Here is a 56,227-nt window from a genome sequence, read left to right on the forward strand (position 1 = left end):
GCCGTGCTCGGTGGACCGCAGCTCGGCCGTCGGCGCCTGCCGCAGCGCGGACAGCGTCGCCGCGTCGACCTTGACCTCGCCGCCGGCGCCGGGGTTGACGGTGGAGTCCCACATGTACGCCTCGGACGAGACCGCGACCGTGCGGCCCGCCGTGTTCCGGAACGCGACGCGGCCGCCGGTGGCGGTGCGGGCCACGGTGTCGCCGGTGACGTCGTACCGGATGGCTGCGAGGGCCGGGTTCGCCGCCGCCGCGGCGGTCTTCACGACGAGGACGTGCGTGAACCCGGTCGCGGTGGCCGTGGCGCGCAGGTCGATGTCGGGCAGGACGTTGCTGTAGACGGCCGACGAGCCGTCGATCACCGGTTTCGGCAGTACCACGGGCAGTGCCAGCGACAGGGTCGACCCGGCCGCGCGGTAGGTGACGAACGGGCCCTTGCCCCCGGCGGAGAACACCACGTCGGCGACCGCGGCGACAGGTGCCAGGGTGCCGTCGGCCCGGGCGCGCAGGCTGGTGTCGACCGGCACCCACGTCCTGTCTGCACGGCGCACACGGGCCGGGACCGCGCTGGACGTGAAGGTGGACGTGCCGTCGGGGTTGGCGAACACCTGGGTGTACTCGCTACGGCCCGCGGCCACCTCCACCTTGCCGCCGCAGGCCTTCGCCGCCGCGCTGGCGGACCGCTCGTCGGGCCGCTCGGTGACGCACGGCACCGGCGCCGCCGATGCCGGTGTTGCCGCCGCACCGCCCGCCACCAGCACTCCGGCCAAGACCGTCAACGCGACGGAACCATTCGGCCAGACGGTTCGCCTGAATCTGGACATGACCACGGTGAATCCCCCGTTTCCGCTGGATCAAATCTCGCGCAGCGTAGGGCACGAAATCGTCAGGCGGCAATACCCCGTAACGAATGCGATTTTTCAGCCCAGATATCGTCGTATTGTCTGCGGTTCTGGCCGATTTTCCACCGAAGTGGATCATGGATATTAAGTGGCGCTGCTATTTCTTCGCTCTCATCCGGCTATCACGCTGAAGAGCGTGTCAGTACAGCTGGGCGAGGGTCGTGGTGGCAGTTGAGGTGCTATTGATTCCTGTCGAAAATCGCCTTATTGTGTGCGGGCGTGTCGATGCATTGGCAACGAACAAATCGTCTTTGAGCGTCACTTGGCGGGGGAGTGCGCATGGCTGGTCCGCGCGCGGCGCGAACAGGGCCACTGGGTCCAAGTCGGCTTGAGCATCGAGATGCAGGTGACCAAGGTGACGCCGTTCGTGATGCTCGGGGCGCCCGGTACGGCGCCGAACCGCACAGAGCCGGCATACGCCGCGGCCTCCATGCAGAACTCCCTGAACAAGCACCTCGACAAGCGCTAGCCGTGACGAGTCCCCGCATGTCGCTGGCGTTGGCGACCGTGGTCGCGCTCGCCGGGTCGGTCGCCTGCACCGGCCCGGCGGGGGCACCCGGCCGGGCACCGGCGCAGCCATCGGAGGCGTCCGCCCCCGATGACTGGAAGCGGCTCGGCACCTGGGACTCCGCCACCGCCGGTCTCCCGCCCACCCGGATCATCATTCCGGCCGGGCAGCTGATCAACCTGCGGGTGCGATGCTCAGGCACCGACTACCTGACGGCGCATATTCACACAGAAACCTTCGAGATCACCAACCGGCCCAGCTGCGACGGCCGATGGCAGCTGACGGGAGTCGCCTTCCCGCCGGGGCCGGCCAAGGACGATCGCGGGCCCTACACGGTGGACCTCGATGGGCCGGCCACCATCACCTCGTGGGCCCTGGAGGCGTACGACATCTATCCCCCTACCCCGACACCGTCAGGGTGAGGCGGGCGGAAGGGCGTTCAGCGTCACGGAGACGGGTTCTGCCGGGTAGGGGGTGCTGGTCCGCACGGCCAGCCGGGCGTGGTGCACGCCCGGCTGGCCGGCGGCGGAAGCGGTCAGCGTGACCGTCACCGTCCGGCTCTTGCCGGCCCCGCCGGTGAACGCCGCCGGGGTCGCCGACAGCCGTGGCACGCCGGTGGGCTCGTGCTCGTCGTCGCAAGGCTAGGTCAACGCCGAGCGGCCATTCGCTCAGCACGAGCGTTCCGGCGTCCAGCGCCGGACGGATGAGCTCGCCGTGGCGGGGCACCTTGACGGTGACGACCACGAGGTCGACATCGTCGCAGCGTGCCAGTTCCTCGGCGTTGTCGAAGGCCAACGGTACGTCGTACGCGGCTGCGGCCGCGCGGGCGGACGACGCGGAGCTCGCGCTGAGCGCCCGCAGTTCGTAGCCGTCCACTTCGGTCAGGGCGGGCACGTGGGCGGTTGCGGCCCAGCCACCGCGGGCGGTCGGGCGCTGCGGTACGCCCGGCCAGGCGACCGGAACGGTCCCGGGCGCATGTCGGTCAGAGGCCGCCGGAGACGGTGATGTCGGTGCCGGTGACGTACGACGCCGCGGGCGAGACCAGCCACGACACCGCCTCGGCGATCTCGTCGGGCCGGCCCGCGCGACCGATCGGACTGCTCGTGGCGGCCTCTTTCGCTCCCGGGGTCGCCGCCGCCAGCTCCGTGTCGATGACGCCCGGCGAGACGCTGGTGACGCGGATCCCTTCGCGGGCGACCTCGTTGGACAGGCCACGGCTGAACGACACCACAGCGCCTTTGGTGGCCTCGTACGGCACGAATCCTGATATGCCGGGGGGCGCCTGGGCGGCGACCGAAGCGATGTTGACAATGGAGCCGCCGTGGCCGCCGTGCGCGGTGGACATCGCTCGTACGGCGTGCTTGGCGCAGATCATGGGGCCCACGACGTTGATCTGCATCAGGCGGGCCAGGTGGTCCGCGTCCTGCTCGTCGATGCGGGCCCGCTCGCCGGTTGTCCCGGCGTTGTTGACCAGCGCGGTCAGCGGCCCCATCTCCTGCTGCGCCCGGTCGAACAGGCCGGCGACGTCGTCGGGTGCCGTCACGTCCGCGCGCACGGCCACCGCCCGGCCGCCGTGGGCCCGGATGGCGGAGACGACCGACTCGGCGCCGTCGGCGTCCGCCGCGTAGTTGACGACCACGCCATACCCGTCCTCGGCCAGTCTCTCGGCGATCGCGGCACCGATACCCCGGCTCGCGCCGGTGACGATCACGGCACCTTTGCCCTGCTCAGTTCCCGTCATCTCGGTGACCTTCCGTCGCTGGATCAACACGTCGGAGTTGGCCGACCCATGTGGTAGCTACCCACAGCGGCCAGCGCGAACCCCGCGCAATCCCTGAACAGAGCGAGTACCAGGTCAAAAGCCTGATCGCCGGAACGGCCGCCGGGCCATTCGTGTGCCCACCGAACGGTGGTGATGCCCTGCGCCGGAAGTCCGCTCGTCGCTTCAGTGCATCACCCGGAACGCGCGGCGCAGCTGGTCGACGAACAGCGCCGGCTGCTCGAACGCGGCGAAGTGGCCGCCCCGGTCGAGCTGCTCGTAGAAGCGCAGGTCGGGGTACTGCCGCTCGCACCAGCGCCGCGACGGCCGGGCGATCTCCTTCGGAAACACCGAGACACCGATCGGCACGCTCAGCTGCGGGACGGACCGCCAGCCGGTGCGCGCGAACCCGTCCTCCCAGTAGATGCGCGCCGAGGAGGCGCCGGTCCCGGTGTGCCAGTAGACGCTGACGTTGTCGAGGATCTGGTCGCGGGTCAGGGCGGTGAGCGGGTCGCCGGCGTGGTCTGTCCACGCCCAGAACTTCTCGGCGATCCAGGCGCACTGGCCGACCGGCGAGTCGACCAGCGCGTAGCCGATCGTCTGCGGACGGGTCGCCTGCTCCACGGCGTAGCCGGTGCCCCATTCCCGGTGGTACGCCAGGTCGGCGAGGCTGCTGCGCTCGTAGTCGGTCAGCTCCCCGGCAGTGTCCGCCGCGGACGGCGGGACGGCCCCCGGCGCGAAGTTGAGATGGATGCCGACGACCCGGTCGGGATGCTGCGCGGCCAGGTTGGTCGTCACCGACGCACCCCAGTCGCCGCCCTGCGCGCCGAACCGGTCGTACCCGAGCCGGCTCATCAGCACCGCCCACGCCGCGGCGATGCGCTGCGGTCCCCAGCCCGGGTCGGCCGGCTTGCCGCTGAACGCGAACCCGGGCAGCGACGGGCACACCACGTGAAAGGCGTCGGCCGCGTCGCCGCCGTGCGCGACCGGGTCGGTGAGCGGGCCGAGGACGTCGAGGAACTCCACGACCGAGCCGGGCCAGCCGTGCGTCAGCACGAGCGGCAGCGCGTCCGGGTGCGGCGAGCGGACGTGGAGCAGGTGGATGTCGAGCCCGTCCACCTCGGCGATGAACTGCGGCACGCTGTTGATCCGGCGCTCGAAGCGGCGCCAGTCGTAGCCGTCGGCCCAGTACGCGCACAGCTCCCGCAGCCAGCCGGCGGGTACACCCTGGCTCCAGTCCGGCGCCGTCGCCGGCTCCGGCCAGCGGGCCAGCGACAGCCGCCGCCGCAGATCGCCGAGCGCGTCGTCGAGGACGTTGACGGTGAACTCCTCCACGCCGCCACCGTAGACCGGGTGGGTGTTGCCGCCGGGTCGTTGCGGAGCCGCTCACCCGGCGGTCTATCCGTGTGCCGGTCGCAGGACACGTTCGCGGCCCGCCGTCTCGGCTGCCGGGGCCACGGCGTCGACGTCGACCGGCAGGTGGCGGGGGCCGCGCAGGGTCGGGTTGGGCCGGTACGGCGGCGGGTCCGCGACGAGGCGCGGGTGCGCCAGCCGGTGGGCGAGCGCGGGCAGGGCGACCTGCGTCTCGACCCGGGCGAGAGGCGCGCCGAAGCAGTAGTGGATGCCGCTGGCGAAGCCGAGGTGCACGTTGTCGGTGCGGTCGGGGTCGAAGCGGTCCGGGTCGGGGAAGCGGGCGGGATCGCGGTTGCCGGCGGCGAGCACCAGCGTGATCGGCGCGTGCCGGGGGATGGTGGTGCCGGCGATGTCGATGTCCGCGAGGGCGCTGCGGCTGGTCAGCAGATGCACCGGTGGTTCGTAGCGCAGCACCTCCTCGACCAGCGGGACGACGAGGTCGGGTTCCCGGCGCAGCCGGTCGAGGACGTCGGGGTGGCGCAGCAGGGTGAGCATGCCGTTGGCGATGAGGTTGACGGTGGTCTCGTGGCCGGCCACCAGCAGCAGCGCGCAGGTGCTGAGCAGGTCGGCGCGGGCCATCGGCGCGTGCGGGCCGGTGTCGGTGAGCAGCCCGGAGATCAGGTCGTCGCCGGGCTGGCGGGCGTCGGCGGCGGCCAGCCCGTCGAGGTACCCGCCGAGCTCGGCGTTGATCCGGTCCCGCCGGCGCTGGCGGTCGGCGAACGTGCCGGTGGTCGGGTCGGCGGTCTCGACGAGCGCGTCGGCCCAGTGGTGGAAGCGCGGCTGGTCGTCGCGGGGGACGCCGAGCAGCCGGCAGATCGCGGTGACCGGCAGCGGGTAGGCGAAGTCGTCGACGAGCTCGACGCGGTGCCTGCCGGCGAGGTTGTCGATCAGGTCGTCGGCGGTCCCGGTCAGCCAGGGGCGCATGCCCTCGACGCGCCCGGGGTTGCAGGGCGGCCCGAACGGCCGGGTGGCCAGTTCCCGCAGCCGGTCGTGCTCCGGCGGGTCGCGGGAGATGAAGGGCAGCGGCAGTCCGTGCGAGGTGCCGTCCAGTTCGGGCCGGCTGCGGGGGTCGGAGCTGACCCTGCGGTCGTGCAGCAGCGCGACGATCTCGTCGTAGGTGCTGACGACGTAGCTGCCGTCGGGCTCGCGCGCCACCGGGGTCTTGCGCAGCTCGGCGTACAGCGGGTACGGGTCGGCCCGGTTGGCGGGGTCGAGGATCTGCTCGAAGACGCTGGCCTGTGCCATGACGGTGCCTTCCTCGGTGGTGCGGCGCCGGCCGTGCGGCCGGCCGGCCCGTCAGTGGTGGTGGAGCAGCCCGGCGCGGCGCTCGCTGGGGTCGTGGCCGGTCACCGCGACGGTCGCGTGGCGGATGCGGGTGCGGTGGTCGGGCATCTGCGCCGCGACCGGCTGGCCGTCGGCCGGGTCGTCGACCCCGCGAAGACCGGGCGGGAACGGTGCGCCGGCCTCGATCAGGCGCTGGTAGCCCTCCAGCCACTTGCCCTGGTTGAACCCGACCGCGGCGACGAGCCGGCCCTGGTGGCCGTAGGCGGCCACGAACCGGCGCTGCGCGACCGAGCCCTGGGCGATGACGACCTGGTCGGCGAGGGCCGGCACCCCGACAGACTTGATGTTGGTGTCGAACTGCGCCGACCAGAACACCGGGACGGCCAGGTGCGGCCAGCGCTCGGCCGGGACGCTGACCATGTTGTGCGCGGCGACCTGGGCCTGGGCGACCGCGTTGCCCCAGTGTTCGAGGGCCAGGAACTGGTAGTCGTACAGCGGGTGCGGGAAGCGCGCCACGTCGCCCGCGACGAAGACGTCGTCGGTGACCACGCCCGCCGCGTCGAAGACCCGGCAGCCGGCGTCGCAGCCGACGCCCCAGTCGCCGACGGCCAGCCCGCAGTCGCGCAGCCATTCGGTGTTGCGCACCGCGCCCAGCGCCACCACGGCCACCTCGGCGTCCACGGTGCTGCCGTCGGACAGGTGCGCGCGGCGCAGCCGCCCGGCGGTGTCGCCCTCCAGGCGGGTGACGGTGACCCCGCAGCGCAGATCGACGCCGTGTTCACGGTGCAGGCCGGCGGCCACCGCGCCGATGACGCCGCCCAGCGCTCCGACCAGGGGCGCGGGTCCGCGCTCGACGAGGGTGACCGCCAGGTCCCGGCTCCGGCAGGCCGAGGCGACCTCGGAGCCGGTGAACCCGCCGCCGATGATCAGCACCCGGCTCGGGCGGTCGGCCAGCCGGTCGTGCAGGCCGGCGGCGTCGTCGCGGGTCCGCAGGACGAACACGCCGTCGAGGGCCGCCTCGTCCGGGTTGAACCAGGGCCGGGCGCGGGTGCCGGTGGCGATCAGCAGGCGGTCGTAGTCGGCGAAGCCACCGTCGCCGAGGTGCACCCGCTTGCCGGCCGGGTCCAGCCCGGTGGCGGGCACGCCGAGCAGCCACCGAACGCTGAGCGCGTCGGCGCGGGGCAGCCCGGTGTGGCTGGCGGGCACCCACCCGTCGAGGACCTGCTTGGACAGCGGCGGCCGGTCATAGGGGCGGTGCGGCTCGTCGCCGATCATCGTCAAGGAACCGGTGAAGCCCTCCCGGCGCAGGGTCGCCGCGGCGGCCAGGCCGGCGAGCGACGCGCCCACGATCACGATCCGGCCGTGCCGGCGCAAGGCCTCGATCGCCGCGTCGTGCCGGTCCGTTCCCGGCCATCCGGCCGTCCGCGACGGGGCGGCCGTCCGCGCGGACACCGCCGGCCCGGTCGTCGCGGACTCCACGGCGGCTTCCTTGTCGTCGACGTGGTCGACCAGGATGGCCTGCACCGGGCAGGCCGCCGCCGCTCGCAGCACCCGCTCGCGCTGCGCGTCGTCGGGCTCCGGGTCGTACATCAGCGCCTCGGCGCCGCGCATCCGGAACACCTCCGGAGCAAGGAATGCGCACTGCGCGTAGCCCTGGCAGCGCGTGAGGTTCACCACGACGCGCATAGCCTGACCTCCCGACCGTGGGCATCCCCTGCTTCCTGCCCGGCAGTCCTACCGGCAAACCCGTGACCCGCCGGCGCGCCGGTCCCGCTCACCCCGCCGCCGGCGCCGCCTTCCGGGTGTTCTGGTCCGCGACGACCAGCCAGCGCCCGTCGGCCTGCGCGTACGTCAGCGTGAAGTAGGCGTTGGTGTCGGACATGATCTGCCCGTCGGCGTCGACGGTGCAGCAGCGGTACTCGATCAGGACCCGCCCGGTGCTGCCGACCGTCGTCACCGTGCGCACGGTGCGCTCCTGCGTCCAGCTGTCGTCGGCGAACATCTCCCGGTGCAGTTCGACGACCGCCGGCTTCCCGGCCAGCACCAGCCCCCGGTGCGGCTCGCCGGGTTGTCCGACGTGGACGGTGTCGTCACGCTGCTCGGCGATGTGGCTGAGGCGCGGACGAATCAGGAGATGGTCGCCCTTGCGCTGGTGGAGTACGGGCGGCTCGATGTCGCGGTGCTCAACGCCGGCGCCGGCGGGGCGCCGCCGCTGGAGGACGAGGGGGCGATCGCGGCGCTCGACGCGATCCACGCCGTCAATGTCCGCGGTGCCGCGCTCGGCATCCGGGCGGCGGCGCCCGCCCTGCGCGCGGCCGGCGGCGGCGCCGTGGTCGTGACCGCCTCCGTCGCCGCGTTGCGCGGCGACCCTTACACCTGGGCGTACAACACCACCAAGGCCGCCGCCGTCAACCTCGTGCGCTCGGCGGCGCTCGACTACGCGTACCAGGGCATCCGGATCAACGCGATCGCGCCGGGGCTCACGCTGACCGCCCGGACCGCCGCCGTGCACGAGGACGCCGAGCGCGCCGGCGAGCTGACCCGGCGCATTCCGCTGGGGCGGTGGGCCGAGCCGCACGAACAGGCGGAGGTGATCTGGTTCCTGGCCTCCCCGGCGGCGTCGTACATCACCGGCGAGGTCCTGGTCAGCGACGGTGGCCTCAGTGCGAGCAACGGCGTGTTCCTCCCACCGTCCGCCGACCCACCGGCCGGCGCTCAGTCCTTCCAGCCGACCACGCCGCCGCGGCCGGTACCACCGATCGTGCCTAGTTCATCGCGGCGGATCTGAGCCTGGTGGCCGGGACGCGCAAGGCCGTCGACGCGGTGACGTCAGCCGTCGCGGCGGTCGGCGCCCTCGTGCTGTGCGCGCGGCGCTATCGCAGCTCGCGGCATCGGGCAACGGGGCTGAATATGTTTGCATTGGGCCCGGCAGCACGTTGCAGGTCCGTGAAGGGTGCCGAAGATGGCTGGTTCCAAACTGACGATCGAGGACGTCGCGCGTGCGGCCGGCGTGTCGCGGTCGACCGTGTCGCGGGTGATGAACGGCGTGCCCGGCGCCACCGAGGCGGTCCGGCAGCACGTCAAGGACGTCATCGCCGAGCTGGGATACGTGCCTGACCAGACGGCGCGGGCGCTCGCGTCGCGGCAGCAGCCGGCGATCGATGTCGTGGTGGCCTCACCCGCGCCCACAGTGGGATGGATCGGTTCGCACCCGTACTACAGCCGAGTCCTGGCCGGGATCATGGCCGTGCTCGCCGGCCGGGACGTGCAACTGCGCATCCATTCGGTCGCAGCGGCGGAGGATGCCGACGCCATCGACGCGATCGCGCGCCGGGTGTCGGTCGGTCTGGTGCTGGCCGACGGCTCGCCGGCCCTCGCGTCGCGGCTGCACCGGCAATGCCGGCGGGTGGTGTCGCTGGTGGCGACGGCGCCGTCGGTGCCGGCCGTCGAAGCGGACAACGCTGACGGTGCGTACGCCGCCGTGCAGTACCTGTATCAGCTCGGCAGGCGGCGCATCGCCGCGATCCACGGTGCCGACGACACCTGCGGGACCAGCCGCCGGGCCGGATACGTGCGGGCCGTCGCGGAACTGGGGCTGCCGGATCTGAGCACCGGCGGCGCGTTCCGGCGGGAGGTCGGCCTCAGCGCCGCGCGGGACCTGCTCGACCGGCACCCGGACATCGATGCGATGTTCGTGGCATGCGATCTGACGGCCGCCGGCGCCGTCCAGGCGATCACCGCGACCGGCCGGCGAGTCCCGCAGGACGTCAGCGTGGTGGGATTCGACGACAGTATCGCCGCGGTGTGCGCGAACCCGCCGCTGAGCACCATGCGGATGCCGGTCGAGGACATGGCCGCCGCAGCGGTGCGGCTACTGCTGGACGGCCCCGTCCCGGCCGGCTACCGGCAACGTTTTCCGGTCGAGCTGATCGTGCGGGAGAGCACGGCACCAGGCTGACCTGGTCATGAGAGCGCTCTCGCCCCTACCGTGCGCCCTTACGCAAACGGAAGGGCGCAGCTATGGCACTCCCCGAGTCAGCACCTCCCACAGACGTGCCGCTCACCGAGCCCGCGGTGCACCGGTCGGCGGTCCGACTGGCGCTCGCCTCACCGCTGTACCGCGGGGCGACCATCGCGATGTTCCTGTCCGGGCTCGGGTTCTCCGCTGCAGCACCGCAGATCGCCAGGTTCCTGGTCAACGATCTGGGCGGCTCGCTGACCGCCGCGGGGCTGTTCTACCTGACCAACCTGACGGCTCCGGTGGCCGGCTACCTGGTCGGTGCGCGGTCGGACCGCACCGGCCGCCGCCTGGGGTTGTTCCGCGTCTGTGCCGTGGCTGGGTTCGTCAGCTGGGCGGCCATCGCGTACTCGACCCAACTGTGGATGCCGTTCGTTCTCAGCGCCGTCATCGGCGGGTTCGGCGGCGCCGCGACGTCGCAGCTGTTCGCCGCGATCCACGACGAGACGAAGGCGCACCCGAACCCGAACACCGACGGCGTGGTCTCCATGGTGCGGATGGCCCTGACCACCGGCTGGGTCGTCGGCCCGGCCACCGGCGCCTTCCTGGCCGCACACACCTCGCTGCGCACCATGCTGCTCGCGACCGCCGTCGCCACCCTCGCCCAGATCGTCCCGCTCGGGAACCTCAAGACCTCGCCGGCCGCGGCCCCCGCGGCCGCGGCGTCAGCACCCGGCCCGCGCCTGCGCGCGATGCTGCCGCTGCTCGCGTTCACGGGACTGTACGTCCTGGTGTACGCCGGCGAGTCGATCAAATACGCATACCTGCCGATCTACATGACCGACCAGCTGCACTACCCGGCCGCGCTCAGCGGCGCCGTCATCGGCATCCAACCGCTGGTCGAACTGATCCTGATGCCCGTGGCGGTGCTCGTGGCCCGCCGGATCGGGATGATGCGCCTGATGGTGATCGGTGCGGCGTTCGGCGTCGCCGCCAACGTCTGCTTCGCCACGACCGGCACGGCCGCCGGGCTGTTCGCCGGGCAGGTCCTCATGGGCGGCGTGTGGGGCATCTTCGCCGGGCTGGGCATCATCGTCGCCCAGGACCTGCTGCCCACCGCCGTGGCCACCGCCTCGGCCGTCTTCCTGAGCTCCACCGCCGTCAGCTCCGCGCTCGGCGGCGCCGCCGGAGGCATCGGCGCCGCCGTCATCGGACTCCCCGCGGTGTTCCTGATCCCGGCTGCGGCCGCGCTGCTCGCCGTGACAGGCCTCGCCGTCATGGCCCGCCGACGTGCGTGATCCCGGGGAGGGGTAACCCACATTCGGTGGATTGGCGCGGCCGTCGGCCGTCGGCCGTAGGTGCGGACGTCGCGTCGGAGAAGGAGCCGTGCTGTGACGACCGGGGCCGTCGGCCTGACGACCAACACCCTGCCGACGCCGCTGGGCATCGACACCGCCTCGTCGCCCGGGTCAAGCGGCGCCGGCGTGGGCTGACCCCGGCAGGGCAAGCACCCGGCCGCGACGGACCTGGTCAAGCGGAGGCTCACCGCGCCCGCGCCGGACGTGGCCTGGTGCGGCGACATGACCGAGATCGTCACCGGCGAGGGCAAGCTCTACCTGGCCACCGTCATCGACCTGTACTCCCGGCGCATCCCCGGCTACGTCATGGGCGACCGGCACGACGCCGCCCTGGTCGTCGCCGCGCTGAACATGGCCGCGGTCACCCGCGGCGGCGACGTCACCGGCGTGATCTTCCACAGCGACAGCAGCAGTGCATACTGCTCGGCCGACTTCGCCCAGGCCTGCGCCCGCTGGAACGTGCGCCAATCGATGGGCCGGGTCGTCTCCTGCTTCGACAACGCCGTGGCCGAGACACCGCCGGGACGTGGAAGGTCAAGCAGTGCAGCAGGCGCACGGGTCCGTCGATGTCGTCATCGGCGGGCATGTGTGCGGCGCAACCGGATCCAGCGGAATCCGTATCCGTCGAGTTCGAGATCGCCAAGGTCCAGGCGGTCGTACTCGCGGTCGCTGAACACCTCGACGGGGTGTCCGTCGTGCTCGATGGGTGTCGGCAACGCGAACCGGACGGGCTGGTCGGTGAGGTTGTGGACGAAGACGACCGTCCCGCTGGGTGCCTCGGCGCGGTGGGCGAGGACCGAGGTGGATTCGACGGGGAGGAGGTCGTGCTCGCCGACGCCGATCTCTTCGCATTCGCGCAGGGTGTGCAGCATCCGTTCGAACCACACGAGCAGCGAGTCGGGGTCGCGGCGCTGGTCGGTGACGTTGACGTGTTCGTAGGAGAAGGGGCCGTCGTCGATGACGGGCCGGATGAGGGCGTCGTCGGCGACGTCGGCGGTGGTGAAGCCGGCGTGGGCCGTGGCGGACCATTGCATCGGCGTGCGGATGGCGTCGCGTTCGGGCAGTTGGAGGTTCTCGCCCATGCCGATCTCGTCGCCGTAGCGCAGCACAGGGGTGCCGGGCATGGTGAACTGCAGGCTGTAGGCCATGCGAAGCCGCCGTTGGTCGCCGTCGAGCATAGGGGCGAGGCGGCGGCGGATGCCACGGCCGTAGAGCTGGTGGCGCCGCTGCGGCCCGAACGCGTCGAAGACGTCCTGCCGGTCCTGTTCGTCGAGGCCGGACAGGTCGACCTCGTCGTGGTTGCGCAGGAAGGTGGCCCACTGCCCGTGCCGGGGCAGGGCGGGCAGGGTCTCCAGCGCCTCTTGGACGGCCTCCGGGTCCTGTTTGGCCAGGGCGAGCATGAGCGCTTCGTTGAGCTCGAACGCGAACAGCATCTGCAGCCGGTTCGCGGCGCCGTCGGCGTCGCCGAAGAACTCCATCAGCTCGTCGCGCCGGACGTTGGCCTCGGCGAGGAACACGGCGTCGCCGCGCCGCCACGACGTCTTCTCCCGCAGTTCGGTCAGGAACGCGTAGTCACGGTCGGTCGGGTCACCGCCCGGTCTGGTCTGTTCGATGGTGAACGGTGCGGCGTCGATGCGGAAGCCGCTGACGCCGAGCCGCTGCCAGAACGACACGATCTTGGCGAGCTCGTCGCGGACCTCGCGGTTGCAGATGTTGAGGTCCGGCTGAAAGTCGTAGAAGCGGTGGTGGTACCAGGCGCCGGCCTGGTCGCAGTAGGTCCAGGTGGTCTGCTGCACCCCGGGGAACACCATGCCTTCGGTACGGTCGGGCGGCTCCTCCTGCGACCATACGTACCAGTCGCGGTACGGGGAGCGGGGGTCTGACCGGGCCGAGGTGAACCAGGGGTGTTCGTCGCTGGTGTGGTTGAGCACCAGGTCGAGCATGACCCGCAGGCCGCGCTCGTCGGCGACGTTCATCAGTTCGGCGAAGTCGCCGAGACTGCCGAGCGCGGGATGGATGCCGTAGTGGTCGGTGACGTCGTAGCCGCCGTCTCGCCACGGACTGGGGTGGATCGGTCCGAGCCACACCGTGTTGACGCCGAGCCGGCTCAGGTAGTCGATGCGGCTGATCACGCCTTGCAGATCGCCGACACCGTCGCCGTTGGAGTCCTGGAACGCCCGCACGTCCAGGCTGTAGATCACCGCGTTGCGGTACCAGCGCTCACTCAACATGGACCTCCGGGTCGACTGCAATCAATCCACCCGTGGTACCCATACTCCATGACGGCTACGCGTCAGTCGATGCGACAGACGGGACCGCCGCGACGCCGAGGAACGTGATGTGGCCCAGGACCGCCGGCACAGTTCGCGGCCCGACCATCTCGATCCGCGGCACCGGCGATGGCCGCCGTCGATCGTGTTGCGGCGACGCTGCCGGGACGCCGCCTCGGCCTCTCGCCACGCTTTCGAACGATGGCTGGGTCCGGCCGGCGATGGCGGCGAGCCCGACGAGTTGCAGGAGCGCCCGCTGCGCTGCTTGCGGTTACTGGTCGCGCGGTGACCTGGCCGACGGGCTGCCGCTGCGCGAGGCACGGCAACCGGTGGCGGGCTAGGTTCGAGTAGGCCCGGTTGCTGGCGGTGCCGGCCGGCTTCCACTGGGTCAACTGCTGACCGTGGGCGGAGTCTGTCAGGAGCGGGGCGCGACGATGCCGGCGTCGTAGGCGTGGATGATGGCCGCGGCGCGGTCGCGGACCCCGAGCTTGAGGAAGATTGCCGAGATGTGGCCCTTGACGGTGCGCTCGGCCAAGAAGAGGATATCGGCGATTTCGGCGTTGTTGGCGCCGGAGGCCACCAGGCGGAGCACCTCCAGCTCGCGGTCGCTCAACGGCTCGACCGAGCGGGCGGGGTCGGTAGCGCCAGGCCGCCGCCGGAGGGTGCCCATGACCCGGTCGGCGACGCGGGGATCGAGCCACACACCGCCGCGGGCGGTGATACCGACGGCGCTGACGAGGTCGTTGGCTGGGGCGTCCTTGAGCACGAACCCAGCAGCCCCGGCCTCGAGGATGCCCCACAGGGCCTCGTCGTCCTCGAACGTGGTGAGCGCCAGCACCCGTGGCCCGCTTTCGTCGGCTGCTCCGCCGACCAGTTCGCGGGTCGCCTCGATGCCGTCGAGCACCGGCATGCGGACGTCCATCAGTACGACGTCTGGGCGCAACGTCTGGGCCGCTTCGACACCGGCCCGTCCGTTGGACGCCTCGCCGACGATCTGGAGGTGTTCCTCGGCTGAGAAGATCAGGCGCAGGCCGGCCCGCACGAGCTCTTGGTCGTCGACGAGCAGGAGCCGGATCATCGCCCGCCCTCGGTGTTGGCCGGCCACAGGCGTTGCAGGGGGATCGATGCCTCGACCAGCCAGCCGTCGCCGTCGGGTCCCGCCGAGAACGTGCCGCCGAGGGCCGCGAGGCGTTGGCGCATGCCGTCCAGACCAGTCCCGCCACCAGTCCCGCCGCGCCCGGTGCGGCTGCTGCGGCCTGATGGCACCGGTGAGGGCCCGTTGCGGACCGAGATGGCCAGGGTGTCTGCGTCATCGGCCGACACCCGCACGATGACGTCGGCGCCTGGGGCATGGTGTTCGGCGTTGCTGAGCGCTTCCTGTACCAACCGGTAGGCGGCGAGGCCGGCGTAGGGACCGACGGCCGTGAGGTCGCCGGTCACCTCGGCCCGCACCGGCAGCCCGGCCGTGGCCGCGGTCTGTGCTAGAGCGGCGATGTCGGCGGCACGCGGCTGTGGCGACCCGGTCCCGTGTTCGCCCGGTGCCCGTAGGAGCCCGACGATGGCCCGCACGTTCTGCAGGCTGCTGCGGCCGACCTGCTCGGCTCGCTCGAGCGCCTCGGCCGCTGCGGCCGGATTCTTGGAGAGCACCCGCTGGGCCCCGGCGACATTCAGGAGCATCACTGTCAGGCTGTGACCGACCACGTCATGGACATCGCGGGCGATCCGCTGGCGCTCCTGAGCCGCGGCCGCGTCGTTCAGGTGGGTCTGCGCCTCCCGCAGGGCGGTGGTGAGCTGCCGCTCGCGCCGCAGGACGCGGCCGAAACACCATGCGATCAGCCCGCCGGTGGCGAAGAAGCCGATCACTTCACGCTCTTCGCTCAAGCTGGCGCCCTCCACGATCGGGATGAGGACCGGGAGGACCACCACCGCGATGACGGTCGCCGTGATCTCCGCGCCCACCGACTCGCCGGTCGCGGCCAGCCACCCCATCCCCAGCAGCGCGAAGAAGGTACCGCCAGGGGCATGGCCGGCAACGACGAGCACGCCGGGGACGACGACGCCGGCGAACGCCATGGACCAGGGCCCGATCCGCACATCGCCGGCCACAATGGCCCACGGGACCAGGCAGGCGACCACACCCGCCGCCGCGCCGGCCGACAGCGGCGCGGTCGCGAGGACGAGGACCGCCGCCACGAGCGCGGCCAACGGGAACGCGAGCCCGGTGGCGAACGTGCTACCCCACGACCGCAACGTCACCTGATCCACGCAGGCAGCGTACGACCAATCCGCTGCCTCTGGCACCGTCCCGTGGTACCGGTCGGACCGGTCGGTGGGCCGTGTCCCGTAACGGTCCGCAGATCGATGTGGCCGCCGGGCCCGCCGCCGCACGATGGGCCGATCCCGACCCCGGCAGCTGGAGGCTCATCATGTTCACCCGACTCGGTCATCTCGCCGTCCGCCGGCGCCGGCTGCTGCTGGCCTTCACCGTTCTGTTCATCATCGCCGCCGGTTTCGCCGGGGTCGGCGTGTTCGGCGCCCTCGGCGATGCCGGCCTCACCGACCCCGGCTCAGAGTCGTACCGCGCCCGGCAGTTCCTCGAAGACGAACTCGGCGTGCGCAAGAATGAGGCCGTCCTGCTGGTGCAGGCCGCCGGTGGTGGCGCCGACACCGACGACGTCGACGACCCGGCCGTCGCCGCAGCGGCCACCCGCCTCGCCGAGTCGGTGCGGGCCGATGCGCATGTCGCCTCCGTCAGCTCCTACTGGTCGCTGGACGGCGGCGACCCCCGGCGAGCGACGTTGCGCTCGACCGACGGCTCCGCGGCCCTGGTCGTGCTCGACCTCGCCGGCACCGACGACGAGGTCAAGGACGCGGTCGTGGCGATCCGCGATCGGTACGCCGGAACCGACGGTCCGATCACCGTCGGCCTGGGCGGGGCCGCGGCGATCAACGTCGCCATCGGGGATCAGCTCGACACCGACCTGATCCGGGCCGAAAGCCTTGCCATCCCGGTCACGCTGGCGCTGCTGGTCTTCGTGTTCGCAGGCGTGGTGGCCGCCGCGCTTCCGCTGGCCATCGCCACGGTGTCGGTGACCGGCGCGTTCCTGGTCCTGTACGTCATCTCCCGGGTGACCGACGTGTCGGCCTACTCGATCAACCTCACCACCGGCCTCGGCTTCGCCCTGGCCATCGACTACTCGCTGTTCATCGTGACCCGGTTCCGTGAGGAACTGGCCGCCGGCCGGTCCAGCGACGAGGCGGTCGTTCGTACGGTCGAAACCGCCGGGCGGACCGTGGCCGTCTCGGCGCTGACGGTGGCGGCCTCGCTGTCGGCCCTGCTGGTGTTCCCCCTCTATTTCCTCAGGTCGTTCGCCTACGCCGGCATCGCCGTCGTCGTCGTTGCCGCGGCCGGCTCGTTGCTCAGCCTGCCGGCGCTGCTGGCCGTCCTGGGTCCTCGGGTCAACGCCTGGTCGCTGCGGCGCGCGCGCCACCCGCGCCGGTTCTGGCACCGCTTGGCCAGCCTGGTCATGCGCCGGCCCGTGCCGGTGGCGACCGGTGTGGTCGTCCTGCTCCTGCTGCTCGGCGCCCCGTTCCTCGGAGTCAACCCCGGCCTGCCGTCCTACCAGGCGCTGCCGCCGTCCAGCGAGGCCCGGCAGGTGGCCGACGTTCTGGCCACCCGCTTCGCCGGCAACCACAGCGACCAGTTCGCCATCGTCCTGCCCGGCGTGGCGGCCGGCGACGCGACTGCCTTCGCGGACGATGTCCGAACCGTCCACGGCGTGGCGTCGGTGACGGTACAGCAGGCCGAGGCCGGCTCGTGGCTGACCGTCGTTCCCTCGGTGCCGCTACGCTCCGCCGAAGGTGAAAGCCTGGTCAGGGACCTGCGGGGGCTTGACGCCCCCTTCGCGTTCGGGGTCGAGGGCCGCGCCGCCGAGCTGGTGGACACCAAGGCCGCCATCTACGACCGGCTGCCGCTGGCCCTGGGCATCATCGCTCTGGCCACCGTCGTGCTGCTGTTCGCCGCGTTCGGCAGCGTTCTGGTGCCGGTCAAGGCCGTCGTGCTCAACCTGCTGTCGCTGACCGCCACGTTCGGCGCGATGGTGTGGGTATTCCAGGATGGCCACCTGTCGGGCATCCTCGGTTTCACGGCCACCGGGCAGCTGGATGTGACCATGCCGATCCTCATGTTCTGCATCGCCTTCGGACTGTCCATCGACTACGAGGTGTTCCTGCTCTCCCGCATCAAGGAGGAGTACGACCACATCGGCGACAACACACGGGCGGTAGCCGCCGGTTTGGAGAAGACCGGCCCGCTGGTCACCGCTGCCGCTGCCGTGCTGGCCATCAGTTTCACCGGGTTCGCGGCCGCCGGGATGAGCTTCATGAAGCTCATGGGCGTCGGCCTGGCACTGGCCATCATCATGGACGCCACCATCATCCGAGGGCTGCTGGTCCCGGCTTTCATGCGCCTGGCCGGCCAGGCCAACTGGTGGGCGCCGGCACCACTGCGGAGACTGCACCAACGGTGGGGCCTCATCGAAGCGCCCACCGCCCCCAGTGACGCGACGAACACCTGATTGCCGCAATGTCGGGAAGTTGTGGTCTGCGGGCGTCCCGGAGGCGACAACTTCCCCGAAACTGCGCCATCTTCGCGGTGAACTGGTTCATGCTGCCGGGCTCTCCTTGGAGTCGCGACTCAATGCCCAGCGGTGGATCGAGGATCAGAACTCGTTGGGGCTCTTGAGCGTCCACGCCTGGTTGAGGTTGCCGGTATCCAGGTACCAGCTCTGAACACCGGTCCCGTTCTGGTTTCCCTGACCGGGACCAGCTTGGACGACCTTGCTGTACCCGACGCTCTGCAATCGCCAGCCGACCGTGGGCGCCATGAGACGCCACATCTGATTGGTCTGACTGGGCGGATAGCAGTCCCACACCTGCAGCGTGGTGCCGTTGCCGCCGCCCGACTGCGCGGGGACGTCGAGGCACCGGTTGCCCGCGGCACTGCTGACGATGTACCACGGGCCGTCGACCTCGTCCGCGGCCGAGGCGCCACCGGCGGGCACGAGTACGGCGGTGATGACGAGCAGAGCCGCTCCGGCCCGCCCGAGCTTACTGATCCAGCGGTTCATGCTGCCCCCCTACTGGCTACGGTCAAGCTGTCACGTTCCACAGTCACGCACCCCGAGTGGGCGACGACAGCCTTTCGTGTCACTGAGTGACCCAGTCGCGGTGATTCTGCCGCTGGGCAACCGCGTCCGGGACTACCGTGCACCTTCGATGGACTTCGAGCGTTGGCCGGCCGCTTCGGCGTCGATGGTCGGTGAGACGAGGCGTGGCGGATCGGGAGACACGGTGGAGACGATGCGGCTGATCGCGGACGCCGCGTCGAGCACCGGCCGGGTCAGACGCTCGGCGACGAAGCTGCCGGTCCGCCCGATGATGCCGATGGCGCCAATGGCATTGCCGTCACGGCCGAGGACTCGTGCGGCAATGCAGCTGTAGCCGAGCATGGTCTGTTCGTGTTCGATCGCGACCCCGCCGTCGCGCACACCCTCGATGGTCCGCGAAACCTGTGCCCAATTGGTTGGTGTGTACCGGGTCAGCCGCGGCAACGGGTGTGAGCGCAGCTCCGCGGCGAGGTCCGGCCGGTCTGCCAGCACGATCTTACCGACCGCGCTGGCCAGGAAGCCGGCGTCGCGGATCGCGGTCGGCCAGGGGCGGCGCATGTCGGCGGCACGGTGACTGCCGAAGGCGTGGCTCACGATCGCGTTGGTGGTGTCGGTGAAGGCGCTGGCCCAGACGATCTCGCCGGTCCGCGCGAACAGGTCCTGGATGTGCGGAGTGACGGCGCCGCGAAGACCCTGCTGTTCGGCCGCGTGTACACCGAGTTGCAGCAGGTGCGGACCAAGCCGGTACCCGTCCTCACAGCGCTGCAGCAGGCCGCGCGCCACCAGGTCGGCGGCGATGCGCCGGACCGTGGGCTTCGGCAGGCCCGTCGCACGGGTGAGAGCGGCCAGGGACGTCCCGCCGCCCAAGCGCGCGACCGCGTCGAGTATGACCACTACCCGGCCGGCGACCGTGTGGTCGTCCATGCAATCCATGATGGCGTGTCCAGGCCCGGTCGCCTTGTCGGATCCAGGACGCGGGTCATGCAGTGCCACGCACCTGAGCCACCCCCGCTTTCATGGAGCCGGAGCAGGCGGTCCGGGGCTGTGGTTGGGCGCGAGGAGGATGTCGAGGAATCGCTGCGGGTCGTATCCAGTGATGATCGAGGTGTGCGTGTCAGGGGCAGGGCGCGCGCCCCATTCGTTACCGGTTCGGTAGATCTCGACCTGCGCCCAGGTGCCGACGCTTCGGTCGATCGCGCAGCAGGCAGCGAGTGGATCATGGAGCTTCTTACCGTCCGGGTGGCGAACGAGGTACTCCCGCATCATGCGATGGATCAGCGCCAAGGCGGGATTGCGGTGGGCGACCGCGCCGACGCGGTCGTGCAGATCCTGGTCGTACACCACGCCGTGGCAGACGTTCTTGGAGACGAACCAGCGTTCCTCGATGCCTGGATACACCAGTGCGGCGAGCGCCGCACGTGGGTCGCCGTTGAGGTTGTAGCTGGCGCAAGTGCTACGGCCGCGGAACTTGGGGAGCTGCTGGCCTGCGGGAACCACCCCTTCGCCGGCGAACCCGCCTTGCGCCACCAGCTTCCCCAAACGCAGGCGGCCGCCGGCGATCGCCGCGCCCAGGTTCTTCAACGGCGCGCCGCACACCAGCGTGGTCTGCTCGTCGCAGACCTCCGTCAGCACGTGCTCGCCGGGCTCGGCGTCCAGCGATGGTGCCACCTCGCCCAGGACGCGGTAATGCCACGCCGACACGCACGTCTTGGGATGCGCGAGGTCGAACGCGCCGATCCGCACGTCGGTGCGTCCCAGCAGCGCCAGCCCGTGGCGCACGACACCGATCTGGGCCGGCGAACCAGGCGTGACGGTCACCGCCCGCAGGTTCACCTCGGGGTGCCCGGCCAGCAGCAGCAAGGTCAGGAAGTCGTCGGGATCGCCAGTCTCCATGTCCCACACCACGTCGAGCACGAAACGGATCACACCCCGCTGGCAGAACAATGTCCAACGAGTTATCGGCGACCGGTTATGGTTGGCGGCCCGTTCCGGGCGGTCCACATGGCCCGGTTTTTGAACCTTTACGTGGGGTTTTTCTGGTGCTGGAGGTCGAATACATCCGCTGGGTGACAGGGGTCGACGTAGGGCTATGGTGGGGTTACGTTGGGCGTCTACGATGACCGGCGCGTGAATTTGCGAGAAGAGCACCGCTTTGGTGGCGACCCAAGCAGCATCCGGCGCCCACCAGCAACGTGCCGCGGTGCAGCATTCCGCCGAGTGATAGCTGGAGCCGTAACTGCAGTACAGAGCGTATGAGTGGGTCCACGGTTCAGGCTGCACGGCACGTGGAATGGGCCGGACGGGCGATCGCCGGAGGTAGCGAGATGGATGAGATTCCCATTGGTCGCCGCGTGGCGTATTGGCGGAATCGGCGCAAGATGTCGCAGCAGGTCTTCGCCGACCGGCTGGGGAAGTCGAAGAGCTGGGTGGACAAGGTGGAGCGCGGGGTACGCCGGCTCGACAAGTTCTCCGTCGTGTACGAGATCGCCGAAGTGCTGCAACTCGACGTCCAGATCCTGCTCGGCAAGGACCCGGCGCGCCGCGGCGAGCACCCCAACGGGGTCGACCAGGTCGAGGTGGAGGAGATCCGTGCCGCGCTGGAGCGGTACGACCAGATCAGCGCCTTCTTCTCCGCCCCGCCGGAGCCGCCACCGCTCATGGATCTCCGCAAAGCGGTGTCCCACGCCTGGCTGTCCTACCAGCACGCGAAGTACGGAACGCTCGCGCGGACGCTGCCCCGCCTGCTGAGGGAGGCGCAGGCCGCCGACGCCGCCTACGGCGACGGCCCGCATGCGAGGCAGGCCGCCGATCTGCTCGGGCAGGTCTGTCAGGTCTCCGCGGCGGTGCTGCGCAAGGTCGGTGAACACGACTTGTCCTGGCTCGCCGCTGACCGGTCGATCACCGCCTCGCAGCGTGCTGGTGACCATCTGCTCGCCGGGCTGGCCACGATGCGTGTTTCGATGGCGCTGGTGTCCCTCGGCCGGGCACGGCCTGGGCTGGACATCTGCATCAACATCGCCAACCGGATCGTCCCCGGGACCGGCGAGAACGACAGCTCGCCTGAGCGGCTCTCCGTCTACGGCCAGCTGGTGCTGCAGGGAGCATTGGCGGCGGCGCGGCTCGGGGACAGCGCGATGGTCCGTGATCTGCTGTCCGAGGCCGAAGATGCGGCCCGGGGCCTCGACGGCGACGCCAACTACTACTGGACGTCCTTCGGCCCGACGAACGTCCAGATATACCGCGCTGCCGCCGCCGTCGAGCTCGGGGAGGGCAGTTCGGCGGTGGAGGTCCACGAACGCCTGGAGCTCGAAGGATTCAACGCGCTGCCGCCGGAGCGGCGTGCGCAGCATCTCCTCGACCAGGCCCGCGCCCGGTCGATGATCGGCGAAATCGACATGGCCGGCGAGAATCTCCTGGAGAGCGAGCGGCTCGCCCCGGCCGAGATCCGCTGCCGCCCCCTCGCCCACGAGGTGCTCAGCGACGTGCTGCGCCGCACCCGGGGTACACCCTCGGCCCCCATAGTCCAGCTCGCGACGCGCCTGAACGTCAGCATCTGACTTCTCGCCGGAGCCGGGAAGTCCGTGCAGGTTCCTGTCCCGCACCTGCCCGCAGACGTGGACGAGCATGGCCTGGGCGTACTTGGTGGCGTTGGTCAGCGCCTCCAACCACCACGTAGTAGGCCGCGCCCCGAGCCACCAGGACGCACCGATCAAGCGGGACGGACGTGCGGGCGCCGCGTACGCTGCAACGATGGCTCACGGCGCGCTGCTCGGGATTGACTTCGGCACCTTCAACACCGTGGCCATGGTGCGTCGCGGCGGCGGTGAAGCACGTTCCCTGCTCTTCGACGGGTCACCGCTGCTGCCGTCGGCGGTACTCCTGGAAGCCCCCGGCGACATGTTGTCCGGTGCCGAAGCCGTGCGGTCGGCGCGGGTGTATCCGGATCGGTACGAGCCCAACCCGAAGCGAAGGATGGCAGACGGGATCGTTCTGCTCGGCGGCTACGAGACCGACGTGGTCGACCTGGTCGCCGCCGTGCTGGGACGTGTGGCGTCGGAGGCGCGGCAGGTCGCCGGTGAGCTCCCGGATCGTGTCGTGGTCACGCATCCGGAGACCTGGGGCACGTCGCGGTTGAGCCGGTTGACCGCTGCGGCCGTCCGTGCCGGCCTGCCGGGCCCGGTACTCGTGTCGGAGCCGATCGCTGCCGCCGCCTACTTCCTTGGCCAGGTCGGCCAGGTCGGCGCGGGTCAGTGCGCGGTGGTGTACGACTTCGGGGCCGGCACGTTCGACGCCAGTGTGGTTCGGCGCGGCCCCGCAGGAGCGCTGACGGTACTGGCCAGTGAAGGGCTGCCCGAGGTGGGCGGCCTGGACCTGGACGCCGCGTTGGTGGAGCACCTGGGCCGGCTGATCGCGCAGCGGGCCCCGGACGCATGGGACCGGTTGCTGCGACCGGCCACCGCCGCCGACCGTCGTGCCCGGTGGCAGCTGTGGGAGGACGTTCGGCTGGCCAAGGAGTCGTTGAGCCGGCGTTCGCAGACGCTGGTGCACCTGCCGGTCCTGGACGACACCGTTCCGGTGAGCCGGGACGAGTTCGAGCAGCTCGCCGAACCGGTCATCGCGCGGACGGTCGCGGTCACCCGCGCCGCGGTGCGGAGCGCGGGCATCGGGCTGTCGGACGTCGGCGGCATCTTCCTCGTCGGCGGGTCGAGCCGCGTCCCACTCGTTGCGACACTGCTGCACCGCGCGTTCGGGATGCCGCCCACGGTTCTGGAGCAGCCCGAGCTCGTGGTGGCGGAGGGTTCACTGGTCCTGCTCGACGCGTGCGAGGAACGCACGCCGACCGGTGTCACGATGAGGCTGCCTGCCGGTGCCGGGTCGGGGGAGACCGTTGCGCAGGCGCGTGGAACGGCCGCTGGCCCGTCATCCGTGCCACAGGGCTCGCCGCAGCGGGTCATGCAGCTGTCGCCGGTCTCGACGACGGCAGACCGCGGGTCGAGCGCCGACGAGGCCGTCGAACCGGAGCGGGGGCGATCGATCCGCCGCCACCTCGCCGATCCGTGGAGTGTGGCAGCGGCCGTGCTGCTCGGTGCCCTGAGCGGCGTGATCGGCGGCCTCGCCGGTGCGAGTGCGGCGGCCGTGCTGATCGCGGGAGCCGTGGTCACCGTGATCGTGCATCTGGTGCGGGTGGCCCTCGGTATCGTGTTCGACCGTTGAAGACCCGGTTGCCGGACGTCGCCTCCAATCAGAAATTGCTCAGCACCGAGCTGAATACCTTGTCGACGCTGGCCGGGTCGCGCGCGTCGTAGGCGGCTGCCCGCGACACTTTCGCGATCTGTTCGAGCGTGTCCAGGTCGGCCTCCTCGCCGAAGGCGATACCGAAGATGCGAACCGAGTTCTCCAGGCGTGACCCGTCCAGGTCGCGGAGCAGCTTCGCCCGGTCGTTGTCGGCCGGATACTCGTTGCGTCCATCGGTGAGCAGCACGACCGCGTTGATGCGGTCGGCGTCCAGCCGTCCCCGCATGTACACGTCGGCGGCCCGGGTCGTGTGGTACAAGGCCGTGCCGCCATCGGCGCTCAGCGCCCGGATGATGCCGGTGAGTTGCTGCTTCGCGTCACGGATGCGCGACATCGGCAGCCGCTCGGTGTAGGGCTGCGCACCGTTCGGTCGCTGCCCCGAGAACGTCCACAGTGCCACCTCGTCGTCGGGATGCAGCAGGTCGAGGCTCGCGATCGCCGCGTTCTTCGCGGCTTCCAGCTTGCTGATGTCACCGGCCGCCTTCTCCTTCATCGATCCCGAGACGTCGAGGATGAGCAGCACCCTGGCCTTCTTCCGCAGGTCGTCCCAGCCGGCGAGGATCTTGTCCAGGACCTCTCCGACGGGTGACTGGATCAGGTTGAGCTTCTGGCCGGCCGGGATCTGCAGGGTCTGCGCCAGTTCGGGACCGGCGTTGCCCTGGTGGTCGCGGAAGCCCATCGCCGCGAACGCGGCCTGCTGGGCCGGTTGCTGCAGGAACGCGAGGAAGTCCCCGGCCGCGTCCCGTTGTGCGTCACTGGCCGAAGGCAGCACCACGTACGGGTGGTCGAGCATCAGCGTGCCGTCCCGCGGCACCATCGGCACGAGCGGCACCGTGGGCGCCTTGCCTTTCACCTTCGGGTCGCCGGTGGTGTTGCCCTTGTCGTAGAGGTAGGTGAGCTGCTCCTGATGCACGACGGCGCTCACGTACGACATCGCGGCGCCCTCGGCGTCGGCGTCGGCCAGGTTGGCGAGGAACTTCACCGCATCATCGGTGTAGTGCAGGACGCCGGCTTCGACCCCGCGAACGAAGTTGATCACATTGGGCTGGGTGAGGTCGGCCGCCGTCAGTTCGCGGGACAGGCCGGTCGCCGCATAGTACGTGGCCACCGTCGCGGCCAGGCCGGACGTGGACCGGTGCGGGTTGTCCTTGCCGAAGGAGAAGCGCCCCCACTCGGGGTGGCCGTACCGGCCCCACCCCTGCGGATCGGACGCGAGCGCCAGCACGTCGCTCCACCCGAACTCGCGGTTCGGCCAGCCGAACGCCTCGGCCATCGGCTTCGGCATCGAGATGACCAACGGGCTCTGCGCGATCGACGGCATCTGCGTGCCGGCCGCCGGCACCACCTGCTTGCCGCCGGTGGTCTCCCGGTGGCGGGCCAACTGGAGCCACAGCGATGCGGTGGGCGTCCACACCTGCGGTGCCGGCCCACCGTCGCGCTGTTCATCCCACCCGGAGGCAAGCGCCTCCGCCGCCGCGCCGGACGTGAGCCGGTGCACGGTCACCGACGCGCACCGCTTGCCGCCGTACAGCGTGTCGGAGGCGTTGTACCGGCGGGCCAACTCGATCATCAGGTCGGCCTTCTCGGTCGACGAACTGACCTCGATGGGTTCACAACCGGCTCGCTTGTCGGCGCCCGCCTCCCCGGGGTCGCGACGGAGCACCACGTACGTCACCACGACGGCTATCAGACCGACGATCACCGCAATCACCAGCGGCATTCGCGCACGTGTCCCCGCGACAACACCCATCGACGATCTCCTGTTCACCGGCAGAGCCCCGCATCGTAACCGACAGACACAACACCGCCGCCATCCGCCGGACGTGGCCGACCGGACCGTCCGCTACGGATAACCCTCGACTCGTCCAGCCCGGACATCCGGCACCCGTCGGTCTGGGGGCCCAGGGTCGCTTCGAGCTGCGGGAGATCGTGAACGCGATCTTCCACCAGAGCCGGACCGGCTGTCAGTGGGCACATCCCCCGATGGGATCAGGTGGCGGGTCCGGCGTCAGCGGAAGGCGGCGTGGCCGGTCACGGTTTGACCGATGATCAGCTGGTGGACCTCTGACGTGCCCTCGTAGGTCAGGACCGACTCCAGGTTCGACGCGTGACGCAGCACCGGGTAGTCCAGTGTGATGCCCGCGGCGCCGAGGATGGTGCGGCACTCACGGGCGATGGCGATCGCCTCGCGAGTGCTGTTGAGCTTGCCCAGGCTGATCTGACGGTGGTCCAGGGTACCGGCGTCCTTCAGCGCCGCCAGCTGCAGCGCGAGCAGGAAGCCCTTGCCGAGTTCCAGGGTCATGTCGGCGAGTTTCAGCTGGGTCGCCTGGTAGGCCGCGAGGGGCCGGTCGAAGATCTCGCGGCTTCCGGCGTATGCGATGGTCGTCGACAGGCAGTCGTGCGCGGCGCCGAGGGCGCCGAAGACGATGCCGAAGCGGGCCTCGTTGAGGCAGGACAGCGGGGCCGACAGGCTGGTCGCGTCGGGCAGCATCGCGTCGGCGGGCAGCCGCACCCCGTCGAGGACCAGCTCGGCGGTGACGGACGCGCGCAGGGAGAGCTTGCGGGTGATCTCCGGGGCGGCGAAGCCGGGCGTGCCGGCGGGCACCAGGAAGCCGCGGATGCCTTCGTCGGTGCGGGCCCAGACGACGGCGACGTCGGCGACCGAGCCGTTGGTGATCCACATCTTGGTGCCGTCGAGGATCCAGTCCGAGCCGTCGCGGCGGGCGCGGGTGCGCATGCCCGACGGGTCGGAGCCGAAGTCCGGCTCGGTCAGCCCGAAACAGCCGATCGCCGTGCCGCTCGCCATGGCCGGCAGCCACTGCTCACGCTGGGCCTGCGAGCCGTAGCGGTGGATGGCGTACATCGCCAGCGAGCCCTGCACCGACACCAGCGAGCGCAGGCCCGAGTCGCCCGCCTCCAGCTCGAAGCAGGCCAGTCCGTACGCGAGGGCGGAGGCGCCCGCGCAGCCGTAGCCCTGCAGGTGCATGCCGAGCACGCCGAGCGAGCCGAGTTCCCGGGCGAGGTCGCGGACCGGCAGGCTGCCCTTCTCGTACCAGACGGCGATGTGCGGCCGGACCCGCCGGTCGACGTAGCTGCGCACGGCCTCGCGCAGGGCGCGGCTCTCCTCGTCGATACGGCCGTCGACGCCGAAGTAGTCCAGCACGGGCATGGTCGCGGGCGGGGTCACAGTGATCATCCTTTCGCAAGTACATCGAGGACGCCCTGGGCGACGGCGACGGCCATCGCGTCGAGCGCGTCCGAGGTCATCGCCGCCATGTGCGGTGTCGCCAGGACCCGCGGGTGGTGCAGGAGCGGATCGTCGGGAGAGGGCGGCTCCGGGGCGAACACGTCGACGGCGTAGCCGCGCAGCCGCCCGCCGCCGAGCGCGGCGAGGACGGCGGCGTGGTCGACGACCCCGGCGCGGGCGGTGTTGACCAGCAGCGCGTCCGGCCGCATCGACGCCAGCGCGGCGGCGCCGATCAGCCCGGTGGTCTGCGGGGTCTGCGGGACGTGCAGGCTCACCACGTCGGCTGAGCGCAGCAGCTCGTCCAGCGGCACCAGGCGGACGCCCTGTGGCGGTACCACCGCCGCGACGTCGAACGCGAGGACCGTCATCCCCAGGCCCAGCGCGCGGGCGGCCACACCGCGGCCGATCGCGCCCAGCCCGACCAGGCCCAGCGTCCGGCCGGCGAGCATGGTGCCGGTCAGGCCGGTGGCGACGACCGAGGAGGGCAGCGAACGGCCGGCCGGGAAGCCGCCGCTCGCGAGGGTCGCGACGGCCCCCGGCAGCTGCCGGGCGAGGGCCAGTGCGGCGAGGACGACGAACTCGGCGACCGACTCGGCGTTGGCGCCGGGCGTGCTGACGACCGGGATGCCCAGCCGCTGCGCCGCGGCGAGGTCGATGCCGTCGAGGCCGGCGCCGTGGCGGCCGACGACCCGCAGCCGCGGCGCGGCCTCGAGCATGGCGGCGGTGACGGGGGAGGAGCGCACGACGAGGGCGTCGGCGGTGGCGAGCGGACCGGCGGCGAGGGCGGCCGGGTCGGTGACGCCGGCGACGCGCACCTCGGCGGCGGCCCGCAGCAGCTCCATCCCGGCGTCGGCGATCGGCTCGGTCAGCAGGATCTCAAGCATGCGGTCTCACCAGCCCGTGTAGCAGGTCACCGGCACCGAGTAGAAGTCGCGGGCGTAGCCGCCCTGCTCCCGCGGGCCGTGGTTGGAGTCGCCGGTGCCGCCGAACGGCAGGTGCAGCTCGGTGCCGGCGGTGGGCAGGTTGACCGTGACGATGCCGGCCCGCGCGTCGCGCTTGAAGCGTTCGGCGGCGGCGAGGGACGTGGTGACGATGCCGGCCGACAGCCCGTAGCGGGTGTCGGCGGCGACCGCGATCGCCTCGTCGAGGTCGCCGACCCGGATGACGCAAGAAACCGGGCCGAAGATCTCCTCCCGGGCCACCCGCATGCCGTTGTGGGCGCCGGTGAGCAGCGTCGGGCGCATGAACTGCCCGTCGCTGGTGCCGCCGGCGGCCACGGTCGCGCCCTCGGCGGTGCCGGCCGCGACGTAGCCGAGGTTCTGGGCGAGCTGCTGCGGGCTGACCACCGGACCGATCTGGCTGCGTGGGTCGAGCGGGTCGCCGACCGTCAGCGCCCGGGCGGCGTCGGCGAGCGCGGCGACGAACCGGTCGTGGATGCCGTCCTGCACGATGAGGCGGCTCGACGCGGTGCAGCGCTGTCCGGTACTGAAGAAGCTGCCGTCCAGGGCGCAGCGCACGGCCACCTCGAGGTCGGCGTCGTCGAGCACGACGAGCGGGTTCTTGCCGCCCATCTCCAGCTGGAAGCGCTTGTTGCCGTGGGCGAGGCACTGCCGTGCGACGTGGGCGCCGGTGCCGGTGCCGCCGGTGAACGACACGCCGTCGACGCCGGGCGCGGTGAGCAGCGCCTCGCCGGCGGTCCGACCGGCCCCGAGGACCAGGTTGAACACGCCCGGCGGCAGGCCCGACCCGGCGATGATCCCGGCCAGCTCGCCGGCCGAGGCGGGCACCAGCTCGGCCGGCTTGAGCACGACCGCGTTGCCGTAGGCGAGTGCCGGCGCCACCTTCCAGGCCGGGATCGCGATCGGGTAGTTCCACGGCGTGATGACCGCGACCACGCCGAGCGGCCGGCGGCGCACCTCGGCGTGGACGTTGTCCCGGGTGGACGCGTACACCTCGCCCTGCGGCTGCAGCAGCTGGTGGGCGTAGTAGCGGAAGGTCTGCCCGGCCCGGACGACCTCGCCGCGGGCCTCGGCGAGCAGCTTGCCCTCCTCGCGGGCGAGCAGCACGGCGAGTTCCTCGGCGCGGCCGAGGATCGTGGTGCCGATCCGGTCGAGGACCGCCATGCGCTCGGCGACGGGTGTGCGGGCCCAGCCGGGCTGGGCGGCGCCGGCGGCCTCGGCGGCGGCGCGGGCGGTGTCCGGGCCGGCTTCGGCGTATTCGCTGACGACCTCGTCGGGCCGGGCCGGGTTCACGTTCGGGCGGCGGTCGCCGTCGACCCATTCGCCGCCGACGAGACTGCGGTGCAGCACGGTCACACCCCCGCGGCCGCGACGGTCGCGGGCTCGGGGAAGTGGCAGGCGACCCGGTGCCCGTCCGCCGGATCGGTCAGCACGGGCACGGTCGTCGCGCACACCTCCTGCGCCTTCCAGCATCGTGTACGGAAGCGGCAGCCGCTGGGCGGGTCGAGCGGGCTCGGCACGTCGCCGGTGAGCAGGACGCGCTGCCGCTTGGTCTCGACGAGGGGGTCCGGGATCGGTACCGCGGACAGCAGCGCCTTCGTGTAGGGGTGCCGCGGCGACTGGTACAGCTCCTCGCACCCGCCGACCTCGACCACGGTACCGAGGTACATCACCGCGATCCGGTCGCACAGGTGCCGGACCACGGCGAGGTCGTGCGCGATGAACATCATCGTCAGGCCGAGCTCCTCCTGCAGCTGTTCGAGGAGGTTGACGATCTGCGCCTGGACGGAGACGTCGAGGGCGGAGACAGGCTCGTCGGCCACGACGAAGTCGGGGCCGCTGACCAGGGCCCGCGCGATGCCGACCCGCTGGCGCTGGCCGCCGGAGAACTCGTGCGGGTAGCGGTCGTGCCAGCGGTCGCTGAGCCCGACCAGCCGCATGATCTCCTGCGCCTTCGCCCGCCGTCCCGCCGCGGGCAGGTCGGCGTGCACGAGCAGCGGCTCCTCGATGAGCTCGCCGATGGTCATGCGCGGGTTCAGCGACGCATACGGGTCCTGGAAGATCATCTGCATCCGGCGGCGCATCGCCCGCATCCTGCGGCCGGGCAGCGTGGTCAGCTCGGTGCCGTCGAACGTGACGCTGCCCCGGCTGGGCCGCAGGAGCTGCAGGATGGCCCGCCCGGTGGTGGACTTGCCGCAGCCGGACTCGCCGACCACGCCGAGGATCTCGCCGCGGCGGATGTCGAGGTCGACGCCGGCCACCGCGCGCAGCCGGGCCGGCAGCAGCGAGCCGCGGCGCGGCACCTTGAAGTCGACCGCCAGGTCCCGGACTTCCAAGAGGTTGGTCATCGCGCCTCCACGGACTGTTCGGCGAAGCGGTCCTCGTCCGACAGCCAGCCGCCCGCGTCCGCGGGGCGCATGCCCCAGCAGCGGTTGAGCTGGCCCCGGTCCGGGACCTGATGGGTGAGGACGAGGTCGGGCACGGCATCGGCGCAGCTGTCCCGGGCGTGCGCGCAGCGGGGCGCGAACCGGCAGCCGGGCGGCATCGCGGTCAGCTCGGGCGGGCGGCCCGCGATCGGCCGCAGCCGACCGCCGCGGACCAGGTCGAGGCGCGGGACCGAGCCGAGCAGGCCCCAGGTGTACGGCATCTGCGGGCGGTGGAACAGGTCGACGGTCTCGGCCCGCTCGACGATCTGCCCCGCGTACATGACGTTGACCCGCTCGGCCATGCCGGCCACGACGCCGAGGTCGTGGGTGATGAGCAGGACGGCGGTGGCGGTCTCGCGGGCCAGGTCGCGCAGCAGGTCGAGGATCTGTGCCTGGATGGTGACGTCGAGCGCGGTGGTGATCTCGTCGGCGAGGATGAGCCGTGGGTTGCAGGACAGCGCCATCGCGATCATGACGCGCTGCCGCATGCCGCCGGAGAGCTGGTGCGGGTAGGCGCCGAGACGGCTCTGCGCGGCCGGGATGCGCACCATCTCCAGCAGCTCGACGGCCCGGGTCCGGGCGGCCCGGCGGCTCAGCCCGAGGTGGGCCTGCAGGGTCTCGGTGATCTGCTTGCCGATGGTGAGCACCGGGTTCAGCGAGGTCATCGGATCCTGGAAGATCATCGCGATGCCCTTGCCGCGCACGGCCCGCAGCTCGCGGCGGCTCAGCGTGAGCAGGTCCCGGCCTTCGAAGAGCACCTGCCCGCCGGTGACCTGCCCGGCCGGTGGCACGACCAGGCCCATGACGGACTGCGCTGTCGCCGACTTGCCGCAGCCGGACTCGCCCACGAGCGCGACCATCTCGCCCGCGTCGACGGTGAACGAGACGCCGTCGACGGCGGTCACCGAGCCCCGCGCCGCGCGGAATTCCGTGCGCAGGTCGCGCACCTCCAACAAGGCCATCGAAACTCCCCAAAACTTGGTGCGCGAACGTCGCCATTCGTCAACCGGGAGTGTTGCACAGGCGATCTTCGTCGTCTAGGCTCCGGCGAGCGACGAATTACGTCGATTGAGAGTTGGAGCCGATGACATCCAAGAGCTCGATCGTGAAGGATCGCGCCATCATCCGGGAGCTCGTGCAGGACCCGAGACAGACCAACGTCGCGCTGGCGGCGAAGGTCGGGCTCTCCGAGGGCTCGGTGCGGCGCCGGATCGACCGCCTGCTCGCCGAAGGCAAGCTGCAGTTCTCCGCGATCCCCAGCGCACCCTTCATGGGCCGCCCGGTGCACACGCTCTTCGAGATCCAGAGCGCCCCCGGCGCCACCGAGCAGCTCATCGACAAGCTCGCCGGCATGCCCGAGATGGCCTACGTCTACCACGTGACCGGCCAGTTCGACATCATCGCCGTCGGCTACTTCGCCTCCACCAACACCATGCGCCGGTTCTGGACCGAGCGCCTGGGCCACCTGGAGGGCGTCATGGAGAGCCGGTCGGTGATGGTGCTGCGGGTCGCCAAGCGGGCCCACGAGTGGGCGCGTGACCTCGCCGGCGCCGACGACGAGCTGGAGCCCGGCTGGGACGAGGGCGCCGAGCCCGGGTTATCCGGTTACGAGCACTGACCGGCAGGAGAGCCCACCATGCTGCGCATCACGCTGATCCGCTCGCTGACGGTCATCCCCGTCCTGCTCGGGATCTCGGTCATCTCGTTCCTGGTCATCCGCATGATCCCGGGTGACGTGATCAGCTCCATCATGGGACAGGACTTCGGTGACCCCGAGGTCGAGGCCGAGATGCGCCGCTACTTCGGGCTCGACATGCCCGTGCACGAACAGTTCTTCACCTGGTTCGGCGACCTGCTGCGCGGCGACCTCGGCACCTCCATGCGCACCGGCCAGCCGGTGCTCGACGAGATCCTGCAGCGACTCCCGTCCACGCTGCTGCTGGCCGTCTCCGCGCTGCTCGTCGCCATCCTGCTGTCGATCCCGATGGGGATCCTCAGCGCCACCCGCCGCAACGGGCCGCTCGACGCCTTCGCCCGCGTGGCGTCGCTCATCGGCCTGTCGGTGCCCAACTTCTGGCTGGGCATCCTGCTCGTCTACGTCTTCTCCGTCTCCCTCGGCTGGCTGCCCTCACAGGGCGCCAGCGAGGGCGGCGGGCTGCTCGACAACCTGAAGTACCTGGTGCTCCCCGCCGTCACCCTGGGCGCCAGCCTCGCCGCGATCAACATGCGGATGACCCGCTCCAGCATGCTGGAGGTGCTCAACCAGGACTACGTACGCACCGCCCGCGCCAAGGGACTGGCCGAGCGCGTCATCATGGTCCGCCACGCCCTGCGCAACTCGCTCATCCCGGTCGTGACCGTGCTCGGCATCGAGCTCGGCGCGCTGCTCGGCGGCACCGTCATCGTCGAGCAGGTCTTCGCCTGGCCCGGTCTGGGCACGATGGTCATCCGCGGGATCAGCCAGCGCGACTACCCGGTGGTCCAGGGCACCCTGCTCTTCCTCGCGTTCTTCTACGTCCTGGTCAACTACCTGGTCGACCTCGTCTACACCTACCTGGATCCGAGGCTGCGCAGTGGTCACTGAAGTCGACACCGTCACGGAGGTCCAGGCGCGCCGGCTCGGCCGGCTGCGCACGGTCGGCGGGCGCGGCGGCGCGCTGCTGCGGCAGCTCACCCGGGACAAGATCGGCGCCGTGGGGCTCACCCTCGTCCTGCTCATGGTCGCGGCCGCGGCTCTCGCCCCGGTCATCGCGCCCTACGACCCGACCGCGATGTCCAACCAGCGGCTCGCCACGCCCGGCGGCACCTTCCTGCTCGGCGCCGACGAGGCCGGCCGCGACCTGCTCAGCCGGGCCCTCTACGGCGCACGCACCTCGCTCGCCGTGGGCCTCGTGGTGGTCGGTTGCGCCGCCGTCATCGGCGTCCTGCTCGGCCTGCTCGCCGGCTTCTACCGGGGGATCCTCGACGCGATCATCACCCCGGTCACCGACATCATGTTCGCCTTCCCGACCCTGCTGCTCGCCCTCGCCGTCGTGGCCGCCCGCGGGCCGGGCACCGAGAACCTGATCCTCGCCCTGGTGCTGGTGTTCATCCCCAGCTTCGCCCGGATCGTGCGGGGCACGGCGATGTCGGTGCGGCGCGAGCCGTTCGTCGAGTCCGGGCAGGCCGTCGGGCTCAGCAACGCCCGCCTCATCTTCAAGTACGTGCTGCCCAACTCGATCGCGCCGATCGCCGTGCAGTTCACCACGAGCATCGCCTACGCCATCCTCATCGAGGCGTCGCTGGGCTACCTCGGCCTCGGCGTCCAGCCGCCGGCGCCGTCCTGGGGCTCGATGCTGGCCAACGGCAAGGCCTTCATGGAGCTGTCGATCTGGCCGTCAGTCGTGCCCGGCGTCTGCATCATGATCGCGGTGCTCGGGTTCAACCTGCTCGGTGACACCCTCCGCGACGTCCTCGACCCGCGGCTGCGCGGCCGCACCAACCGCTGAACTGGAGCCCTCCGTCGTGGAATCCATCGACGAGCACGTCGTCCGCCGGCTCACCGAATGGTCGTCCGGAGCGCCCACCGGCACCACCGACGACACTGAGGCCGATCGTGAGGCCGACCGCTCGGTCCTGCTGAACTACTGGGAGGCCCAGGTCCAGGCCCGTCACCTGGACCTCGCGCTGCGCTGGCTGCAGGCCCAGAAGGAGGGCTTCTACACGATCGGCTCCAGCGGCCACGAAAGCAACGCCGCCGTGGCCCTCGCCCTGCGCCCGAGCGACCCGGCGCTGCTGCACTACCGCTCCGGCGGGTTCTACGCGGCCCGCGCCGGCCAGGTGCCCGGCGCCACCCCGATCAGCGACGTGCTGCACTCGGCGGCGGCGTCCCGGCACGACCCGATCTCCGGCGGCCGGCACAAGGTGTTCGGCCACCGCGCCCTCAACATCATCCCGCAGACCTCGACGATCGCCTCGCACCTGCCGCGCGCGATGGGCCTGGCCTTCAACCTCGGCCGCAGCACCGGCACCGGCGCCGGCCAGGTGTATCCCGCTGACGCCGTCGTCGTCTGCAGCTTCGGCGACGCCTCACTGAACCACTCCACCGCCGCCGGCGCGCTCAACGCCGCCGGCTACAGCGCCCACCAGCGCCTGCCGCTGCCGCTGCTGCTCGTCTGCGAGGACAACGGCATCGGCATCAGCACCCGCTCACCGCACGGCTGGGTCCGGCGCGCCCTGTCGTCGCTGCCCGGCATCGACTACGTCCACGCCGACGGCACCGACCCCGCCCACCTGCTGGCCGTCGCCGCCGACGCCGCGCGGCGGGTCCGCGCCGAGCGCCGGCCGGTCGTGCTGCACCTGGGCACCGTGCGGTTCATGGGCCACGCCGGCTCCGACGCCGAGCTGGCCTACCGCGGCCGCTCGGAGATCCTCGCCGACTACGCCCGCGACCCGATCCTCGCCACCGCCGCGGCGCTGGCCCGCCGCGGCATCCAGAGCCCGGGCGAGAGCCTCGCCAGCTACGAGCACGCCCGCAAGCTCGTCATGGACGAGGCGCGGCAGCTGGTCGGCGCGGTCGAGCGGCTCGCGTCGCCGGACGCCGTCACCGCGCCGCTGACCGCCCGCCGCCCCGCCGCCGTCACCGCGGCCGCCACCCGCGCCGGCGCCGGCCGTGCACCGGCCTTCGGCGGGAAGCTGCCGGAGGAGCGCGGGCCGCTCACCCTCGCCCAGTCGATCAACGCCGCCTTGCACGACGCCCTGCTGACCCACCCGGGCGCCCAGGTCTTCGGCGAGGACGTGGCCCGCAAGGGCGGCGTCTACGGCGCGACCCGTGGACTGCGCAAGGCGTTCGGCGCCGGCCGGGTCTTCGACACGTTGCTGGACGAGCAGTCGATCCTCGGGCTGGCGCTCGGCGGCGCGCTGGCCGGCACCCTGCCCATCCCCGAGATCCAGTACCTGGCGTACCTGCACAACGCCGAGGACCAGCTGCGGGGCGAGGCCGCGTCGCTGCGGTTCTTCTCCGCCGGCCAGTACCAGAACGGCATGGTCGTGCGCATCGCCGGCCTCGCGTACCAGAAGGGCTTCGGCGGCCACTTCCACAACGACAACTCGGTCGCCGTGCTGCGCGACATCCCCGGACTCGCGCTCGCCGTCGCGTCGCACCCCGCCACCGCGCCCGCCCTGCTGCGCCAGTGCCTCGCCCTGGCCGAGGCGGAGGGGCGGGTGTGCGTGCTGCTGGAGCCGATCGCCCTGTACCACACCCGCGACCTGCACACCGAGGGCGACGGCGGCTGGCTCGCCCCGTACGCGGCCCCGCGGGACTGGGCCGAGGCGCCGCTCGGCGCGGTGCGGACCGTCCGCGACGGCGCCGACCTGGCGGTGGTCACGTTCGGCAACGGCGTGCCGATGAGCCTGCGGGTGGCCGGCGTCCTGGCCGGCGAAGGCGCCGAGACGCGCGTGGTGGACCTGCAGTGGCTCGCGCCGCTGCCGGCGGCGGCACTGCACGCCGCGCTCGCCGGCGTGAACCGGGTCCTCGTCGTCGACGAGACCCGAGCGAGCGGCGGTGTCTCCGAGGCGGTCGTCGCGGCCCTGGTCGACGCCGGCTTCGCCGGCCGGATGGCCCGGGTCAACAGCGTCGACAGCTACGTCCCCCTTGGCCCGGCCGCCGACCAGGTCCTGCTCGGCGAGGCCGACATCCTGGCCGCCGCCCGCACCCTGCTCGGCTGACCCGGCGCGGCCCCTGCCCGCGGCGGGCTCTGTGGCCGGCATTCGAGAACAGACGGAGGACGGCGGCCCGGCTTCGGTGGAGCGAAGCCGGGCCGCCGTCGGTCGTGCGGTCTGTCAGTAGCCGAGGTCCGGCTGGCGGTGCGTGCCGGCCAGGGGCTCGCCGGACAGGTACCGGTCCAGGTTGGCGCGGAAGTCGGCGCCGAGGCGCCGCAGGTTGCCCGAGCCCCGGAACGACGTGTGCGGGGTGATCGTCGTGTTCGGCAGGTCCCACAGCCGGTGCTCCGCCGGCAGCGGCTCCTCCTCGAAGACGTCGAGCACGGCGCCGCCGATCCGCCCGGCGTGCATCGCCTCGACGAGCGCGTCCTCGACGACCAGCGCGCCGCGGCCGACGTTGACCAGCACCGCGTCCGCCCGCATGGCCGCGAAGTGCTCCGCCCCGAAGAAGTACCGGTTCTCTGTGGTGAGCGGCATCGCCAGTACCACGGCATCCGCCTCGGGCAGGAGCGCGAAATGGTCGCCGAAGGCCACCACCCGTGCGAAGCCGTCGACGGGGGAGCCCGTACGGTTGACGCCGATCACGGTGGAGCCCAGAGCGCTCGCGCGCCACGCCACCTCGGAGCCGATCCCGCCCGTGCCGAACACCAGCGTCGTGCTGCCGATGACGTCCTTGCCGACGAGACGGATCCATTCGTGCCGCAGCTGGGCCTCGCGCAGCGCCGGGAACGCCCGGCCGTGCATGAGCATGGCGCCGATGACATACTCGGCGATCGGCACGTTGTAGGAGTTCGGCGACCGGGTGTAGACGAGGCCCTCGTCGAGGCGCCGCTGCCAGACCGCGCCGCCGACCCAGTCGAAGCCGGCGGCGGTGATCTGGACCCAGCGCAGCCGCTCGCATTTGCTCAGCAGCTCCTCGAACGTGTCCTCGTTCATCGCGCTGCGCAGGATGATTTCGGCGTCGAGCCAGTCGTCGCGGACCGGCTCGTCGTCGGGGATCGGCGTGAACCGGCAGTGCGGGTAGTCGGCCACCAGGCCGGGGACGAGCTCGGCGAGGTTCGGGGTGAGCAGTACGTGCGGGCCGGTCACGAGCCCTCCTGGGCCTTCTTCTTCCGGTTGTTGTACGTCACGCCGCCCTTGGCCCAGTTGTCGTAGGAGACCTCGTACAGCAGGACGTGGGTATTCTCCCGCGGCGAGCCGTACTTCACCAGGACGTCGGTGAGCTCGGCGATGATCGCCTCCTTGGTCTCCTGGTCGCGGTGGCCGATCTCGGCCCGGATGATCGCCATGATGCTCAGTGCTCCTTCGTCGCCGTTGCGAAGTCGGGGTTGCGGGAGTATTCGGACGTGACCGCCAGATAGGCGAAGGCGTGCGTGACGCCGGTCTTCAGGACGCCGTCGAAGACCTCGCGGGCCCGGTCGACGTCGCCGTTGTAGTAGTGCCAGTTGCCCAGGCCGTAGCCCTGGGTCACGGTCTTGAGGCTGTCGCCGTCGCACATCGCCCACAGCTGCTCGGGGGTCAGCTCGCCGGTGTAGAGGCGCATCCGGCCCTCGTAGCCGACCAGGTGGTCCTCGTCGACGACGGCGATGCCGCGGAACCGGTCCAGGACAGCGTCGGCCTCGTCTGGCCGGCCGAGCCGGCGCAGCGCCATGTACTGCCAGTCCTGCGACGCGACGATCCCCTCCTGGTGACGGGCGCAGCGCTCGGCGTTGCGGAAGCTTCCCAGGCAGCCCTCGAAGTCGCCGTCGAGGTACTGGGCCACGCCCAGGTGATACCAGACCGACGTGTGCAGGGTGGTGTTGTACCGCGCCAGCGCGCCCGGGTCGGCGGCCGCCATCGTCTCGGTGAGGTGCTGCGGCCGCACCGCCCCGGGCCGGCCGAGGATCAGGCTGACGACGTCCTTCTCGACCTCGGGCTGGTACATCTCGTACTCGTCCTCGACGTCGCCGAGACGGTCCGCGGCGGCCCGCAGGTCCTCGATCGCGCCGGCGTAGTCGCGGACGGAGATCCGCCGGTGGCCGCGGAAGCGCAGCAGGCGTGCGTCGCCCGGCTCCAGCTCCAGCGCCTCAGTGAGCAGGGCGACGGACTCGGCGTGCTTGTTGAGGTAACCCTTGAGCCGGGCGGCGATGATGTAGCGGTGGCTCAGCGGGACGTCTTCCATGGCGGTGCCTTTCGTCGCGGGGTGCTCCGGAGGGGCGCCCACCCCCGGGCGCCCCTCCGGTGCGTCATCGGTTGAGCCAGAGGCTGCGGTAGAAGCGGTACGTCGGGGTCGGGTCGCCCCGGTAGCCCATGACGTCCTTCTGCACGACGTCGAAGTCGGCGTTGAGGAACGTCATCGCGACCGGGCCGCGCTCGGCCAGGATCTTCTCGGCCTGCTGGTACAGCGCCGAGCGCTTGTCCTTGTCGAGCTCCGAGCGGGCCTGGACGATGAGCGCCTCGTACTCGGCATCGCTCCAGTTGCCGTAGTTCAGGCCGCCGCCCTTGAGGAAGCTGGCGCTGAACCGCTCGTCCGGGTCGTAGGTGAGGCCGAAGCCGGACTGGTACATGTCGAACTCGCCCGACTTGGTCTTCGTGTCGGCGATCGTCGACTCGACCGACTCGATGGTCACCTTGATGCCGATCTTCGCCAGCTGCTGCTGCTCGACCTCGGCCGAGCGCACCTGGAACGCCGAGGTGGCGATGACCATGAGCTTGGCCTCGAAGCCGTTCGGGAAGCCCGCCTCGGTGAGCAGCTGCTTGGCCTTGTCGATGTCCGCCTTGCCGTACACCGGTGTGGTGAGCGCGCCGTAGCGGTCCGGCGGCAGGTAGCCCGCGTTGAGCGCGGTGCCGAAGCCGGAGTTGGCGACGTTGAGGATCTCCTGCCGGTCGAGCGCGTAGTAGATCGCCTGGCGGACCTTCACGTTGTCGTACGGCGCCTTGGACGTGTTGAGCCGCAGGTGCAGCGACAGCGAGCCGGAGCCGCCGTACCACTTGAGCTTCTCGTCCTTCTTCAGCGCGTCGATGAACTCCGGCGCGGGCCGCCAGAGGAAGTCGACGGTGCCGCTGCGCACCGCGGCGGCGCGGGCGTTGTCGTCGGGGTTGAACGTGAAGTCCAGGCCGTCGAGGTACGGCAGGCCGGACTGCCAGTACTGCGTGTGCTTGTCGAGCTTGATGGTCTGGCCGGCCGTCCGCGTCGCGATCTTGAACGGGCCGCTGCCGCCGTCGACGGCGGTGTTGAGCCCGCCCTTCTCGTCGACCACCGACTTGTCCACAATGGACGACGCGGCGGTGGACAGCAGGGTCAGGATGGCCGCGTTGGGCTTGCTGAGCTTGAGCACAGCCGTGCGCTCGTCGGGCGTCTCGACCGCGCTGATGCCCTCGTAGCTGCGGGCGCGCGGGGCGCGGGTCGCCGGGTTCTTGATCCGCTCGATCGAGTACTTCACGTCGGCCGACGTGACCTTACGCCCGCTGTGGAAGTACGCGTTGTCGCGCAGCTTGAACGTCAGGGTGAGCCCGTCGCCGCTCTGCTCCCACGACTCGGCGATGGAGGGCTTGATCTCGCCGCGGTAGGACTCCACGAGCGACTCGTAGATCTGCTCGTTGATGACGAAGGCCGAGGTCTCGGACATCTTGTGGGGGTCGAGCTCGTTCGCGTCCAGCCGGATCATGATCCGCAGCCGGCCGCCGGGCTTCGGCGTGCCGGAGGGCTGCGACTCGTCCTCCATGCGGACGTTCTTGGTCAGGCCGTCATTGGTGCTGGCGCCGTTGTCACTGTTCGGGGGCTCGCCTCCGGAGCAGCCGGCCACGAGCGCCGCAACGACGCCCACCGCCAGCACTCTGGTCATGAAATGCGTTCTCATGGGTCTCCTTGGCTGATCTCTCAACTCGCCTACCGGCCGGCCGGGCTCCATGCCTCCCCAAACACCCGCAGCCAGTTGCCGCCGAGGACCTTCGTCACGTCGGCCGGAGAGAACCCTCCGGCCAGGAGCGCCTCGGTGAAGTTCGGGAAGTCGGCGGCGTCGTCCATGCCGATCGCCCGCCGCTCCTCCCATTTCCAGTCGCCGAGCAGGCTCTTGAACTCCTTGTCCTTGAGCTGCTCGGCACGCATCGCCTCGGTGAGCGTCTCGTCGTAGTCGGTGGCGATCGCGACATGGTCGATGCCCGCGACCTCCACGACGTGGCTGAGGTGCTCCACGAAGCGGGTCAGGTCCGGACGCCGGGTCGGCTCGTCCGGGTAGTACAGGAACCCCGAGAGGGTGGTGATGCCGATGACGCCGCCCTGCTGGCCGAGGGTGCGCAGGAAGGCGTCGTCCTTCGCCCGGATGTGGGGCGAGATCGCGTCGCAGAACGAGTGCGTAACGACGACGGGCGTGCTGGACACCTCCATGGCGTCCAGGCCGGTGCGCTGCCCGCAGTGCGAGACGTCGACGACGATGCCGATCTCGTTCATCGCCTCGACGAAGACGCGGCCCTTGTGTGTCAGGCCGGGGTCGACGCTCTCCCCACAGCCGGCGCCGAGCAGGTTCTGCCGCTGGTAGGTCAGCTGGAGGATGCGCACGCCGAGGTCGTAGAACGTGCCGAGCAGATCGAGGTCGACCCCGATCATCTCGGTGTCCTGCGGCCCGAGGATCACCGCCTCCTTGCCCTCGGCCTTGGCCCGCTCGATGTCGGCGACGCTCGTGGCGAGCAGCACCCGGTCGGCGTGCCCGTCGATCCAGCGGCGGCACTGGTTGACCTCCCGCAGCGCGGTGACGGTGTCCGCGTAGGGCCTGGTCACGGTGTGGTTGACGGCGGTGACACCACCACGGCGGATGCGGTCGAGGTGGGCTTCGGACAGCTCGATGACCGTGCTGCCTTCCACGACGGTGGCCGCGGCGTGCAGTTCGGTCGCGGAAAGCGCGGGACTTTCCTGGGCGGCAATGTTCAACGTCATCTCCAGGATCAGCGGAAGATGCCCGACTCTACGAGCAGCGCCAGTTTCCTGTCCATAGATCTTACGAACTCGTCATATACGAGCTTCCAAGCGACGAATTTCGTCACTTAGGCGGTCATCACTATGTCGCGTCCCGGATGGCGGCGCCGATAACGCCCAAATCGGAACTACCGTGCCTCGTGGAAGCCTGGCACCGGCCGAAGCGCACCTGCCCGGCGAAGGCGTGGGCGTCTCGAGCGACCGTCTCCGACGGGCCGAAGGCCTCGGCGATCTGGGTGACGCCACTGGGTGGAATCGGCATGCGTACCGCGTTGTCCTGGACGCTGCCGCCGGGATCCGTCCTGTACGGCGCGATCGGCAGCCAGCTGTACATGCGCGGGCGGGCCGGCTGCCGGTTCGCCGCCGCCAACCACTCCTCAAGGCGCCGCCAGCAGGTGATGCCGGATCCGAACCCGAGCTCGACCAGCACGGCACCCAAGCCCAAGTAGCCGTGGACGACGTCTGGTCAACCAATCAGTGCCGCTGTACAGTCGGCCCAAGTGCGCTTGAACCGGTTCGCTGAACCCCTCCTCGGCGAATCGGCACGTGGCCATGCGGCGCAGTCCACGCCCCCCGGGTGCGCCGCACGGTCACATCCGGAGGCCGCCGGCGCGGTCCACACCGCCGTCAATGCATGGCGCACCGAGCACGAATTCCCGCAGTGTGCAGGATCGTCGCGGCGCTCAACACCACGGCTGCTCTGTCGATCCGCCGGCCCGCCGAAGCGCGGCGATGGTGCGTCGCACGGCAGCGCTCGTCTCGACCAGCCGCAGCCGCCCGCCACCGGCCAGCGCACCGTCGTGCAAGGTGGCCGCGCCCGCGCACGAGAAGAACGTCACCCGGCTCAGGTCGACCTCGACAGGACCGCTCGTGGCGGTCGCCGCGTGACGCAACGCGTCACGGAACGCAGGCGCCGTGAACAGGTCGACATCGCCGGCAGCGGCCACGTGGGCCACCCCGTCCTCCCGGCGGACCGTCACCGTGATCTCCAAGCCACGCATCTGCATCACCGTCCTCGACGGTAACCGCCACGGTCGGTGAGGCAGTACAGGCTGGTCGACCCTCGCTTAAGCCGGGCCGTGACGGGCATAGCTCGCAGGCGCCGTCCCGGGCGGCGCAATCCACCGCAGAGGAGTGGCAATGACCATGCTCACAGGCAAGACCGCGGTCGTCACCGGCGGCACCACGGGAATCGGACTGGCTGCGGCGCGGCGCCTCGCCGCGGACGGCGCCCACGTCTTCGTCGTCGGACGGCGTGCGGAGCAACTGCGCGACGCCGTCTCGCACATCGGCGCCAACGCGACCGGCGTCCAGGCCGACGTGTCGGACGCCGCCGACCTCGACCGGCTGTATGCGACGGTCGGCGAGCAGGGGCGCCGGCTCGACGTGCTGTTCGCCAACGCCGGTGTCGGCTCGTTCGCCACGCTCGAACAGGTCGACGAGCAGCACATCGACCATATCTTCGACATCAACGTCAAAGGCGTGCTGTTCACCGTGCAGAAGGCGCTGCCGCTGCTCAACGACGGCGCGTCGGTGATCGTCAACACCTCGACTGCGGCCGACCGCGGTGAGGCGTCCTTCGGGGTGTACGCCGCGTCGAAGGCGGCGCTGCGCTCCTTCGTCCGCACCTGGGCCAACGAGCTCAGGGCCCGCAACATCCGGGTCAACGCCGTCGCGCCGGGCCCGATCGACACTCCCGGGATCGAGGGCCTGGCGCCCAGCGCCGAACACGTCGGCCAGCTCAAGTCCGACCTGACGAAGCAGGTACCGATGGGCCGGATGGGTCGGCCGGAAGAGGTCGCCGACATGGTGGCGTTCCTCGCGTCGGACCAGAGCACGTTCGTGACCGGATCGAACCTGTACGTCGACGGCGGCCAGAACCAGGTGTGACACCGGTCAGGAGATGGCCGCCGGGTGAGGGGCGCCAAGATACGGGAACCGGTCCATGATGTCGGTGTGCGGCTTCAGGCCGGTGGGCGGTGCCTCGTTCCTGGTGAGCAACGCGACACGGATGTCGATGACGTCTTCGGTGAAGGTCCGGCCGTTGGGATACTTGGCTGGTCTGGTCGGGTCGAAACGCAGCATGTCCGGCAGCAGCCCGTGCTCGTCCAGGGCGGCGACCGCCTCTTCGCGCGTGTAGCCGCCGGTGTGACCCAGCAGGTGGACGAACTGGTCGGTCCACCTGGACCGGTCGTGCACCGGCTCGCTCGCGTTGTACTCCTCCTTGGTCTCGTCCGTGTTGAAGAAGCTGCTCATCGACGGGTGCCCGGCCCGGTCCACATGGACCAGTTCGCCGTCGCGCAGCACGCTGCACCGGCCCCAGATCCGCAGCTCGGGTCCGGGCTTCAGCTCGGCGGTCGGCAGCTCGATGGCCATGGAGCAGACGTTGGCCGTGGCGTTGGAGTCGACCCCGGTCCAGGGCGACCTCCCAGACAGGTGCGGCGCGGTGAAGTTCCGGTTGCCGCTGGTGTCGAACAGGTTCTTGATGCCGTCGAAGTCGAAGTAGAACGCGTCGCTGCGGCTGCCGACGGCCACCATGAAGCTGCCGCTGCTGACCACGTTCGCCTGCGGGCCGAACGACACGGCGGCATCCGCCACGATCCGGACGCCGCCCGCTTCGGGGCTGCGGGCCTGCGCACCGGTCGCCATGAACACGCTGTAGGTCTGCCCGCCGTCGGCCGCCGGCGGGCTGAACACCCAGCTGAACGCGATGTCGACCAGGTCGTCACCGTCGTTGTCGATGTTCAGCCGATACACGGCGTCCGGATGCAGGGCGTCGGCACCGGGATTGGCGTTGAGGATGAGCACGGTCCTGCTCCGGTCGCCTGGCGCGGCGAATGCATACAGGTCACACAGGTCGAGACGCGGATCCCCGAGTGGCGAACCGAGACTGAGTCCGGTGAAGTGGTTGGACACGTCAAGCTCTCCCGACGTTCGTTCATGGAATCGCTGGTACGCCCGGACGCCGGTCCTGCACAGTGCGGCGCACTCGCGCCCCGGGCGGTGCATCCACGCTAACCGGCAGCACCGTCGCGCTCCCCGCTGCGAGCAGTCCGAGCCGGGGGATTTGCCGGGTGACGCACCGCCCGGTGCGTAGAGGCACAGGATGGTGCCGTTGTCCTTGTGCAGGACGGTCAGCTGGTGCAGGGCGGCGACGCCGGTGCTGGCCAGGTGGGTCACGCCGGTGAGGTCGACGGTCAGTGTGCGGGTGCCGGTGACACCGGCGGCGCGGACGGCGTGGGTCGAACATCCGGTGGGACGATCTGCTACCTGGCGGTCCGCACCCCGCACTGTGGACGATCCGGTTGTTGCACTGCGGCCCGAACGGCAAACCGGGCTTGAGTCGCATCGCAGTGTTCCGGCTGCACATCAACGCCGTCTTCCTGGCCACCGTCGTTCGGCACTACGCCGAGCGTCCGGAACACCGTCCCGACATCGGAACGTACTGATGCGGCTCAGCATGACGGTGGCTCTGCCGCAGCAGACGTCGTCGGTCAGCGAGGCCCGCCGCACCTGGCCGTGCTGCTCAGCCTGACCACCGCGCCGGAAGCGAACCGCGACCACCTGGCGGTCCTGCTCACCGAGGCCTGCCCCAACGTCGTCCAGCACGGCGCCTGCACGATCCTGGCGGCGAACGCGCCGCAGGCCCGTCCGGCCCGTAAGGTTGTGTCCGTAGCTGGTGATCGGCCGTTACGAGTGGGGGCCTTGGGTGGACCTGTCCTTGACGACCAGGCCGGGCCGCGGGTGTCTCATCGTGCAGCTGGACGGGGTGCTCGACCTGGGCACCGTCCCACAGGTGCGGGAACACCTGCAGCGCGCCCTCGACGACGGCGTGCAGTTCGTTGTGCTGGACCTCGCCGCCGTGCGGTTCATCGACTCCACCGCGCTCGGCATGATCGTGTGGCTGCACAAGCAGCTGCTCGAACGCGACGGGGGCGTCTTCGTGGCAGCGGCTCGGCCTGTCGTGCGCACCGTGCTCGCGCTGACGTCGGTGGACCGCCTCATCCACCTCAGCGACGACGTCGACGCGGCCGAGGCCGCCGTTGCCGCCGGCGCCTGATGCCGCTGCCGCGGCAGGGGCGTTCAGCTGGGTAGGCGTGCGCTGGCCCGGATCGAGTCGGCGCCGGAGCTGCTGCGCCGCCCCAGCGTGTGCTCGTCGTACCAATCGATGATCAACAGTGTTGCGTCGTCGGTGAGCCGCGGACCAGCCACGTCCAGTACCGCGTCGGCCAAGGCCCGGGTCGCTTCCCGCGGGTGCAGCGCGGCGACCCGGCGCATCTCAGCGTGCAGGTCCAGTCGCGCCGCCCGGCGCTCCGTCATCCCGTCGGTCACGATCACCAGCCGGTCGCCGGCCCGCAACGCCACATCGGCACTGGCAAACGTCGAGTCGGGCAGCATCCCGAGGGGGAAGTTCTTCGGCAGTCGCACCGCTTCCACATCGCCGTCGCGGACCAGCAGCGGCGGCAGGTGCCCGGCGTTGATCAACGTGCACACACCGCTGACCAGGTCGACCCGGCCGAGGGTCGCGGTGATGAACGAGCTCCCGGCGGCGGCGTGCTCGGCCACCGCGGCGTTCGCGGCCTCGGCCTGCTCCACCAGGCTCCGTCCCTGGCGGCGGGTGTTGCGCAGGCTCCCGACGCCCAGCGTGGCGGTCAGCGCACTGGCGACACCGTGCCCCATCGCGTCCGTCACGCTGAAGTGCAGCAGGTCCCGCGCCAGGGAGTAGTCGAAGGTGTCCCCGCCGATGCTCGCCGCCGGCTCCAGCCACCCGGACAGCGTGAACGCGCCCGCTTCACAGGTGAACGCACTCGGCAGCAGCCGGCGTTGGATCTCCGCGGAGAGATTGAACGGCGTGGTGCGCTGACCCCACTCGAACAGGTCGGTGTGCCGCCGGTTCGCGATCACCACGAACCCGAGCAGATGCGCGACCCGACCGATCTCCACCAGCGCCCCGGCATCCGGTCCGACCGGCAGCACCAGCTCGAGCAGCCCGATCGCCTCACCACGCTCCGTGACCGGCGCCCACACCGTCCACTCGTCGCCGCCCTCGAACACCTGCGGCTTCTGGGTCCGCAGCGTCTGCTCCATCGGACCGCCGTCCAGCGGCAGCACCGTGGCGACCTCGTCATCACGCCGACGGACGTCGGGCCCGCCGTCCTGGCCGGTCGCCGCATGCGCCAGCCGGACCAGCGCCCGGCCCCCGAAGTCAGCGATCAGGAACGACGCGGAGCGGGCGTCGAGAGCCTTCGCCAGCTCCCGCGTGATCGCCTCCACAGCGTCGACCGGCGCCGCGTCCTCGACCGCATCGAGCATCGCCGCCATCATCGACGTCCCGCTGATCTCCACCCCGGCAGCATACGACCGCCCCAGAGTTTGGACACGTGAAGAAGGCCCCGACAATCCTGGGCTCCTGCTCCACCTGGACCATGACGCGTGCCTGGCGGCGGGCGCTGCTGCGTGCCGGCGTAGCACGGTGAAGCTGCCGTCGCGGCTGTAACAGGCGAACGCAACGAACAGTGGCGGCCCGGACTGGAAGTATCATGCGGCCAAAGCCGGCCTGATGGGTCGGCGTCGGACTCATCGTAGTTACAGGCTGTCTGGCGTTCGTGGCTGGATGTGCTGTTGTGGCCCCAGCTGGTGTGGCAGCGTTGACGAGGAGTCAACACGGGTTGGCTGGTCCGTGATGACCTCGGCGATGTACTTGATGGTCGGACTTGAGCGGAGGGACGACCAGTGGAAGGTGTTTCGAGGTCCCAGCTCTATGTGATCCTGTGCCTGGATCCCGGACCCGATGCCGGACGTGTCACGCGGATGTGGTTCGAGTTGGCGTGGTCGAGGCTGGCGGTTCGGTTGCACGACGGCTTGGACGCTAACCCCCGCGCCGGCGAGGACGTCACCGGCACGCTCATGGCCGGGCGGATCTGGGAGACCTTTCCGCCGGTCGGCATGCCTTGGTGCGAACTCGTCCGTTTCGAAGGTGAGTTCGACGACGAGGTGGCTACCGCGCTGCTGATGCATCCGCGCAGCTGGAGCGTGTTCCTGGACGGTCTGGACCAGCACCCGGGAGCGACCGCCTATCTGCAGGCCGGTGTCGTCGAACGCGCGGAGCGTATGCCCGGAGGGCGCAGCCCCGGCTTTCCGGACCTGCATGTGCGGACGTGGGTTGATGGCGGGGTCCGGCTTGGGCTGTCGGCGTCGGCCGAGTTTCTGGTCGGCACCGTGGATGCCGAGCGTGCATTGTGCGGGTTCCTGCGGGAGGTCGCAGCGGTGAGCGATCCGGCATACGGTGAGGTATCGCTCGAGCTGGACGGGCACTACGGCGTTGAGTCGCTGCTGGAGCGGTCCCTGGTCGGGCTCGACAGTGAGACGCGCGACGCGATATGGCGGACTCCGCCGCGGGAACGGCTCAAGGGATACTCGTGGATCACCGTCATCCCGGGCGAGGTAGCGGCGCGGCTCGGTGGCGCCGCCGTGTTGCGGGCCAGCGGAGCGTTCCACGAGGTCGTGGCGCTGCCCGCGGGTGGCATCTGGGCGCAGGCGACCGAGCGGCTGGCCGACTACGACCATGCCGCCGCCCGGCGGGTGTTCGACGTGCTGCGGTCAGTGCTCCCGTCGGGCTGGCCGACACCGGCGGCGGGAGACGGCCCGCTCGTCGAGGAGGCTCCCTGACCAGCGACCATCATCGCTCATCTGATGGCCGGTGTACCACGCGACGACGCCCGTGAGCGCATCCGCGGGGTAGTCCTCGATGCCGGAACGACGCACGTGCGGAAAGTGTCGTAGGCGGCTTTGCGTGAGCTTGTCGTGCGAGGCCGCCCCGAACGGTGGTCATCCGGAGACGCTGGGCTTGCCGGTCTCGATGTGGCCGGTGAAGCGCTGCGACCAGACCGGGTCGACGTCGACGGTGATCGTGAAGTCGTACCAGCCGTTGTTGTACGCAACGGCGTTGAACCAGTCGTCCACCGTCTGTCCGGCATTCACCAAGTAGGTCCAGGGGCCGTCGGTCCGGTACTGGTTCGACGTGATGGTGAAGGTTATCGCTGACGGTGATGTGTTCTTCAGCCGGAACCAGATTGCCTGTTTGCCGGTGTTGGATGCCACCGCGTAGTAGCTGCTGACGAAGGCGTTCTTGCCTGCGGTGGCGGCGTTGCCGATGAAGCGGCGCAGGAAGCGGTTCGGGCCGACCATGCTCAGGTCGTACTGGCCCGAGCCGTAGCCTGCCCCGATGTTGAAGTAGTCGGTGGCGGTGCCGCCGGCGTCGACCGTGTACTGCCAGGGGTCGCGGTTGCGGTACGCGTTGGGGTGGATCGAGAAATGGACCGCGCGCGTCGCCTCGGCGCCCTGGTTCACCATCTGGAACCAGGCCAGGATCTTGCCGTTGGCGCCGAACTCGAGCCGGTCGAGGTATCCGTTGGGCTGGTAGGGCAGGGCTCTGGCCGGCCGGGTGCCGGGCTCCTGTGCGGGCAGGGCGTTGGTGCCCGGGGTCGGGTTGGGCAGTGTCTTGCAGTAGGCGTGGGTGATCACGCTTGTGGCGGGCAGTTGCGGCAGCCCGTAGACGGGTGACGCGAAGTCGAAGACGCCGGTGAGGTCGCCGACCACCTTTCGGCGCCACGCGCTGATGTTGGGGCAGGTTGCGGGCCGGCCGAGCGCCGCGGTCCACCGTTCCAGGAACCGGATGACGGAGGTGTGGTCGAAGACCTCCGAGCTCACCCAGCCGCCGCGGGTCCACGGCGAGATCACCAGCATGGGTACGCGGAAGCCGAGCCCGATCGGTACGCCGCTGAGGAACTCGTCCGTGGTGCCGCTCGGGGGAACCGGAGGCGGCACGTGGTCGAAGCAGCCGTCGTTCTCGTCGTAGTTGAGGAACAGCACGGTCGAGTTGAAGACGCTTGCATCAGCGTTGAGGGCCTGGATCACGAGGTTGACGAAGTGCGCGCCGTCGCCGGGCGGGGCGGAGGGGTGCTCGGAGAACGCCTCGTTGGCGACGACCCAGGAGACCTTCGGGAGCGTGCCGTTGACGACGTCGGCCCTGATGGCGTCGGCGATCGCCTCGTGCGTGGGCTTCGTGCCAGGCACCGACGCCATGCCGCGGTCGTAGAGGGAGCTGCCCGGCGAGGCGCTCGCGAACTGCTGGAAGTAGGCCAAGCCGTTGTCGCCGAAGTTGTCGCTGGAGCGCTGGTAGACCTTCCATGTCACCCCGGCGTTCTGCAGCGCCTCGGCGTAGGTCTGCCAGGTCAGCCCCGACTCATCGCCGCCGTCCTTGCTGTTCGCGTCGACTTTGCCGCTCCAGAGAAAGGTACGGTTGGGCCCGGTCGCGCTCAGCGCCGAACAGAAGTAGGCGTCGCAGATGGTGTACTTGTCGGCGAGCGCGAAGTGAAACGGGATGTCGCTTCGGTCGAGGTAGCCCATCGTCCGGACGTTGCCGACTCCTGAGATCCAGTTGTCGAGTTTGCCGGTGTTCCACGCCGCGTGCTGCGATGACCAGCTGTGCGCCAGCTGCCCGTTGCACTGCGCCATGTCGTCGGGGTCCGCACCGCCCGCGGGAAGGGTGCTGCTCATCTTCCACGGGTACTGCCACCCGGTGCCGTTGGGCTGGCGGAAGATCGAGCTGCCGGTGCTGGTCGTGACGGCGCTGCGGTCGCCGAAGCCGCGTACTCCCTTCAGGGTCCCGAAGTAGTGGTCGAAGCTGCGGTTCTCCTGCATCAGGACGATCACGTGCTGCACATCGGTGATCGTGCCCGTGGTCGCCGCGGCGGCCTTGACTGGCGGGCCGGTCTGGATTCCCGGTGCCATCACCGTGCCTGCGGCGGCGCTCGCGGACAGCGTTACGAAGCGTCTGCGGCTCAACCGTCCCATGTGAGGTCTCCTTCAGGGTGAGTGGGTGCTGGAACCCGCAGGGGCTTCCGCGCGTTGCCGGCGTGTGGAAACCCCTGGTTGGGTCAGCTGACGGCGAAGATGGCGAGGACGGCGGCGTGGTCGGAGGGCCAGGCGTTGCCCGACGGGTCGGACTGGGACGGCGTGCCCTCCCAGAGCGCGTCGGAGGACAGGACGGTCAGCGGCCAGAGCGGCGACGAGGATGGCCAGGACCAAGGGTACGAGTCTGCGCAACTGGTCTCCAGGGATTTGGAGTTCGACGATCAACGATGGCATCCGCATTGAATCTGAGCAATGCGTGCGGCGCTCGAACTCGTCCGGCACGCGATCAGGCCGGCGGACCCGGCAGCGGTAGGGACGCCGGGGTCCCGCTCGGGTGGACCCCGGCGGTTACGACCACGTTGGCCGGTTCAGCTGGATGTCAGGGCAGGTTCCACTGGTGGGTCGCGCCGCTGTCGCAGTCCCTGATCTGCAACTGGGTGCCGGAACCGCCGGCCCCGCTATCGTCCAGACATCTGCCGGATTGCGGGTTGACCAGCGACCCGTCGGACTGCGCCTTTCACTGCTGGGCTCCGGTCTGGTTGCGGCCGCCTCGCGGCCACTCGGTGGGCACGCCGCGGCCGACGATGGCCGATGCGTTGGACTTCTCGGCGATCAGCGAGTCCGGGAGCACCGGGTGGCGATGTACGTCAGCGGAGGTCGAGCTCGGTGGCCTGTCGGATGTAGTCGGCAATGGCCTGCTTGTTGATGCCCTCAGCAGTCTTGATCTTGATGTGTCTCGTGGTCTTGCCCGTGCCTTCGAGCAGGTTGTGGCGGTCGGTGAACGCCGCGCCCCGGCCGAAAGCCAACGTCAGATGTGTCTTGCTGCGGCTGATGATGGCCAGCAAGCTCCGACCGGTCCACGCCGGGGAGCCCCGGCTGATGACCAACCGGGCGTGGGGAGCGTTCTGACCCATCAGTTCACGCAGGCACTCGAAGATCTCTCGGTGGTGTCGTTCGAAGTTGGCGTTGACGTAGGCGACGACGTCTCCGGTCATGGCTGAATGTCCGTTCTCTGCACAAGCGATCTGTCCCGCGGTGCTGCGGTAACCGCCCGGACACCGTGCACCTGACGCCTTACCGCTTCCTTACGGCCGGCCCAGGTGAGGCAACACCGACATCCGCGCGGTACTGCGCGGATGCAGCCGTTGACGTGCGTCGGCACCTGTGGGCTGTCACGGGGCGCCAGGTGGGGACGGGCCGCGACGAGTTCGCCGTAAGGAAACCGTAAACAGTGGCGGGCAGCGTAGGTGACACCGGAAAGAACCGCTGCGTCTGAGGGAGGCCCGCGATGCCGCAACGTCGGCAACTGCACGTGGTTGTCATCATCGGCAGCACCCGCAGCGGCCGGTTCGGGCCGACCATCGCCGAGTGGTTCGCCAGGCACGCCCAGCGACGCGCAGACCTGAACGTAGACGTCGTCGACCTCGCCGTCGCAGGGCTGCCCGACACGCTGACGGACGACAGCGAACCGCGACCCGTCGCGGTGCTGGCCCTGGCAGGGCGGCTCGCAGCCGCCGACGCGTTCGTGGTGGTGACTCCGGAGTACAACTGCAGCTTCCCGGCCCAGTTGAAGACCGCGATCGACTGGTACGTCGAGGAATGGCAAGCCAAACCGGTCATGTTCGTGTCCTACGGCCGCGAATCCGGTGGACTGCTCGCGGCCGGGCAGCTGCGCCAGATCTTCAGCGGGCTCGACGCCGTGCCGATCCGCGACTGCATCAGCCTGCCCCGCTACTGGGAGCAGTTCGCCCCGGACGGCAGCTGGCCGCGACACACCGCCGAATGCAACACCACGATCAACGCAACCCTGGACCAGCTCGCCTGGTGGGCCGCCGCCCTGCGCGACGCCCGTGCCACCTACCCATACCGAAGATCGGAAAAGAACCGATGAGGGGTCCACGACACGCCACCCATGACGGCTCGTAGATCCATCAGAACACCGCGCGCCCGGCAACGGAGTTGGTATTCGGCGCAGCGAGCACCGAAAGCCATTGCTGTTCCGGACCGCTGCAACTACCCGCCCGATTCAGCCGAAGGAGTTCTCCATGCGCAAGGTCATCGTCTCGGTCTTCATGACGCTCGACGGCGTGATGGACAACCCGCAGGACTGGTCGCTGCCGTTCTGGTCCGATGACTACATGCGCTGTTCACGCGACCAGCTTTTCGCGGCGGACGCGCTGTTGATGGGGCGGGTGACGTACGAGGGCTTCGCTGGATCCTGGCCGTCGAGGACAGGCGACGAATTCGCCGACCGAATCAACAACATGCGCAAGTACGTCGCGTCCACGACCCTCGACCGTGTCGCCTGGACCAACGCCCAACTCGTGAGCGGTGACGTCACCGATGCCGTCCAAAGTCTCAAGCAGCGGCCGGGCGGCGATCTGCTGATGTACGGCTGCGGCCCACTCGCCCGGACGCTCGCCGCGCACGGCCTGCTCGACGAGGTCCGGTTGTGGGTCCATCCGATCGTGCTCGGCACCGGCTCGGGGCCGTTCACCGGCTGGCCACAGACCCCGCTGACGCACGTCGCCACCCGAACGTTGGACAAGGGCGTGCTGATCCTCAGCTACGCGCCGCTTGCCAGCCAATCATGATGCACTGGAGGAGCACAGGAATGTCAGCAATGCAGCAGCAGGTGCAGTCGGTCGTCGACGAGCTCGTCGAGACCGGGGTGGAGCGAGGTTTGCAGGTGGCGGTGTACCACCGCGGGGAGCCGGTCGTCGACGCCGTCGCCGGCGTCGCGGACCCTGTCACCGGCCGGCCTGTCACGTACGACACGCCGTTTCACGTCACGTCGACGGGCAAGGGCATCACGGCGGCCGTCATCCATGTCCTTGTCGAGCGTGGTGAGCTCAGCTACGACACGCGCATCGCCGATGTATGGCCCGAGTTCGGCGCCCGCGGCAAGGACCGCGCGACGCTGCGCCACGCACTCACCCATACCGTCGGTGTTCCCGGGGTTCCAGTGGACACCACACCGGAGGACCTCTGTGACTGGGAACGCATGTGCTCCGCGATCGCCGGTGCCACTCCGTGGTGGGAGCCGGGCACGAAGCACGGATACCACCCGCAGACATTCGGCTACATCCTCGGTGAGGTCGCCCGCCGGGCCACTGGCCAGAGCATGTCCGAGTTGCTGCACCAGCACATCGCCGGCCCGCTGGGGCTGATCGGTCAGTTGTACTTCGGTGTGCCGATCGACGACCAGCCGCGGCTGGCCCGATTGGAGGACGCCGACGGTGCCACCGAGCTGACTCCCGAGATGTTTGCCGCGATGGCCGACCAGGTGCCGTTCTTCCGGGTCGTCGACGGCTGGACCGCCGCCCCGCCGCACGCCATGCCCACCGCCGCGTACTGCAACCGGGCCGACGTGCTCGCCGCCGACATCCCTGCCGGTGCGGTCGCGTCGGCCCGGGCCCTCGCGCGGACGTATGCCGCCCTGATGGATGACCTCGACGGTGTACGGCTCATCGGTGCCGACCGGGTACGTGAAGTGACGGCGGTGGCGGTCAGCGGTATTGATGAGGTCGTCGGTTTCCCTGGCACTCGCGGCCTCGGGTACAGCCTCGGGTTCCCCGGACCGCTGGACAGCCCGACGCTGTTCGGTATGCCCGGCAGCGGCGGCACGGCGGCCTTTGCGGACATCTCCACCGGCCTCGCCGTCGCCGTCGCCAAGAACCGGGTCAGCGCCGGTGACTACAGCACGTTCACCCGGATCGCAGAGGTGGTCGTCAAGGCAGCGAGCTGAAGGCGTCCTCCACACTCAGCTGGCGGCCCTGCACCACCATGGCGTCATAGCCGGCGTCGCCGAGCACCGACCGAGAGGCCGCCTCGATGCGGTCCAGGTCGTAGCGCTCGGCGACGCTGACCGGCATGCCGATCCGGTCCCGGGCCGCCGCCACCGCCCCTAGAGCGCGGGCGGCCCGGCCGGCGCCGGCCCAGCCGCCATCCAGCGTTTCGGCCCCGGCAAGCCCGGCCAGGGCGTGCACGGTGTCGCGGGCCGCGCCGAGCCGCTGCGCGATGGCGTACGACTCGGCGTGGCAACGCCGGGCCGTGCTCGCATCGCCACGCTGTTCGGCGAGGTATCCGCACTCGACCAGCACGCTCGGCACGTGCAGCGGCTGGCCGGCCTCGCCGCCACGGTCGGCTGCGGCCGCGAGCAGGCTCTGCAGGTGCTCCTCGGCGGCCTCGAAGTCACCAGCCCGGCGCGCGGCGAATGCCAGCCCCATCTCAGCGAAGATCGCATTGAGCGGGGATCCCTGCTCCTGCGACAGCCGCAGCGCGCGAACACTGAGCTCGCGGGCGGCCGCGTAGTCGCCGCGCTGCAGCGCGCCCCAGCCGAGCCAGGACAGCCGGCCAGCCACCTCCGGCCACAGCCCCAGGTCTTCGGCCACCCGCAGGCCGTCTTGGTGCAGCTCAGCGGCACGTCGGCTGTCTCCGGTCAGCTCCGCGTGCGCCGCCAGCCACTCTGAGGCTTGCAGCAGACCCCACCGGTCGCCGAGGCGGCGGAACAGCAGCACGCTGCGCTCGGCGTCAGCAGCCAGTGCATCCAGGTCGCCGGTGATGTGGGCGTGCTTGGCCCGCAGGCTCAGCGCCGCCGCGACGCCCCACCGGTCGCCGATCCGCTGGAACTGCGACAGCGCCCGCTCGACCAGGGCACCGACTGCGGGCACGTCGCCGAGGTCCATCTCGGCGAAGGCCAGGAACCACAGCGCCCGCGCCCGGCCGCCGGCTTCGCGGGCCTCCTCGAGGCCGCGGACGGTGGCAGCGTGCCGGGCAGGCCAGTCGGCGATGTCGCCGAGCAGGAATGCGATGCCGGTCAGCCAGGCCGTCGCAGTGGCCCGCAACGCTGCCCGGGTTCCGCCGGCGGTCCCGTCAGCGGTCGCGTCGGCGGTCGTCAGCGCGCCGCGCAAGGCACGCTGCGCCTCGGTCAGCCGGCCGCGCAGGAACCAGTACCACGCCAATGCGTTGACCAGTCGCAGCGGGAGATCGCCATCGGCGCGCTCGAGGACCCCGCGCAAGTTGGCCGCCTCCGCATCGAGCCGCCGCAGCCACGCGCGTTGACGGGGTCCGTAGAGCTCGGCCGCGGCCGCCTCGGCCAACTCGACGTAGTAGCGACCGGCGCGCCGCCCGATCGGCTCAGCCTCACCGGCGTCGGCGAGCCGCTCCGCCCCGAAGGCAGCGACGGATTCCAACAGCCGGTACCGCGGGCCGCCGCCGTCAGCTACCTCGACGACGGTCACCAACGACCGGTCGACCAGGCGGCCGATCACGTCAAGGACCGCGGCGCCCGCCAACTCGCCCTCGGCGCACACTGCGACGGCCGCCTCACGACTACAGCCGTCGGCATGAACTGCGAGCCGGCGCAGTACAAGCTGTTCGGGCCCAGTGAGCAACTGCCAGCTCCAGTCGATCATCGCAAGCAGCGTCTGCTGCCGCGGCGGGGCTCCTCGGTGCCCGGTGGCGAGCAGGCGGAAACGATCGTCGAGCCCAGCGACGAGACCCTCGACCCCGAGTGCCCGCACGCGAGTCGCGGCAAGCTCCAGCGCCAGTGGTATGCCGTCCAGGCGCCGGCAAAGTAGTGCGACACCCGCCGCGTTGCCAGGAGTCAGGACGAATCCGTGCGCCGCCGCGGCGGCTCGGGCAACGAACAGCTGACCGGCCCCGGCCCGCGCGACCGCGTCAGGAGTCGCCCCGACCGGCACGTCAAGTGGCGGTACTGGCCACACGGCCTCGCCTGGCAAGCCGAGCGGCTCGCGGCTCGTCGTCAGCAGCCGGACGCCGGGCACCGCCGCCAGCAACCGCGCGGCCAGCTCGGCGACCTCGTCGATGAGGTGCTCACAGTTGTCCAGCACCAACAGAAGCAGCCGATCGCGCAGCACGGTGGTAAGCCGCTCGATCGCACTCTGCGGAGCGCCTGTCCCGGCGCTGTCGTGCACGTCGAGCACGCCGAGCACGACGTTGGCGAGCAGCTCCGGCGGATCGGCCGGGCCGTGCCCGGCAAGCTCGACCAGCCACACTCCGTCGCGAAACTCCGCCCCCAGGTCACGGGCGACCTCGATGGCGAGGCGGGTCTTGCCCACTCCGCCGGACCCCGTCAGCGACACCAGACGGT

General features: G+C 70.7%; 50 protein-coding genes and 3 pseudogenes (1 of these 53 cut by a window edge). 21 read left to right on the plus strand and 32 right to left on the minus strand.

The genetic code is table 11. The annotated features are described in order from the left end of the window. A pseudogene (locus tag ACFY3L_RS52440) lies at positions 1-525 on the minus strand (hypothetical protein); the annotation flags it as partial. Between the two features lie 46 nt (positions 526-571). On the opposite strand from ACFY3L_RS52440, the gene ACFY3L_RS52445 reads away from it, so the two are divergent. The 3 genes from ACFY3L_RS52445 to ACFY3L_RS52455 all read left to right on the plus strand — a co-directional run bounded on the left by ACFY3L_RS52445 (position 572) and on the right by ACFY3L_RS52455 (position 1,830). Beyond that, a complete protein-coding gene (locus ACFY3L_RS52445; RefSeq protein ID WP_389342760.1) occupies positions 572-988 on the plus strand; it encodes a hypothetical protein in 417 nt (138 codons plus the stop codon). Between the two features lie 240 nt (positions 989-1,228). Then, positions 1,229-1,369 carry a hypothetical protein gene (locus tag ACFY3L_RS52450; RefSeq protein WP_389342764.1) on the plus strand — a complete coding sequence of 47 codons (141 nt, stop codon included), beginning with the start codon at positions 1,229-1,231 and terminating at the stop codon, positions 1,367-1,369. A gap of 17 nt (positions 1,370-1,386) precedes the next feature. Next, positions 1,387-1,830, plus strand: a complete 444-nt coding sequence (locus ACFY3L_RS52455; protein WP_389342767.1) for a hypothetical protein — start codon at positions 1,387-1,389, stop codon at positions 1,828-1,830. On the opposite strand, the gene ACFY3L_RS52460 is transcribed toward ACFY3L_RS52455, so the two are convergent. The 7 genes and pseudogenes from ACFY3L_RS52460 to ACFY3L_RS52490 all read right to left on the minus strand — a co-directional run bounded on the left by ACFY3L_RS52460 (position 1,822) and on the right by ACFY3L_RS52490 (position 7,908). Next, positions 1,822-2,019, minus strand: a complete 198-nt coding sequence (locus tag ACFY3L_RS52460; RefSeq protein WP_389342910.1) for a hypothetical protein — start codon at positions 2,017-2,019, stop codon at positions 1,822-1,824. The genes ACFY3L_RS52455 and ACFY3L_RS52460 overlap by 9 nt on opposite strands. Before the next feature lie 40 nt (positions 2,020-2,059). After that, positions 2,060-2,311 (minus strand): annotated as a pseudogene (locus ACFY3L_RS52465) (Gfo/Idh/MocA family oxidoreductase); the annotation flags it as partial. 79 nt (positions 2,312-2,390) lie between these two features. Further along, positions 2,391-3,149, minus strand: a complete 759-nt coding sequence (locus ACFY3L_RS52470; RefSeq protein ID WP_389342770.1) for an SDR family NAD(P)-dependent oxidoreductase — start codon at positions 3,147-3,149, stop codon at positions 2,391-2,393. 204 nt (positions 3,150-3,353) lie between these two features. Further along, positions 3,354-4,502 carry an epoxide hydrolase family protein gene (locus ACFY3L_RS52475; protein ID WP_389342773.1) on the minus strand — a complete coding sequence of 383 codons (1,149 nt, stop codon included), beginning with the start codon at positions 4,500-4,502 and terminating at the stop codon, positions 3,354-3,356. 63 nt (positions 4,503-4,565) lie between these two features. Further along, the gene (locus ACFY3L_RS52480; protein ID WP_389342776.1) at positions 4,566-5,825 is read right to left on the minus strand and encodes a cytochrome P450; all 1,260 of its coding nucleotides are present in this window, start codon (positions 5,823-5,825) and stop codon (positions 4,566-4,568) included. 51 nt (positions 5,826-5,876) lie between these two features. Then, positions 5,877-7,550, minus strand: a complete 1,674-nt coding sequence (locus ACFY3L_RS52485; RefSeq protein ID WP_389342779.1) for an FAD-dependent oxidoreductase — start codon at positions 7,548-7,550, stop codon at positions 5,877-5,879. 88 nt (positions 7,551-7,638) lie between these two features. After that, positions 7,639-7,908, minus strand: coding sequence for a hypothetical protein (locus tag ACFY3L_RS52490; RefSeq protein WP_389342782.1), 270 nt, complete (start codon positions 7,906-7,908; stop codon positions 7,639-7,641). On the opposite strand from ACFY3L_RS52490, the gene ACFY3L_RS52495 reads away from it, so the two are divergent. The 4 genes and pseudogenes from ACFY3L_RS52495 to ACFY3L_RS52510 form a co-directional block, all read left to right on the plus strand. After that, positions 7,873-8,652: an SDR family NAD(P)-dependent oxidoreductase gene (locus ACFY3L_RS52495; RefSeq protein WP_389342785.1), complete on the plus strand. Its 780-nt coding sequence runs from the start codon at positions 7,873-7,875 to the stop codon at positions 8,650-8,652. The genes ACFY3L_RS52490 and ACFY3L_RS52495 overlap by 36 nt on opposite strands. Before the next feature lie 174 nt (positions 8,653-8,826). After that, the gene (locus tag ACFY3L_RS52500; RefSeq protein WP_389342788.1) at positions 8,827-9,822 is read left to right on the plus strand and encodes a LacI family DNA-binding transcriptional regulator; all 996 of its coding nucleotides are present in this window, start codon (positions 8,827-8,829) and stop codon (positions 9,820-9,822) included. Positions 9,823-9,884: 62 nt separating this feature from the next. Further along, entirely contained in the window at positions 9,885-11,120 is a 1,236-nt protein-coding gene (locus ACFY3L_RS52505) for an MFS transporter (protein WP_389342791.1), read from the plus strand. Between the two features lie 282 nt (positions 11,121-11,402). Further along, positions 11,403-11,612 (plus strand): annotated as a pseudogene (locus tag ACFY3L_RS52510) (DDE-type integrase/transposase/recombinase); the annotation flags it as partial. Positions 11,613-11,752: 140 nt separating this feature from the next. Here the strand turns inward: ACFY3L_RS52510 and ACFY3L_RS52515 are convergent. The 3 genes from ACFY3L_RS52515 to ACFY3L_RS52525 form a co-directional block, all read right to left on the minus strand. Next, a complete protein-coding gene (locus ACFY3L_RS52515) occupies positions 11,753-13,408 on the minus strand; it encodes an alpha-amylase family protein (RefSeq protein WP_389342901.1) in 1,656 nt (551 codons plus the stop codon). Between the two features lie 457 nt (positions 13,409-13,865). Continuing rightward, on the minus strand, positions 13,866-14,528 hold the full coding sequence (locus ACFY3L_RS52520; RefSeq protein WP_389342794.1) for a response regulator: 663 nt from the start codon (positions 14,526-14,528) through the stop codon (positions 13,866-13,868). Continuing rightward, positions 14,525-15,655, minus strand: coding sequence for a sensor histidine kinase (locus ACFY3L_RS52525; RefSeq protein ID WP_389342797.1), 1,131 nt, complete (start codon positions 15,653-15,655; stop codon positions 14,525-14,527). The genes ACFY3L_RS52520 and ACFY3L_RS52525 overlap by 4 nt, the downstream gene beginning before the upstream one ends. Before the next feature lie 221 nt (positions 15,656-15,876). Between ACFY3L_RS52525 and ACFY3L_RS52530 the strand changes: the two genes are divergently transcribed. Continuing rightward, positions 15,877-18,027 (plus strand): MMPL family transporter, encoded by a 2,151-nt coding sequence (locus ACFY3L_RS52530; RefSeq protein WP_389342800.1) that lies wholly within the window; start codon positions 15,877-15,879, stop codon positions 18,025-18,027. A gap of 144 nt (positions 18,028-18,171) precedes the next feature. On the opposite strand, the gene ACFY3L_RS52535 is transcribed toward ACFY3L_RS52530, so the two are convergent. The 3 genes from ACFY3L_RS52535 to ACFY3L_RS52545 form a co-directional block, all read right to left on the minus strand. Beyond that, a complete protein-coding gene (locus tag ACFY3L_RS52535; protein ID WP_389342803.1) occupies positions 18,172-18,579 on the minus strand; it encodes an RICIN domain-containing protein in 408 nt (135 codons plus the stop codon). 132 nt (positions 18,580-18,711) lie between these two features. Further along, positions 18,712-19,542 (minus strand): IclR family transcriptional regulator, encoded by an 831-nt coding sequence (locus tag ACFY3L_RS52540; protein ID WP_389342806.1) that lies wholly within the window; start codon positions 19,540-19,542, stop codon positions 18,712-18,714. 90 nt (positions 19,543-19,632) lie between these two features. Then, on the minus strand, positions 19,633-20,532 hold the full coding sequence (locus ACFY3L_RS52545; protein WP_389342809.1) for a nucleoside hydrolase: 900 nt from the start codon (positions 20,530-20,532) through the stop codon (positions 19,633-19,635). 410 nt (positions 20,533-20,942) lie between these two features. Here ACFY3L_RS52545 and ACFY3L_RS52550 point away from each other — a divergent pair, with 410 nt between their 5' ends. Together ACFY3L_RS52550 and ACFY3L_RS52555 are read left to right on the plus strand one after the other, a co-directional pair. Continuing rightward, entirely contained in the window at positions 20,943-22,175 is a 1,233-nt protein-coding gene (locus ACFY3L_RS52550) for a helix-turn-helix domain-containing protein (RefSeq protein WP_389342811.1), read from the plus strand. Positions 22,176-22,368: 193 nt separating this feature from the next. After that, positions 22,369-23,832 carry an Hsp70 family protein gene (locus tag ACFY3L_RS52555; RefSeq protein ID WP_389342814.1) on the plus strand — a complete coding sequence of 488 codons (1,464 nt, stop codon included), beginning with the start codon at positions 22,369-22,371 and terminating at the stop codon, positions 23,830-23,832. Positions 23,833-23,860: 28 nt separating this feature from the next. Here ACFY3L_RS52555 and ACFY3L_RS52560 read toward each other — a convergent pair whose 3' ends face one another. From ACFY3L_RS52560 to ACFY3L_RS52585, 6 genes are all read right to left on the minus strand, one after another. Beyond that, a complete protein-coding gene (locus ACFY3L_RS52560; protein ID WP_389342817.1) occupies positions 23,861-25,615 on the minus strand; it encodes a substrate-binding domain-containing protein in 1,755 nt (584 codons plus the stop codon). A gap of 306 nt (positions 25,616-25,921) precedes the next feature. Further along, positions 25,922-27,082, minus strand: coding sequence for an acyl-CoA dehydrogenase family protein (locus tag ACFY3L_RS52565; protein ID WP_389342904.1), 1,161 nt, complete (start codon positions 27,080-27,082; stop codon positions 25,922-25,924). A 23-nt stretch (positions 27,083-27,105) separates the two neighbouring features. After that, positions 27,106-28,044: a hydroxyacid dehydrogenase gene (locus ACFY3L_RS52570; protein ID WP_389342820.1), complete on the minus strand. Its 939-nt coding sequence runs from the start codon at positions 28,042-28,044 to the stop codon at positions 27,106-27,108. A 6-nt stretch (positions 28,045-28,050) separates the two neighbouring features. Further along, positions 28,051-29,469, minus strand: coding sequence for an aldehyde dehydrogenase family protein (locus ACFY3L_RS52575; RefSeq protein WP_389342823.1), 1,419 nt, complete (start codon positions 29,467-29,469; stop codon positions 28,051-28,053). A 2-nt stretch (positions 29,470-29,471) separates the two neighbouring features. Beyond that, entirely contained in the window at positions 29,472-30,467 is a 996-nt protein-coding gene (locus tag ACFY3L_RS52580; RefSeq protein WP_389342827.1) for an ABC transporter ATP-binding protein, read from the minus strand. Beyond that, positions 30,464-31,507: an ABC transporter ATP-binding protein gene (locus ACFY3L_RS52585; protein ID WP_389342830.1), complete on the minus strand. Its 1,044-nt coding sequence runs from the start codon at positions 31,505-31,507 to the stop codon at positions 30,464-30,466. The genes ACFY3L_RS52580 and ACFY3L_RS52585 overlap by 4 nt, the downstream gene beginning before the upstream one ends. A 122-nt stretch (positions 31,508-31,629) precedes the next feature. Here ACFY3L_RS52585 and ACFY3L_RS52590 point away from each other — a divergent pair, with 122 nt between their 5' ends. Genes ACFY3L_RS52590 through ACFY3L_RS52605 form a run of 4 tightly spaced genes read left to right on the plus strand, consistent with a single transcriptional unit; the run spans position 31,630 to position 36,251 of the window. Next, a complete protein-coding gene (locus ACFY3L_RS52590) occupies positions 31,630-32,163 on the plus strand; it encodes an Lrp/AsnC family transcriptional regulator (protein ID WP_344512985.1) in 534 nt (177 codons plus the stop codon). Positions 32,164-32,181: 18 nt separating this feature from the next. Beyond that, positions 32,182-33,129: a nickel ABC transporter permease gene (gene nikB / locus ACFY3L_RS52595; protein ID WP_389342833.1), complete on the plus strand. Its 948-nt coding sequence runs from the start codon at positions 32,182-32,184 to the stop codon at positions 33,127-33,129. Next, positions 33,119-34,033, plus strand: a complete 915-nt coding sequence (locus ACFY3L_RS52600) for an ABC transporter permease (protein ID WP_389342836.1) — start codon at positions 33,119-33,121, stop codon at positions 34,031-34,033. The genes nikB and ACFY3L_RS52600 overlap by 11 nt, the downstream gene beginning before the upstream one ends. A gap of 16 nt (positions 34,034-34,049) precedes the next feature. Further along, positions 34,050-36,251: a thiamine pyrophosphate-dependent enzyme gene (locus ACFY3L_RS52605; protein WP_389342839.1), complete on the plus strand. Its 2,202-nt coding sequence runs from the start codon at positions 34,050-34,052 to the stop codon at positions 36,249-36,251. Between the two features lie 114 nt (positions 36,252-36,365). Here the strand turns inward: ACFY3L_RS52605 and ACFY3L_RS52610 are convergent, their stop codons facing one another. From ACFY3L_RS52610 to ACFY3L_RS52630, 5 genes are all read right to left on the minus strand, one after another. Then, entirely contained in the window at positions 36,366-37,334 is a 969-nt protein-coding gene (locus ACFY3L_RS52610; RefSeq protein ID WP_389342842.1) for a D-2-hydroxyacid dehydrogenase, read from the minus strand. After that, entirely contained in the window at positions 37,331-37,534 is a 204-nt protein-coding gene (locus tag ACFY3L_RS52615; protein ID WP_190253310.1) for a tautomerase family protein, read from the minus strand. The genes ACFY3L_RS52610 and ACFY3L_RS52615 overlap by 4 nt, the downstream gene beginning before the upstream one ends. A 5-nt stretch (positions 37,535-37,539) precedes the next feature. Next, positions 37,540-38,406, minus strand: coding sequence for a hypothetical protein (locus ACFY3L_RS52620; RefSeq protein WP_389342845.1), 867 nt, complete (start codon positions 38,404-38,406; stop codon positions 37,540-37,542). A 64-nt stretch (positions 38,407-38,470) separates the two neighbouring features. Further along, positions 38,471-40,084: an ABC transporter substrate-binding protein gene (locus ACFY3L_RS52625; RefSeq protein WP_389342848.1), complete on the minus strand. Its 1,614-nt coding sequence runs from the start codon at positions 40,082-40,084 to the stop codon at positions 38,471-38,473. Between the two features lie 29 nt (positions 40,085-40,113). Continuing rightward, positions 40,114-41,157 carry a dipeptidase gene (locus tag ACFY3L_RS52630; RefSeq protein ID WP_389342851.1) on the minus strand — a complete coding sequence of 348 codons (1,044 nt, stop codon included), beginning with the start codon at positions 41,155-41,157 and terminating at the stop codon, positions 40,114-40,116. A 299-nt stretch (positions 41,158-41,456) separates the two neighbouring features. Here ACFY3L_RS52630 and ACFY3L_RS52635 point away from each other — a divergent pair, with 299 nt between their 5' ends. Continuing rightward, the gene (locus tag ACFY3L_RS52635; RefSeq protein WP_389342854.1) at positions 41,457-41,645 is read left to right on the plus strand and encodes a hypothetical protein; all 189 of its coding nucleotides are present in this window, start codon (positions 41,457-41,459) and stop codon (positions 41,643-41,645) included. Between the two features lie 234 nt (positions 41,646-41,879). On the opposite strand, the gene ACFY3L_RS52640 is transcribed toward ACFY3L_RS52635, so the two are convergent. Beyond that, the gene (locus ACFY3L_RS52640) at positions 41,880-42,197 is read right to left on the minus strand and encodes an STAS domain-containing protein (protein ID WP_389342857.1); all 318 of its coding nucleotides are present in this window, start codon (positions 42,195-42,197) and stop codon (positions 41,880-41,882) included. Between the two features lie 139 nt (positions 42,198-42,336). On the opposite strand from ACFY3L_RS52640, the gene ACFY3L_RS52645 reads away from it, so the two are divergent. Then, positions 42,337-43,086 (plus strand): SDR family NAD(P)-dependent oxidoreductase, encoded by a 750-nt coding sequence (locus ACFY3L_RS52645; protein WP_389342860.1) that lies wholly within the window; start codon positions 42,337-42,339, stop codon positions 43,084-43,086. Positions 43,087-43,092: 6 nt separating this feature from the next. Here ACFY3L_RS52645 and ACFY3L_RS52650 read toward each other — a convergent pair whose 3' ends face one another. Next, positions 43,093-44,487 (minus strand): DUF4331 family protein, encoded by a 1,395-nt coding sequence (locus tag ACFY3L_RS52650; RefSeq protein WP_389342863.1) that lies wholly within the window; start codon positions 44,485-44,487, stop codon positions 43,093-43,095. Between the two features lie 430 nt (positions 44,488-44,917). On the opposite strand from ACFY3L_RS52650, the gene ACFY3L_RS52655 reads away from it, so the two are divergent. After that, positions 44,918-45,256 carry an STAS domain-containing protein gene (locus tag ACFY3L_RS52655; RefSeq protein ID WP_389342866.1) on the plus strand — a complete coding sequence of 113 codons (339 nt, stop codon included), beginning with the start codon at positions 44,918-44,920 and terminating at the stop codon, positions 45,254-45,256. A 23-nt stretch (positions 45,257-45,279) separates the two neighbouring features. Here ACFY3L_RS52655 and ACFY3L_RS52660 read toward each other — a convergent pair whose 3' ends face one another. Further along, on the minus strand, positions 45,280-46,542 hold the full coding sequence (locus tag ACFY3L_RS52660) for a PP2C family protein-serine/threonine phosphatase (RefSeq protein WP_389342869.1): 1,263 nt from the start codon (positions 46,540-46,542) through the stop codon (positions 45,280-45,282). Positions 46,543-47,007: 465 nt separating this feature from the next. Between ACFY3L_RS52660 and ACFY3L_RS52665 the strand changes: the two genes are divergently transcribed. Beyond that, on the plus strand, positions 47,008-47,865 hold the full coding sequence (locus tag ACFY3L_RS52665) for a hypothetical protein (protein WP_389342872.1): 858 nt from the start codon (positions 47,008-47,010) through the stop codon (positions 47,863-47,865). Positions 47,866-48,024: 159 nt separating this feature from the next. Here the strand turns inward: ACFY3L_RS52665 and ACFY3L_RS52670 are convergent, their stop codons facing one another. The 3 genes from ACFY3L_RS52670 to ACFY3L_RS52680 all read right to left on the minus strand — a co-directional run bounded on the left by ACFY3L_RS52670 (position 48,025) and on the right by ACFY3L_RS52680 (position 51,107). Further along, complete coding sequence (locus tag ACFY3L_RS52670) at positions 48,025-50,052, minus strand: phosphocholine-specific phospholipase C (protein ID WP_389342875.1); 2,028 nt, start codon at positions 50,050-50,052, stop codon at positions 48,025-48,027. Between the two features lie 439 nt (positions 50,053-50,491). Continuing rightward, a complete protein-coding gene (locus ACFY3L_RS52675; RefSeq protein ID WP_389342907.1) occupies positions 50,492-50,608 on the minus strand; it encodes an RICIN domain-containing protein in 117 nt (38 codons plus the stop codon). Positions 50,609-50,759: 151 nt separating this feature from the next. Beyond that, entirely contained in the window at positions 50,760-51,107 is a 348-nt protein-coding gene (locus ACFY3L_RS52680) for a DUF1801 domain-containing protein (protein ID WP_389342878.1), read from the minus strand. A 293-nt stretch (positions 51,108-51,400) separates the two neighbouring features. On the opposite strand from ACFY3L_RS52680, the gene ACFY3L_RS52685 reads away from it, so the two are divergent. The 3 genes from ACFY3L_RS52685 (at position 51,401) to ACFY3L_RS52695 (ending at position 53,860) form a co-directional block, all read left to right on the plus strand. Beyond that, complete coding sequence (locus ACFY3L_RS52685; RefSeq protein ID WP_389342881.1) at positions 51,401-52,003, plus strand: NADPH-dependent FMN reductase; 603 nt, start codon at positions 51,401-51,403, stop codon at positions 52,001-52,003. A gap of 154 nt (positions 52,004-52,157) precedes the next feature. Further along, entirely contained in the window at positions 52,158-52,706 is a 549-nt protein-coding gene (locus ACFY3L_RS52690) for a dihydrofolate reductase family protein (protein WP_389342884.1), read from the plus strand. A gap of 20 nt (positions 52,707-52,726) precedes the next feature. Next, on the plus strand, positions 52,727-53,860 hold the full coding sequence (locus ACFY3L_RS52695) for a serine hydrolase domain-containing protein (protein WP_389342886.1): 1,134 nt from the start codon (positions 52,727-52,729) through the stop codon (positions 53,858-53,860). On the opposite strand, the gene ACFY3L_RS52700 is transcribed toward ACFY3L_RS52695, so the two are convergent. Then, positions 53,844-56,227, minus strand: partial view of a BTAD domain-containing putative transcriptional regulator gene (locus tag ACFY3L_RS52700; RefSeq protein ID WP_389342889.1) — the 3' portion only. Its footprint extends 871 nt past the window's final position; 2,384 of the gene's 3,255 nt are visible here — the last part of the coding sequence; its start codon lies off the right edge, out of view; its stop codon occupies positions 53,844-53,846. The two genes, ACFY3L_RS52695 and ACFY3L_RS52700, sit on opposite strands and share 17 nt — an antisense overlap.

This window comes from Dactylosporangium sp. NPDC000521 (assembly GCF_042898305.1).
GTDB lineage: Bacteria > Actinomycetota > Actinomycetes > Mycobacteriales > Micromonosporaceae > Dactylosporangium.

What these genes read in the sequence shown, in the direction of transcription:
- ACFY3L_RS52645 (WP_389342860.1), top strand. Translation starts at nt 42,337, where the DNA reads ATGACCATGCTCACAGGCAAGACCGCGGTCGTCACCGGCGGCACCACG.
- ACFY3L_RS52520 (WP_389342794.1), bottom strand. Translation starts at nt 14,528, where the DNA reads ATGATCCGGCTCCTGCTCGTCGACGACCAAGAGCTCGTGCGGGCCGGC.
- ACFY3L_RS52590 (WP_344512985.1), top strand. Translation starts at nt 31,630, where the DNA reads ATGACATCCAAGAGCTCGATCGTGAAGGATCGCGCCATCATCCGGGAG.
- ACFY3L_RS52680 (WP_389342878.1), bottom strand. Translation starts at nt 51,107, where the DNA reads ATGACCGGAGACGTCGTCGCCTACGTCAACGCCAACTTCGAACGACAC.
- ACFY3L_RS52540 (WP_389342806.1), bottom strand. Translation starts at nt 19,542, where the DNA reads ATGGACGACCACACGGTCGCCGGCCGGGTAGTGGTCATACTCGACGCG.
- ACFY3L_RS52620 (WP_389342845.1), bottom strand. Translation starts at nt 38,406, where the DNA reads ATGGAAGACGTCCCGCTGAGCCACCGCTACATCATCGCCGCCCGGCTC.
- ACFY3L_RS52615 (WP_190253310.1), bottom strand. Translation starts at nt 37,534, where the DNA reads ATGGCGATCATCCGGGCCGAGATCGGCCACCGCGACCAGGAGACCAAG.
- ACFY3L_RS52685 (WP_389342881.1), top strand. Translation starts at nt 51,401, where the DNA reads ATGCCGCAACGTCGGCAACTGCACGTGGTTGTCATCATCGGCAGCACC.
- ACFY3L_RS52585 (WP_389342830.1), bottom strand. Translation starts at nt 31,507, where the DNA reads ATGGCCTTGTTGGAGGTGCGCGACCTGCGCACGGAATTCCGCGCGGCG.
- nikB (WP_389342833.1), top strand. Translation starts at nt 32,182, where the DNA reads ATGCTGCGCATCACGCTGATCCGCTCGCTGACGGTCATCCCCGTCCTG.
- ACFY3L_RS52670 (WP_389342875.1), bottom strand. Translation starts at nt 50,052, where the DNA reads ATGGGACGGTTGAGCCGCAGACGCTTCGTAACGCTGTCCGCGAGCGCC.
- ACFY3L_RS52455 (WP_389342767.1), top strand. Translation starts at nt 1,387, where the DNA reads ATGTCGCTGGCGTTGGCGACCGTGGTCGCGCTCGCCGGGTCGGTCGCC.
- ACFY3L_RS52690 (WP_389342884.1), top strand. Translation starts at nt 52,158, where the DNA reads ATGCGCAAGGTCATCGTCTCGGTCTTCATGACGCTCGACGGCGTGATG.
- ACFY3L_RS52500 (WP_389342788.1), top strand. Translation starts at nt 8,827, where the DNA reads ATGGCTGGTTCCAAACTGACGATCGAGGACGTCGCGCGTGCGGCCGGC.
- ACFY3L_RS52535 (WP_389342803.1), bottom strand. Translation starts at nt 18,579, where the DNA reads ATGAACCGCTGGATCAGTAAGCTCGGGCGGGCCGGAGCGGCTCTGCTC.
- ACFY3L_RS52695 (WP_389342886.1), top strand. Translation starts at nt 52,727, where the DNA reads ATGTCAGCAATGCAGCAGCAGGTGCAGTCGGTCGTCGACGAGCTCGTC.
- ACFY3L_RS52570 (WP_389342820.1), bottom strand. Translation starts at nt 28,044, where the DNA reads ATGCTTGAGATCCTGCTGACCGAGCCGATCGCCGACGCCGGGATGGAG.
- ACFY3L_RS52485 (WP_389342779.1), bottom strand. Translation starts at nt 7,550, where the DNA reads ATGCGCGTCGTGGTGAACCTCACGCGCTGCCAGGGCTACGCGCAGTGC.
- ACFY3L_RS52530 (WP_389342800.1), top strand. Translation starts at nt 15,877, where the DNA reads ATGTTCACCCGACTCGGTCATCTCGCCGTCCGCCGGCGCCGGCTGCTG.
- ACFY3L_RS52630 (WP_389342851.1), bottom strand. Translation starts at nt 41,157, where the DNA reads ATGACGTTGAACATTGCCGCCCAGGAAAGTCCCGCGCTTTCCGCGACC.
- ACFY3L_RS52625 (WP_389342848.1), bottom strand. Translation starts at nt 40,084, where the DNA reads ATGAGAACGCATTTCATGACCAGAGTGCTGGCGGTGGGCGTCGTTGCG.
- ACFY3L_RS52555 (WP_389342814.1), top strand. Translation starts at nt 22,369, where the DNA reads ATGGCTCACGGCGCGCTGCTCGGGATTGACTTCGGCACCTTCAACACC.
- ACFY3L_RS52665 (WP_389342872.1), top strand. Translation starts at nt 47,008, where the DNA reads ATGTGGTTCGAGTTGGCGTGGTCGAGGCTGGCGGTTCGGTTGCACGAC.
- ACFY3L_RS52580 (WP_389342827.1), bottom strand. Translation starts at nt 30,467, where the DNA reads ATGACCAACCTCTTGGAAGTCCGGGACCTGGCGGTCGACTTCAAGGTG.
- ACFY3L_RS52505 (WP_389342791.1), top strand. Translation starts at nt 9,885, where the DNA reads ATGGCACTCCCCGAGTCAGCACCTCCCACAGACGTGCCGCTCACCGAG.
- ACFY3L_RS52470 (WP_389342770.1), bottom strand. Translation starts at nt 3,149, where the DNA reads ATGACGGGAACTGAGCAGGGCAAAGGTGCCGTGATCGTCACCGGCGCG.
- ACFY3L_RS52565 (WP_389342904.1), bottom strand. Translation starts at nt 27,082, where the DNA reads ATGCCCGTGCTGGACTACTTCGGCGTCGACGGCCGTATCGACGAGGAG.
- ACFY3L_RS52635 (WP_389342854.1), top strand. Translation starts at nt 41,457, where the DNA reads ATGCGTACCGCGTTGTCCTGGACGCTGCCGCCGGGATCCGTCCTGTAC.
- ACFY3L_RS52640 (WP_389342857.1), bottom strand. Translation starts at nt 42,197, where the DNA reads ATGCGTGGCTTGGAGATCACGGTGACGGTCCGCCGGGAGGACGGGGTG.
- ACFY3L_RS52480 (WP_389342776.1), bottom strand. Translation starts at nt 5,825, where the DNA reads ATGGCACAGGCCAGCGTCTTCGAGCAGATCCTCGACCCCGCCAACCGG.
- ACFY3L_RS52550 (WP_389342811.1), top strand. Translation starts at nt 20,943, where the DNA reads ATGGATGAGATTCCCATTGGTCGCCGCGTGGCGTATTGGCGGAATCGG.